The organism is Maribacter sp. 4G9 (assembly GCF_002742265.1).
Taxonomy (GTDB): Bacteria; Bacteroidota; Bacteroidia; order Flavobacteriales; family Flavobacteriaceae; genus Maribacter.
The window spans coordinates 57672-115342 of the sequence record NZ_MDGL01000035.1; the positions used below are offsets into that span (position 1 = coordinate 57672).

A 57671-nucleotide genomic window follows, 5' to 3' on the forward strand; every position below is an offset into this window, starting at 1 on the left:
GGTCCTCTATTGGTTTGAGTATAGCAATACAGCATTTTCATTTCCTTTGTTTCAAGACGTTTTAAAAACTCGTTTTTTAGAATCTTTCACTTTCGATATGCGGGGAATGGGTATTCTACTCATGCTTTTAGGAAGTTTTCTGGGTATAATCTCAGGTCTGTTTTTCATAACGATTAAACAAAAGAATAAGCTCATCGGCACACAACAACGATTACTTGTTCGTGATATTGAGGCATTGATACAAGCTGGTGAAAATGAAAAGGTGGAATTCAAGTCTTCCATACGCTATGACTATTATCGCAAAGCAACCAACCGCGACCTAGAAAAGGTTATCGCTAAAACCATTACAGGTTTTATGAATGCAAATGGTGGAAAATTAATTATTGGTATAGATGATGATGGAAATGTTTTAGGATTAGAAAACGATTTCAAGACCCTTAAACACAAAAACAGGGATGGTTATGAGCGAGAAGTTTTCAGAATCATTTCTACTCAATTAGGCCATGAGGCTTGTTTCAGCAATCATATTTCATTCTACAGCTTAAATGAAAAAGATGTGTGTTTGGTAGACATCGAACCTTCTGAAAAACCTATTTACGTTAACGATACCGAAAATACCACCTTTTATGTTAGAACTGGCAATGCCACATATCCATTGACGGTCAAGGAAACTGTAGATTTTTTAAAAACAAAAAAAACCTAAAGCTATGCAATATGTCTGGTTCATATGGTCTCTTATCATCCTCGCCCTTTGGGCGGTAATCTATCTATTTAAAAAGGATACTAGGAAAGAAATGCTCAAAATGAGTTGGATCACCATGCCCTTTGGCCTTACGGAACCCTTGTTCGTGCCCGAGTATTGGTTCCCTCCTTCCCTTTTCGACCTAGCGCAAAATACTGGTTTTGATATAGAGAGCCTTATCTTCTCCTTTGCCATCGGCGGCATTGGAACGGTGCTTTACAACCTTATTTTTAAGAAGGCATTTGTTGAAATGCCGCATTCGGAAAGAAGCCACCGGAGGCATTCACTCCACGTTTACATTCTTTTTGTTCCTGTTCTGATTTTTGCGGCACTAAGCCTTTTTACAGGTCTTAATCATATTTATTGTGGGGTCATCGCCTTGTTTTTCGGAGGACTGGCAACCCTATACTGCCGCCCCGATCTAAAGGGTAAAATCTGGGTCGGTGGTATGCTGTTTACAGTGCTATACTTTATCTATTTCGGAAGTATCCTTCCGTTTTACCCCCAATATGTGGAGCTGTACTGGAATCTGGAAAATCTAACGCATATTCTTGTTCTGGGCATCCCCATTGAAGAACTTTTATTCGCCTTCACTTTTGGGATGTACTGGTCAGGACTATATGAGCACCTCTATTGGAGAAAAGTAATGAAACCGATAACCATTGATTAATGGTTATTTAATACGAACATTAAGTATCACTTATAAATAAAATGTCATGAAAATACTATTAGCAATAGATGGATCGGAATACAGCAATACAGCGGTGGAAGAACTTTCGAGAATGCCGTTCCCGTCCAATACCGAAGTACGTATCATCTCAGTTTTCGAGAATCCGTTATTGACCGCTCCGGGCGCCGTTCCAATGGGAGGCACTCTTGGCAACTATTATGAAGAAGCCGTGTCAAACGCAAAAAAAATGGCAGAAGACATCGTGCAGAATGCCAGTCAGGTATTGCAAAAGAAAAACGCCGATGTATCCGTTACGACGGATGTTGTGAACGGCCTTCCAAAAATCACGATTCTGGAAAAGGCCGAGGCTATGGGTGCGGAACTGATCGTGGTCGGGTCACATGGCCATGGTGCGTTCAAACGTTTCCTACTGGGCTCGGTTTCCCAGTCCATCTCCGCACATGCGAACTGTTCTGTATTAATAGTTCGAAGGCCCGATGCAAAAGAAAAAAGGTAATTCGCTTCAACCTCAGCGAAAAAAAATGAAGGAAGAGTTGGTTTGAAAAATATAGATACGTTGAACACTACTATGGAAAATACTTGTAAAATTACCGATTTGATTTGCTTACCGGACACCAAACTACCCCGGGTGGTCGTGGTGGGTGGTGGCTTTGCGGGCCTTGCCTTGGTAGAAGGTCTCAAAAAGAAAAACGTACAGATCGTATTGATGGACAAGAACAACTTCCATCAATTCCAGCCCCTGTTCTATCAAGTGGCCACCAGTGCACTCGAACCCGACAGCATCGTATTCCCTATCAGAAAACAGATCAGCGGTTACAAGAATGTTCAATTCCGCCTGGCGGAAGTCGTAGAAATAGAGCCATCCCGAAACCTACTGTTTACGAACAAGGGCAAATTGACCTATGATTACCTGATTTTGGCTACAGGAACGACCACTAACTTTTTTGGGATGGACAATGTGCAGAAAAACAGTCTAGGGATGAAAGACATCCGTGATTCCCTGAACATTCGTCATATGATGTTGCAGAATCTGGAACAGGCGGCAATTACCTGCGATGACGAAGAACGCGATGCCCTTACCAATTTTGTTATTGTAGGCGGGGGTCCCGCAGGCGTGGAAATGGCAGGCGCCTTGGCTGAATTTTGCAAATACATCCTTCCTAAAGATTATCCAGAATATCCAGCTACGATAATGAAAATTTATTTAGTTGAAGCATCAGGTGAGTTGTTGGGTGCTATGTCCGATAAAGCATCAGTAAAAACACTAAAATACCTAATGAAACTAGGTGTTGAAGTTTTGCTTAATGAATCGGTAAGTGGTTATGACGGCAAGGTTGTCCAGACCAAAAGCGGTAGAACGCTATTGGCAAGAAACCTTGTATGGACTGCGGGGGTTACAGGACAATTTCCCAAAGGGATAAACAAAGAATCCGTTGTAAAGGGCAACCGCCTGAAGACAAACAGGTACCTACAGGTGGAAGGCCATGAGAACATCTATGCCATCGGTGATATCGCCGCATTGATTTCCGAAGATACACCCAAGGGTCATCCACAGGTGGCACAGGCAGCTATTCAACAAGGAAAATACCTAGCTCAACTGCTCACGGACCTGATGAATGACATACCATCGAAACCTTTTGAATATAAGGACAAAGGGTCGCTGGCTACCGTTGGAAAACGAAGAGCGGTCGCCGATCTCGGTAAGCTCAAATTTGGTGGTTATTTTGCCTGGTTACTATGGTCCGTTGTACACCTGATGTCCATCAGTGGGTTTAGAAACAAACTGTTAGTGGGCTTTAATTGGGTCATAAGTTATTTTACCTATGAAAAGAGCAATAGGGTCATCATTAGAAATTTCAAACAAGGTTCCCATAAAGAATCTCAAGCGAACGAACAATTCAATGCTTCGAAAGCGGTAAGAAACTCACAAAAAACCAATATCGATGCTTAAAAACCGAAGTAACATAGGCATTCGAAAATTCTTTGGCCATTATGCCAAGGGACTCAACAACAGTGGGGTTGTTCTCTTTGTGACCGTAGTTATTGCAATGGTCTGGGCAAATTCCCCTTGGAAAGAATTTTATACCGGTCTTATGCAAACGGACATCGGTTTTTACATTGCGGATTTTCGGTTATCGGAACCTTTGCTGTTGTGGATCAATGATGGGTTGATGGCACTATTCTTTTTACAGGTCGGGCTAGAACTTAAACGGGAAATACTGGGGGGCAAACTTTCATCTCCTAAAAATGCAGTATTGCCCATAGGAGCTGCAATAGGAGGCATGGTAATCCCCGCCTTTATTTACTATTTGTTCAACGGTTCCGGGGAGGCTTCCCAAGGGTGGGGCATTCCTATGGCCACCGATATTGCCTTTTCGTTGGGGGTCCTGGCACTTATGGGGAAAAGATTGCCCACCGCCCTAAGGGTATTTTTGGTCACATTGGCAATCGTGGACGATCTGGGCGGTGTTCTGGTGATCGCCCTATTTTATACTTCCGGTATTTCGGGAATGGATTTGCTCCACGGGCTACTCTTCTTCGGACTTCTCCTCATTGGAAATTTCGCGGGGATAAGAAGTACTTGGTTTTATGCCATTGTAGGTATCGGAGGGGTGTGGTTGGCTTTCTTCTTTTCGGGCGTGCATCCTACGATTGCCGGAATTCTTACCGCTATAGCAATTCCCGGGAGGGTCAAAATTAAAGAGGATACCTTTTTAAAACGCCTGGATAAACTCCATAAAAGATTTCAAATGACAAAGTCGATTAAAGGCGCCCTTATTTCCAAGCAACAGTTGGAAATATTGGAAGAAATAAAAACCACAAGTTCCGAAGCGGAGACTCCGCTTCAAAAATTGGAAAAAGCCCTACATCCTCTGGTAAGCTTCATCATTCTTCCTTTGTTCGCCTTGGCAAATGCGGGGATACATCTTCATGGGGATTTGCTGAAGGTGCTAACCGGCCCAGTTGGCCTGGGAATCAGTTTGGGGCTGATTTTCGGAAAATTCATTGGTATTGCAGCCTTTTCGAGAATTCTTGTGGCACTTAAACTTGCCAAACTCCCTGAAAACGTAAGTTGGAATATGATTTATGGTACCGCCTTTTTGGGGGGCATCGGTTTTACCATGTCACTGTTTATTAATGAACTGGCCTTCTCAGATGAATCTTTGATTTTCGCCGCAAAAGTAAGTATCCTATTTGCCTCTCTAATTTCAGGAATAGTAGGTGCCATACTATTATATAAAAGCAGTAAAAAATTAATAACAATTAAATAAAAACAATATGAAAAAAATAGCAGTAGTAGGATACGGGGTCATCGGGAAAAGAGTAGCCGACGCCATTAATGTGCAGGAAGACATGAATCTTTTTGGGGTTTGCGATGTTATTAGCGATTGGCGCATACAGACCGCTGTAAAAAAGGGGTATACCATATTCGCAGCAACCAGTGAAGCCAGGGAAAAAATGGGGTCGGTAGGCATTCAGGTAGCTGGCTTATTTCAAGACCTTCTAAATAAAGTGGACCTTGTAGTTGATTGTACCCCAAAGAACATAGCCGCAAAGAATGTTGAAACCTATAAGAAACAAGGACTTAAATTCATAGTCCAAGGTGGTGAAAAACATGAAACGACCGGTCATTCCTTTAGTGCCGAAAACAATTACGAATCTGCGATAGATTTGGATGCCACAAGGGTAGTTTCCTGCAACACCACATCCATTTTAAGAACGCTGACCGCGCTAAAAAGGGCCGACCTGTTGGACTATGCCAGGGGCACTTTGTTAAGACGTGCCACAGACCCTTGGGAAAGCCATTTGGGCGGTATTATGAACACCATGGTTCCCGAGAAGGAAATACCGAGCCACCAAGGTCCGGATGCCCAAAGTGTAGATCCCGACCTCGATGTAATCACATCGGCGGTAAAGGTGCCCGAAACTTTGAGCCATATGCATTATTGGAACGTGAAACTAAAGAAAAAGGCCACTAAAGAAGAAGTGCTCGATGCCTTTAAGACCTCAAGCCGGATTAAACTGATACACTATGACCAAGGACTGGTTTCCAACAACACCATTAAGGAAATGTATCTGGATATGGGGCGGCCTTGGGGCGATATGTACGAGGTAGCCCTTTGGGAAGATATGTTAAAAGTGGTAGGCGACGAACTGTTTTATGCCTATGTCGTGGATAATCAGGCTATCGTAATACCCGAGACCATTGATGCCATACGGGCATTAACGGGCATCGAAAGGGATGGTCATACATCCATTGCCAAAACCAACAAAAGTTTGGGAATCAATTAAAATAAAAAGCATGAAAACATACGAAGATGTCGTGGAGCGTCTGGGTGATAAGGCATCCTACTATCTGGACCACGTTAGCGAAAAAATAACCAAGGATGAATTGCAGTTGCCCGAAAAAAATGTGGTGGATAAGGTATTCGTACCCAGTGACCGGAATACACGGGTCCTCGGAAGCCTATCTCAACTTTACGATCACGGCAACCTCGCAGGTACGGGATACTTGAGTATTCTTCCGGTCGATCAAGGCATTGAACATAGTGCAGCTTTTTCCTTTTATAAGAACCCCGATTATTTTGACCCTGAGAACATTATAAAACTGGCTATTGAAGCGGGTTGCAATGGAGTGGCCTCCACCTTTGGAGGTTTGGGTCTTTATGCAAGGAAATATGCACACAAAATTCCCTTTATCGTAAAAATAAACCACAACGAGCTTTTGTCCTATCCGAATACGTATGACCAAACTTTGTTCGGAACGGTCAAGGAGGCTTGGAATATGGGTGCGGTGGCAATCGGTGCGACCATATACTTCGGATCAAAGGAAAGTAACCGGCAGTTAAAAGAAATCGCAGAAGCCTTTGCCGAAGCACATAGTCTTGGAATGGCTACCATTCTATGGTGCTATACCCGCAATGACTCCTTTAAAACACAGGAGGAAGACTATCATTCATCGGCCGATTTGACATCACAGGCCAATCATCTAGGGGTTACCATACAAGCGGATATAATTAAACAAAAGTTGCCAACTACCAATTATGGATTCAAAAATATTGGATTCGGTAAATACGACGATGCCATGTATGAAACCTTGACCACGGAACATCCCATTGACCTATGTAGGCTACAAGTGGCGAATTGCTATATGGGAAAAATCGGGTTGATCAACTCGGGAGGCGGCTCCAAGGGAGAATCCGACCTGAGCGAAGCCATTATTACGGCAATCGTAAACAAACGGGCCGGGGGATCCGGTCTGATTCTGGGAAGAAAGGCTTTTCAGCGGCCGTTCAAAGAGGGTGTGGAACTTTTGCACGCGGTACAAGGTGTTTATCTGGAAAAGAAAATAACAATTGCATAACGGATACTAAGGAATGTTCGATACGGACATAAAATCACTGAAATCGCTTAACCACTACCTCCAAAAACTGGTGGAGAATAGGCTATGGCTAAAGGTTATCATCGCTTTGTTCCTTGGGGTAGGCCTTGGTCTTTTGTTAAGTCCGCAAAATGGTTGGATAACCAAAGGCACAGCTGATGTTCTGGGCAGTTGGTTGGCCCTGCCGGGCATGCTCTTTCTCAAGTTGGTACAAATGATTATGATTCCTTTGATCGTTGCCTCTATAATTACCGGCATTGCCAGCAACGACAAGGAGAATTTAAAAAAACTGGGGGGCGGTGTACTCTTGTATTTTATATCCACAACCATTATCTCGGTGACCATAGGTACAATCCTTGGATTAATCTTTAGCCCTGGAAAGTATCTGCACCAGCAAGCGATTGTAGATCATGAACAGGCTTTGGCCAATACGGCCGAAAGCACGGAATTATCGTTTGGGATAAACGATATTCCCAATGCCATAACAAATTTGTTGCCTGACAATCCGCTGGCATCCATGGTAAGTGGTGAAATGTTGAGTATCGTCATTTTTACCATTATCATAGGGGTCGCCGTATTATCCCTTCCCGATGATTTGCTACGGCCCGTAAAGTTATTGTTGAGTGCCATACAGGAAATCTGCATGACCGTGGTCAAATGGGCCATGTTGTTGGTTCCGGTAGCCGTGTTCGGCTTGATGGCGCAGCTGACCTCCAGCGTTGGTCTAAATTCCCTTTCGGGTCTAGGGTTTTATGTCGTTGTTGTGTTGATTGGGTTGTTGATTCTGATCGGAATTTACTTATTGGTTGTTAGCATTTTGGGCAAGGGCAATCCTTTTCAGTTTTTACGTAAGATCAGGGATGTGCAATTACTGGCATTCTCAACCACTAGTTCTGCAGCAGTAATGCCATTATCCCTTGAAACGGCGGAAGAAGAACTGGAAGTGGATCCTGCCATTAGTAATTTCATTATTCCAATAGGAGCTACTGTGAATATGGACGGTACGGCACTATATCAGACCATAACGACCTTATTTATAGCCCAGGCCTACGGATTGGAAATGGGCCTTTTGAATGTCATCTTGGTAGTGATTACTATCGTCGCGGCTTCCATTGGTACTCCGGCAATACCTGGTGGTGGGGTAGTGATTTTGGCCTCTGTACTTTCCAGTGCAGGAATACCTGCCGAAGGAATTATCATCATTATAGGGGTGGAACGGTTACTGGGGATGTTCCGTACCGCAGTTAATGTCACAGGCGACCTTACTGCCTGTATGGTGTTCAACCGCTTCTATGGAAATAAGCCCGCCATAAGCCCAAAAAGTATTTCAAAAACAAAAAAGGAGTATTCCACGGTTTAAAAATTTAAAAAATGATGAAGTCAATCAACGATATAGATCTTTCTCCAAAACCGAACAAGGAATATTGGATAAACTGCCATAGGGAATGGCGGGAGGAAATCATCTACTTTCTTATGGTAGACCGGTTCCATGACAGCAACAAACGGAATTCTTTGGACTTCGATGTTCGACATTCGGGTTTCGGCAACGATGACCAATTGCAAAAACCCTTAGGGGGCACGATCAAGGGAATCATCGACAATATCGATTACATCAAAGACTTGGGCTGTACCGCAATCTGGCTGAGTCCGGTATTTGAAAACAACCCCCGCTCCTATCATGGTTATGCCATCCAGAACTACTTGGATGTAGACAAACGTTGGGGTACCAAAAAAGATTTGGAAAGGCTTGTAGACAATGCACATAAATTGGATATACGGGTTTTCTTGGATGTCGTTCTACACCATTCCGGTGACAATTGGTCGTATCCGTTCGATTACCCTTATTACTATGCAAATGGACAACGGTTCCCATTGGGAGATTGGCGCGAAAAAGATAGGCCGCTCCCAATAGAACTAAGAGATCCCGAGCTTTACAACCGAAAAGGACAAATAAGTAATTTCGATACCTATCCCGAAACCCAAGAAGGTGATTTTTTGACCCTAAAAACATTTCGTAACGATGGTTCCCCCGAAAGCGAGAAGTTAGGGGAACTATTGGCCGCCATACATTGTTACTGGATACGCGAGACCGACGTGGACGGTTTTCGGTTGGATGCCGTCAAACATATGAAGGGACAGGATATTAGCCGTTTTTGTTCCACCATTCGTGAATATGCCTACTCCTTGGGCAAGAGAAACTTCTTTTTGTTCGGTGAGATTATCGGTAACGATGAGACGGGCAATCCGTATATCGGGCCGAAAATGTTACCGGAGGACCAGAACGTGTATTACGGGCTGGATTCCGTTTTGGACCATCCCCTACACAGTGTCCTGGCAGGAGTTATTAAGGGTGTTTCCTCTCCTGAAAGACTGTTGGAACGCTATTCCTCCTTGCAATGGAATGCGCTCAGCCGGGGCGAATATGGAGATTTCTTGGTGACCTATATCGATGATCACGACCAAGTGGGCACTGATTTTAAGCATCGCTTCGGCTACGATACCACTCCAGAACAGATCGTAGCGGGCGTGGGCTTTCTGCTCTGCGCCCTTGGTGCCCCGTGTATCTATTATGGAACGGAACAAGGCCTGGATGGAAATGGGATGGATGACCGATATATCAGGGAAGGCATGTTCGATCCCAATGATACCAAGACCAACGTATTGAACCGTAATTCATGGATATACAGAACAATTGCAGATTTGGCAAAACTGAGGCAAACTGAACCTATCCTGAAATTCGGTAGGATGTATTTTAGGGAAACTTCAAAAAACGCAATTGATTTTCACTATCCCAATTGCGAAGAATGTCTTTTGGCCTTTTCCAGGGTACTTCACAACGGAGAGATTTTGGTGGTATATAATTCGTCTCCAAAAGATACAAAAGAAGAGTATGTCTTAATTGATAATGGCATCAACAATGAAAACACCTATATGAAATGTATTTATGGAGGTAAAACCAAAATAAAAGTGCAAAAAAATGCGGATGGGCAAGATAGCCGACTTTATATCAAGTTAAAACTAAAACCCATGGAATTCTTGATATTCAAGAACAGTTAGTTGAACCTAGCATTTTTTGTATAAGATGATTTTATCGCGGAGAGAGTATGGCGTTTTAATCAAATAGAACTATGAAAGATTTTATTATAAAAACAGGAAAAAGGATGTTGGTCTTGTTATTGGTAGTAGCCGTACTTTTTATTTCTATAGGTGGGTATCAATATCTAAAGGTCGTTGTAGCACCTAAATATAATCCGGAAAGCATGCCCTTGAATTTTGAAATAGTTGGCTCAGGGGATAGGGATCTGGTTTTTATCCATGGCCTAACGGGCTCCAAAAACTATTGGAAAAGGGATTTGGATAGCATTTCAAGCACACATAAGCTTCTGTTGGTCGACCTGCTCGGTTTTGGCGACTCCCCAAAGCCCAATAGCGATTACAGCCTTGAGATGCAGGTGGGCGCTTTGGAAGCGATTATTTCAAAAGAAGGTTTTGATGGGGGCAGAACCGTGCTCGTCGCACACTCCATGGGCACTGTCATCGCATTGGCACTTCTTGAAAAACATCCCGATTGGTTTAAAGGGGCAATAGCGATAGGTACCCCGGTCTATAAGGATATGAAAGAATTTAATGATATAATGTCAGAACATTCTCTTTTTGACAGGCTTACGGCAAACAAATATTCCAAATACCTCTGTTTGCTGCATCCCATTTTTATGACCCGGATATTCAAGCCCGATAACCTGTCGGATGACGTATTTGCAGATGCCAATAAACACACTTGGCAGAGCTATTACAATTCGTTGAACGAAATAATCCTGGATACTGACCTATATGCCATCGCCAGAAACATCGGAAACAAAAAAGTTGTTTTTATCCATGGCGATCAAGATACCACGGCTCCCCTGGTTAATGCGGTAAAATTGGCCAATACCGTTTCAAATGCCGAATTTCTGACCGTCAATGGTGGCGACCATCAACTTTTTTTGAAAGACCCGAACATCGTCTGGAAAGCGGTCACGGATTTTTTCGGTTGATCGGCAGTAAAAATGGATTAGAATAAGAACTGGAAAATAAGAACTGGAAAATAAAAATGAAGATGAAAAAAACAAATAACACTACGCATCAACTCTACGGATCGATGCACACCGACATCGAGGGAGTAGAAAACCTCATAGAACTTGCCCTCAATATACGATGGTCATGGAACCACGCTTCCGATGAACTTTGGCAACAATTGGATCCCGAACTGTGGGAATTTACAAGGAATCCATGGGTCATATTACAGACCGTTTCACGGGATAAGCTGGAGCAGCATTTGTCCGATCCCGATTTTCGGTCAACACTGGACGCTCTTTTAAAGTTGAACGACGAAGCCCTTTCCGCTCCCTCTTGGTTCCAGCAAAAGCATCCAAAGACGCAGTTGCGCACCGTTGCCTATTTCAGTATGGAATATATGCTGAACGAGGCCCTTCCCATATATGCCGGTGGCTTGGGCAATGTAGCTGGCGATCAACTAAAATCGGCAAGTGATTTGGGCGTCCCCGTCGTTGCAGTGGGGCTGCTTTACGATAAAGGCTACTTCCGTCAGGAAATTGATAAATACGGCACCCAAAATGCCCTGTTCCCTTACAATGACCCCGGTCAGTTGCCCATTACGCCCTTACGTCTGCCCAATGGGGAATGGCTTCGCTTAAAAGTGTCTTTACCTGGCCACCCGATATGGCTACGTGCGTGGCAGGTAAAGGTAGGTAGGGCAAAGCTATATTTATTGGATAGCAATGACGCCGCGAATTTACCGGTCCACCGCGGCATTACCGATGAACTGTATGGCGGTGGTCCCGATCATCGCATAAAACAGGAAATCGTTCTGGGTATCGGTGGCTACAAATTGCTCAGGGCCTTGGATATCGATCCCGAAGTTTGCCATATGAACGAAGGCCATGCCGCTTTTCTCGTACTGGAACGTGCCAACGATTTTATGAAGGCGAACGGCACTTCGTTCGAAGAGGCCCTGGCCGTAACCCGGGCAGGTAATTTATTTACGACGCATACGGCGGTCCCCGCCGGTTTTGACCACTTTAGCCCATCGCTTATGGAGCAATTTCTTGGCGGGTATGCCAAGGAAGAACTGGGTATCGATCTCAACGACTTGATGGCCCTGGGTCGGGCAGATGCCAATAATCGATGGGAGAGTTTTAATATGGCCTATCTCGCCGTTCGTGGCAGTGGTGCCGTGAACGGTGTTAGCCGCTTGCATGGCGAGGTGAGCAGAAATCTCTTTAGCAAGCTTTTTCCACGTTGGCCCATATCCGAAATTCCCGTGGGCCATGTGACCAATGGGGTGCATATGCCCTGTTGGGATTCCAAATATGCCGATGAACTCTGGACGGAGTCCTGTGGAAAAGATCGTTGGAGAGGGGAGCTTACTGACCATGAAGCACATATTTCGAAGATTTCCGATGATAAATTATGGCAATTCAGGAACCAATCGAGAAATCGGCTAGTTGGTTTTATCAGGGAAAGATTTGAAAGACAAGCTATCGTTTCCGGTCTTTCCTCCGATATAATTGTTTCCGCAAAAAAGGTGTTTGATCCCAACACCTTGACCTTGGGCTTTGCCAGGCGATTTGTACCGTACAAGAGACCGGACCTTCTATTGCACGATCCGGAACGCTTTATCCGTATCCTTACCAACTCGGAACATCCTGTACAAATAGTCTTGGCCGGTAAAGCTCCACCATTTGACGAATCGGGGAAAGCATTGATACAAAAATGGGTGCAATTCATCCAACAGCATAATTTGTACAAGCATGTGATTTTTTTGAGCGACTATGACATGGTGTTGGCCGAGAATTTGGTACAGGGTGTCGATGTATGGCTCAATACCCCAAGACGCCCGTGGGAAGCGAGCGGAACCAGTGGCATGAAAGTACTTGTCAACGGGGGCATCAATTTATCTGAACTGGATGGTTGGTGGGCCGAGGCCTATACCCCGGAGGTAGGTTGGGCCTTGGGAGACGGTCAAGAACACGGCGATGACCCCGCTTGGGATGCAGCCGAGGCGACAGCCCTGTTTGACCTATTGGAACAGCACGTCGTGCCCGAATTTTATGCGCGCAATAAAAAAAACGTGCCCGAACAATGGGTATCACGGATGCGAAAAAGCATGGCGACCCTTACTCCCCAATTTTCTGCCAATCGCACCGTACGCGAGTATACGGAACAATTTTACCTTCCCGCGGCGGCAAGATATAAAAAACGGGTGGCAAGAAAAGGAGCCGCAGGAAAAAGGGTTTTAGATGCTGCGCATGATCTTGGGCATAAATGGGAGGCCATAAAATTCGGAGAAGTTCAAATTGAGAGCGAGCGCCACAAGCATCATTTTAAAGTCCCGGTTTGGCTGAATGAAATAAATCCTAAAAATATTAGCGTAGAGCTTTTTGCAGAAGGTATGAACGGCAAACCACCGGAAAGAATCAAAATGAAATTTGACTGGATGGGAGAACAAGGGGAACATAATTTCTATGCCCAGGTCAATACTCCCCGGCCCACCAATCACTATACCGTTCGTATTCTACCGGATTACGAAGGCGTTGCCGTGCCCTTGGAGGATAACATGATCCTGTGGCAACATTAACATCTATAAGAATTTAAAAATAAATAAGTAATGAAAACGCTTGAATACCATGAAGTTGTACTAAAGAAGGTAAGCTTTAATGATGAACTGTTAAAGAAAGAATTGGAAAAAGCGGTCAGGAATACCACTTGTTCGGAACAGCCCGCCCTGTTAGCGTGGTGTGCTAAGGAGTTAGGACCAAAATATGAAAAGATTGCCGCTTTTTATATGAAGGACAAGGATTGTGCCTTGCCAAATAAATGATTATTGATAAATAAACGAAAGAAATGGTTCAATCGGTCTAATGGGTTGAATCTTCATTACTAAAAGCCAAAAAATCTAATCTAATACAAATAATGTACCCGGAAAATTCAAACATATTTACCATAAATGGTGGTTCGTCCAGCATCAAGTTCGCTATGTACGAAATGGCCAAAACTCCGAAGCCTATATTTTCCGGGAGCATAAACCGCATTGGATTAAAGAATACAAGCTTTAATGTTACCTACGTCAATCGGGATGAAAAGATGAGTTATGATGTATACTGTCCCGGTTTTTACGAGGGCGCAATCTTTTTGATCTTATGGCTAAAAAGGCAAAACAGTTTTGATAGAGTTAAATGCATTGGCCATCGGGTTGTCCATGGCAGGGGCCATTCCCGTGCCGAAATGATAGATGCATCTTTACTAAGGGAATTAAAGCGAATAAGGGATTACGACCCGGAACATTTACCCGCTGAGATCGAAATCATCGAACTTTTTAAAAATAGATGTCCAGGAGTATTACAGGTAGCCTGTTTCGATACCGCCTTTCACACAACAATGCCACGCATAGCAAAAATATTGCCTATACCAAGGCGCTTTGATCGAGCTGGAGTTCAGCGGTATGGTTTTCATGGATTATCGTATGCTTTTCTTATGGAAAAGCTAAAGGAAATAGCGGGTGCCGATGAAGCGAACGGACGCATCATTCTGGCCCATCTTGGGAACGGGGCCAGTTTGGCGGCTTTGAAAGATGGCAAAAGTATGGATACCAGTATGGGCTTTACACCTGCAGGTGGATGTATGATGGGTACAAGGAGTGGGGATTTGGATCCGGGGGTTGCTTGGTACATGATGAACTGTGAGGGAATGAACACAAAACAGTTCAATCATTTGATCAATCATGAAGCCGGCCTTTTAGGGGTTTCGGAAACCAGTGCCGATATGCAGGACCTTCTGCAAATGGAAAGCTCGGATGTGAGGGCTGCAGATGCGGTGGCCCTATTTTGTTATCAGCTAAAAAAATGGATCGGCTCATTTATAACCGTATTGGAAGGCCTGGATACCTTGGTTTTTTCTGGCGGCATCGGGGAGAACGCACCCATAATCAGATCAAGGGTTTGCGAAGGCCTTCGTTTTGTAGGAATCGAATTGGACGAAGACCGAAACAATCAAAATCAATCCGAAATTTCGATAGAGGGTGGCAAAGTAAAGGTATTGGTAATCCCTACCAACGAAGAGCTAATGATCGCGAAATGTACGACGGACCTCTATATGGAATCAAAAATAAAGAACAACGGTTCAAAAATAAGTAAGACATGGAAAAGCAACATAGTGAAATAGGACAAGAGGAATTATCCAACGAACATCTAGGGAGAATAGATGCCTATTGGAGGGCCACCAATTATCTTTCCGTGGGGCAGATATATTTGCGTGACAATCCGCTGATGCGGGAACCGCTGAAACCGGAACATATCAAACCTATGTTATTAGGGCATTGGGGTACTACGCCCGGCCAAAATTTCATTTACGTACATCTGAACCGTATCATCAAAAAATATGATCTGAATATGATATACGTATCAGGTCCGGGTCATGGCGGACCGGCACTTGTTGGCAGTACCTACCTTGAAGGAACATATAGTGAAGTGTATCCTCACATAAGTCAGGATGAAGAAGGATTAAAAAAACTGTTTACACAGTTTTCCTTTCCGGGCGGAATCCCCAGCCATGTCTCCCCCGAATGTCCTGGTTCCATACACGAAGGCGGTGAACTGGGCTATTCCCTGAGCCATGCATTCGGTGCGGCCTTTGACAATCCCGATCTCATCGTGTCCTGTGTAGTGGGTGACGGGGAAGCGGAAACCGGTCCGTTGGCTACGGCATGGCACTCCAACAAATTCCTAAATCCGGTGACCGACGGTGTGGTGCTTCCCATTTTACATCTCAATGGGTATAAGATTGCCAATCCCTCCATTTTGGCCCGTATCGGGAATGAAGAATTGGAACAACTTTTTTTAGGGTACGGATGGAAACCCTATTGGATCGAAGGGGATGACCCTAAGTCTATGCACCAAAAAATGGCTCAGCTATTGGATCAGGTAATCGAGGAAATTAATGCGATAAAGGAAAATGCCGCCCAAGATGACAATGCGGAACGCCCCCATTGGCCCATGATCATTCTCAAGTCCCCCAAAGGGTGGACGGGACCCAAGTTTGTGGACGGCCTACCGGTGGAAAATCATTTCAGATCGCATCAGGTACCCTTATCGGATGTGGCAAATAATCCAAAGCACCTAAAGCAGTTGGAAGATTGGTTTAAAAGCTACAGACCTGAAGCGCTTTTTGATAAACAGGGACGATTTTTATCAGAATTGGCCGACCTGGCACCTAAAGGCGAACGGCGAATGGGGGCTAATCCGCATGCCAACGGAGGAATTTTATTAAAGGATTTACATATGCCCGACTTTAGGAATTATGCATTGGATGTTTCGGAACGGGGAAAAATGGGAAATGGCGACACCCGCGTTCTAGGCGAATTTGCCAGGGATATCATAAAATTGAACGAAGCACAACGAAACTTTAGGATTTTCGGCCCCGACGAAACGCTTTCCAATCGTTTAAATTCAGTTTTCGAGGCTACTGATCGCCAATGGGAAGCCGAAACCATGGCTACCGATGAACTCCTCAAAAAAGACGGGCGCGTGGTGGAAATGTTGAGCGAGCACCAATGCGAGGGCTGGCTAGAAGGGTATCTCTTAACCGGACGACATGGTCTGTTCAATTGTTACGAGGCGTTCATCCATATTATCGATTCCATGTTCAACCAACACGCCAAGTGGCTAAAAGTAACCTCAGAGCTACCTTGGCGCAGAAAGATCGCCTCCCTGAACATACTTTTGGCGTCCCATGTATGGCGACAGGACCACAATGGGTTCACCCACCAAGATCCTGGCTTTATTGATCATGTGGTCAATAAAAAAGCCGAAATAGTCCGTGTTTATTTGCCGCCCGATGCCAATTGTCTTCTATCCGTCATGGACCATTGTTTTCGAAGCAAGCATTATGTAAATGTTGTCGTCGCCGGTAAACATCCCGCACCGCAATGGCTCCCTATGGAGGAGGCGGTCATACATTGTGCCAAAGGCATCGGTATCTGGGCATGGGCCAGTAATGATATAGATGCGGAACCCGACGTGGTCATGGCCAGCGCAGGCGACGTGCCTACCCTTGAAACCTTGGCGGCCGTATCCATACTTCGCGAAAAATTACCAAATCTGAAAATACGGGTCGTAAACGTGGTCGATCTGATGAAGCTCCAGACCGAGACGGCACATCCACATGGATTAAAGGATGCCGATTTTGATATGTTGTTCACTAAAGACAAGCCTGTCATTTTCGCTTTTCATGGCTATCCATGGCTTATACATAGATTGACCTACAATCGTACGAACCATTCCAATTTTCACGTAAGGGGCTATAAGGAAGAAGGCACTATAACTACCGCTTTTGATATGACGGTATTGAACGATATAGATCGATTTCATTTGGTACAGGATGTTTTGGACAGGTTGCCGAACCTCGGCGACGAAGTGGCATACCTGAAACAGGAAATGCAAGACAAACTGATCGAACACAAGTACTACATCCGTAAAAATGGGCTGGATATGCCCGAGGTCAGGGATTGGAAGTGGAACGGGCAAGCCTAATGTGATAGCAAAGCTCGACTATCGAGTAAATAATAGTTTAAAAAAAAAGGAAAATGGACAATGGCAAAATAAAACATATCGGGGTATTCACTTCAGGGGGCGATTCTCCGGGAATGAACGCTGCGCTCTTCGGAACTGCAAAGGTAGCTGAGCAACATGGCATCAGGGTAAGCGGCATCCTAAAGGGGTACGAAGGCATGATAGATGGGCATTTTATCCCACTGGAAAGCCAACAGCTACAAAAAACGGTACACCGTGGTGGTACGGTATTGAAAACCGCCAGAAGCGAGCGATTTATGGCTCTGGAAGGAAGACAACTTGCCTTTAAAAACCTTCAGGACAATGATATCGATGCCGTGGTAGCCATTGGTGGTGACGGTACTTTTAAGGGTTTGCTTGCCTTTTCGGAAATATGTGATATCCCGTTCATAGGTATTCCCGGGACCATTGACAACGATATTTCCGGCACCGATTACACCCTCGGATTTGATTCCGCAGTAAACACGGCCATTGAAAATATCGATAAAATTAAAGATACCGCCGAATCCCACAATCGGGTATTTATTGTGGAAGTAATGGGCAGGGATAGCGGTTATATTGCCATTCATTCCGGATTGGGCGTTGCTGCCGATGCCATATTGATACCTGAGAGCGGTGAAGATTTTCTCCAGTTGCTAAAAAAGGTCAAGGACTATAAAAGTGAAGATGGGTTTATCGTGGTGGTTTCGGAAGGAGATGAATTGGGAGCAGGACTCGTGGCATCAAAGATCAAGGAAATCAATTCAAAAGTGGACCTGCGGATCACAAAACTTGGTCATGTGCAACGGGGAGGAAACCCCTCGTCCCTGGACAGAATGTTGGGAATCAGGCTTGGATCGGCCGCAGTGAGGGCACTTTTGCTGGGAAGAAGAAATGCAATGGTCGGGGTTTTGGACAATCAGTTGAGCCTGACCCCTTTTGAGCAGGTGGTAAAACAGCACCAAGTGAACGATGAACTGCAAGAACTTTTAAAAATATTCGGTACTTAAAAATGAAAAGATCCTTACCCGACATATTGATCATTTTCCTGCTGACCGCGGCGACCATTATCTTTGAGATCAGTCTGTCACGTCTATTTTCTTACCTTCTCAGTTTTCATTTCGTGCTCATTATCATTGCTTTTTCCATATTGGGATTGGGGATCGGCCAGATAAGCTATGCCAAGTTCTACAATAGAATGGACAAGGCATGGGATTTTTGGGCCGCCTTACCTGCGATTGCCACGTTCTTGGGTTTTTCCCTATTGCTCGCACTATCAAAAATCAGTGGTTCGTCCTTAAATGATTTGGGCCTGCTTGCTTTTATTGTCCTCTCTATCGTTCCGTTTATTGCCATCGGGGTTGTCTATGCCTTTATATTCGAAAGGAATAAACGCCATGCATCTACCTTTTATGCCATAGATCTTATTGGGGCGGCCGGCGGGGCACTGGTCTCGGTATTTCTGCTCAATACGTTCAGCTTGGTCTATGTGGTGGCAATAGCCATAGGGCTTCTGCTGCTTGTTTGGGCTATACACGCATTCGCAAGCAAAAATCGCTATTCAATGGCATTGGCCCTTTTATCGGTGGCCATTATCATTTTGATGGGGCTTGGAAAGGATACCCTCGACATCGATATCCCCGTTTCAAAAGACCCCTCGAAGGATATGTATCGCCTAATGAACAATCCTGCCCTACAAAGTGAAAAACTGGAAAGTCGTTGGAGCGCTTTTGGCAAGACCGACCTGGTACAATTCACTTATCCCGACAGTACCGTGTCAAAAACCATGTTCATCGATGGGGCCGCGGGGACCGATGTGGTGAACATTGACGAGCTGGCAAAGGACACTTTAAAAATAAGAAAGGCACTATCGGGTCTCCCGGCCGTGTTTGCCATGAATTTTGTCAATAAAAACGATAAGGATTCAGTCCTTATAATCGGACCAGGTGGAGGGATAGACATTGCAGCGGCATATTTTTCGGGCTACAGCTATATTGATGCCGTCGAGGTCAATCCCTCTTTTGTGCAGCTCATGGAAAAATACAATCCCGCTACCTTCCTTGATAAGGAGAACATACAGGTAGAGGTAAACGAGGGCAGGAATTTTGTGATCAAGAACAAGGGAAAATATGATGCCATACTATTGACCATTCCCGTAACCAAGGGGTCCCGGGGCACCGACTTCTACGGACTTACGGAAAACTACCTGTTTACCATGGAAGCTTTGGCCGATTACTTGGAGGGCCTGACGGAAAACGGGGCCATCTATTTCACGATGCACGGCAGACAGGAAGTATATAAAATGTTGGCCAACTATATGGAACTCCAAAATCGGATGGGGATCGGCCCAAAGGAGGCTCTTAAAAAGGTCTATATCTTCTCAAACGGAATGAACCCCGTACTGGTCATTAAAAAGACTCCTTTTGAACAGGAAATGATCGAGGAGGTGCATCGTATCGCACACTATCTGGGACTGGACCAAGATGTGTTCTACTTTCCATACATAAAACAAGAGGGTTTGGATACGATCGTGCGGAACGTAAATTATCAATGGCTTATGTTCGACGACCTGATCTATGATATTTCCTCGGGCACCTATCCCCATGACGAGCTTTGGAAAACGGCATCCATAAACCTAAGACCGGTCAGTGATGATTCGCCGTATTTTTTCAATTACAACAATGGTATCCCCGATGCCATGGCAACGCCCCTATGGCTGGGAATATTCATTCTTGGGTGGTTTCTGTTCAATCATATAAACAAATGGAAATCGGTTTCCTTTTATGAAGACACCGCGGTAACCGCTCAAAAAAAGTTCCGTGTCTTGGCCCTATTGGCCTTTTTATTGGGGTTTTCGTACATTCTTATACAAGGTTACCTGTTCCAGGTACTCAATTTAAAACTGTCGAGCCCGTCGCAGTCATTTTCATTGTTGCTTTTTACATTTCTATTGGGCAATGGTATGGGCAGCTTAACGACGAGGGCGTTCAAAAAAAACCTTCCCCAAAAACTGACAGTGTATGCGGCATTGATTATTATAACATCTTTGCTCACCGTGTATGTACTGCTCCCTATGTGGTACGAACGGTTATCGGAATTTTGGGTGGCCATTCTTTTACTGTTTCCATCCTTTTTCATAGGGGTACCCTTTCCCCTATTGCTAAGAATAGCGACCTCATTTAAAGAGAAGCAGATCATTTCCTATTTATTGGGTATATCCAGCGTGGCAGGGGTCGCAGCCTCCATTTTTGCCATTGTCATCTCTATCCTATACGGCTACAGCTACGTATTCTTGCTCGGACTCTTGGGGTACGCGGTATTGATCGTGATGGCATATCGATTAAAAAAACCTAAAATCGTACATCTATGAAAAAATGGTCGTTATTTATAGGAAGCTACTCCGGCATCAAGGTATTTATCCATTGGACCTTTTGGATCATCATTGGATGGATCTTCATGATGCACTTTCAAATGGGCCATGGCTGGGCAGAAGGCATACAAGGGGCTCTTTTTATTCTCGTTCTGTTCGCCTGTGTGGTGCTGCACGAGTTTGGCCATGCCCTCACGGCTAAAAAATATGGGATTCCCACGCGCGATATTACGCTCTACCCCATTGGTGGCGTGGCCAGTCTTGATAAAATGCCCGATAAACCTGCCCAGGAACTGGCCGTGGCCCTGGCCGGTCCAGCGGTAAACTTCGTCATTGCCGGAGTCCTCTATATCTTTTTGTACGTGAACGACCAACTACTGCCAATTTCTGAAATAGACCATATGACCGGCGGCAATTTCTGGTTCAATATCATGGCCGCCAATGTGATATTGGCCGTTTTTAACCTGATACCTGCCTTTCCGATGGATGGCGGAAGGGTGCTCAGGGCAGTATTGGCATTCAACATGGGCAAATTGAAAGCGACCACCATCGCTGCGCGGGTAGGGCAGTTTCTTGCTATAGTATTTGTATTTCTAGGTTTCTTTACCAATTTCTGGTTGGTTTTCATCGGTCTGTTCATCTATCTGGGGGCCGGAGCCGAGGAAGTGCACGAAAGCACCAAATCAGCACTCACCGGATATACGGCCAAAGATGTTCTGATCCGGCAATATACCCGCTTGTTGCCTGGGGAAACCTTGGAAAAGGCCGTACAGTTGTTACGGAATACCCAGGAACAAGGATTTGTAGTTGTAGAAAACGATCGGGTACTAGGTGTCCTTACCCGAAAAGAATTGATCAGGGGATTGTCCGCTTATGGAAATACCTTCCCGGTATCCAATGTAATGCGGAAAGATTTCGTCATAGTTACCCCGGATATGCCCTTACAGCAGGTATATGAAAAGCTAATGACCAACAATGCCCAACTTGCCCCCGTCTTGGAGGACGGTCGGCTTATGGGCATTGTGGACGTGAAGGGCATTAATGAAATGGTCATGATGAAAAAGGCATTGGCCAAAAAGGATGGAATCGCAAAGGCTTGAAATAGGGAAAAAACAGAAACTGAAAGGATTTTAATATTATAAGTTACAGAATTATGAAACAGCCAATTAAAGACATAACATCCCCCGCAGACCTGAAAGGTCACGATCTAGGTACGGGGCCTATCAGGCAACAACGTCCGGTTTATGTGGATTTACTTCCCCCGTGCAACAATGCTTGTCCTGCCGGCGAAAACATACAGGCTTGGCTAGAACTGGCGCAAGCGGAAAAATTTGAAGAAGCTTGGCAGGTCATCATGCAAGACAACCCCATGCCCGCCGTGATGGGCCGCGTTTGTTACCACCCGTGCGAAGATGGCTGTAACCGCACCTTTATAGACAGTCCGGTCAGCATTCACGCCATGGAACGTTTTCTAGGCGATGAGGCGGTCATGAAAAATTGGCAGGTCAAATTCGACAAAAAACCGGGAGGCAAACGGGTACTTGTGATCGGTGCCGGACCAAGTGGTTTGTCCGCGGCATACCATCTTACCAGGTTGGGGCACACGGTTGAAATCCATGAGGCAGGGCCGGTGGCAGGCGGTATGATGCACTTTGGGATCCCCGCCTACCGGCTTCCGCGAAATATGCTTGATCAAGAGGTGCGGCGAATTGAAAAAATGGGCGTCAAAATCAGGCTCGATCGTAAAGTAGAAAATGTGCTTAAAGAACAAAAAGCAGGCAGTTTCGATGCCGTGTTCATCGCCGTAGGGGCACATCTCTCTAAAAAAATCGATATCCCCGGCAGGGATGCCGGAAAGATTCTGGACGCCATCGGTTTTCTAAAACAAGTGGAACAGGGCGAAACACCTAAAATTGGCAGAAAAGTGGCCATTTATGGCGGAGGCAACACGGCCATGGATGCCGCACGTACGGCAAAGCGGATGGGAGCCTCGGAGGCGACCATCATCTACAGGCGCGACCGCAAGCACATGGCCGCCCACGAATTTGAAGCTCAAGAAGCTATCGAAGAAGGTGTAAAGATCAACTGGCTGCGCACCATAAAAGCGATGGACGAAGAAACATTCACCGTTGAGGTCATGCGGCTGGAAGATGGCCGCCCCGTGGGCACGGGACAATTCGAAACCCTGGAAGCGGACACACTGATATTGGCCGTGGGACAGGATACCGATACAGGATTTTTAAAAAGCGTACCCGGCATTGGGTTCAAGGAAGATGGAACGGTCATCGTAGGACCGGATATGATGACCGGCCGTAAAGGCATCTTTGCCGGGGGCGATATGGTGCCCAGTGAGCGCAGCGTAACAGTGGCGATAGGGCATGGCAAAAAGGCGGCACGACATATTGACGGTTTTTTGCGGGAGGCACCCTATAAAAAACCTCCCAAACACCCGGTGGTGGGCTATGAACGGTTACACCTTTGGTATAAAACAAACGCCAAAAAAAAGGAACAGGCCATACTCCCTGCCGAAAAGCGGGTGGAAGGCTTCGATGAGATAAAGGCAGGCTTGAGCAAAGAAGAAGCCTTGTTTGAATCACAACGCTGCCTCTCCTGTGGCAATTGCTTTGAGTGCGATGGCTGCTATGGGGCCTGCCCCGAAGATGCCATACTAAAATTGGGGCCTGGCAACGGATACCAGTATGACTTCGATCGTTGCACCGGCTGTGCGATATGTTATGAGCAGTGCCCTTGTCATGCCATAGAAATGATTCCCGAACCTCAAACCAAAATATCATAATCATGGATGGACAGAAAAATATTGCAACCATTGACGGCAATGAAGCCGTAGCTTATGTGGCCTACCGCGTTAACGAGGTGTGCGCCATCTACCCAATTACCCCCGCCTCCCCTATGGCCGAACATACCGATGAATGGTCCGCTGCAGGGGTAAAGAATATTTGGGGCAATATACCCGATGTCATCGAGATGCAAAGTGAAGGAGGGGCCGCCGGTGCTGTTCATGGGGTATTGCAGACAGGGGCACTGGCCACCACCTTTACCGCCTCACAGGGTTTGATGCTCATGCTGCCCAATATGTACAAAATTGCGGGGGAACTCACCGCTACGGTCTTTCATGTTGCTGCACGCTCCCTTGCCGCACAGGCACTGTCCATCTTTGGTGACCATAGCGACGTGATGGCCGCCAGGACCACCGGTTTTGCCATGATCGCCTCGGCATCCGTGCAGGAAGCACATGATATGGCACTCATCTGCCAAGCGGCAACCCTTAAATCGAGGATACCCTTTATGCACTTTTTCGACGGGTTCCGTACTTCCCATGAAGTGAACAAGATCAACCTTCTCACGGACGGGCAGATCAGGGCCATGATCGATGATACATTGATTTATGCCCACCGGCAACGCGGCCTAAACCCCGATAACCCCTTTATCCGTGGTACTGCACAAAACCCCGATGTGTACTTTCAGGCCAGGGAAACCGTTAATCCTTATTATTCCGATCTCCCGGAGATCGTTCAAAAAACGATGGACGATTTTGGTAAACTCACCGACAGGAATTATAAACTTTATGAATACTATGGCGAGGCGGAGGCCGAAAGGATCCTCATCATTATGGCTTCCGGGGCGGAGGTAGTCCATGAAACAGTCAAAAAGTTAACGGCAAGCGGGGAAAAAGTGGGAGTGATCAAAGTGCGGCTCTACCGGCCTTTTTCCGCCAAACATTTCTTGGAAGTGCTTCCGAAAACCGTAAAAAAAATAGCCGTACTGGACCGCACCAAGGAACCGGGCAGCACGGGCGAACCCTTTTATCAGGATATAGTTACCATTATGGCGGAAGCGTACCGTCTTGGAAATATCGGCATGTTCCCACAAATTGTAGGAGGCCGTTACGGGCTTTCCTCCAAAGAGTTTACCCCAGGAATGGCCAAAGGCGTTTTTGATGAATTGAAAAAACCTTCCCCTAAAAATAGTTTTACAGTGGGGATCAATGACGATGTTTCCCATAGCAGTATAGCCTACGACCCTGCTTTCGATATCATTCCCGAAGGGACCATCAGTGCCGTATTCTTCGGGCTGGGATCTGATGGAACGGTAGGTGCCAATAAGAACAGTATTAAGATTATTGGGGAAGGAACGGATTTATACGCACAGGGTTACTTTGTATATGACTCCAAAAAATCCGGAACGCAAACGGTTTCCCATCTGCGTTTCGGTCCAAAGCCCCTTCCGGCCCCCTATCTTATCCGCGAGGCGAACTTTATTGCCTGCCATAAATTTACCTATATCGGAAAAGTACAAATGCTCCGCCTTGCCGGGCAGGGTGCCACTTTTTTATTGAACAGCCCTTATGGTGCCGATAAAGTTTGGGACCGCCTACCTTTCCCGATACAGGAACAGATTGTAGCAAAGAAGTTGAAATTTTATGTCATCGATGGGTCGGGTGTGGCGCAAGCTTACGGGCTGGGTACGAAAATCAACACCATTATGCAGGCCTGCTTTTTTGCGCTTTCCGGAATATTGCCAAAGGAAGAAGCCATAGAAAGGATAAAAAAGTCGATAAAAAAAACCTACGGCAAAAAAGGAAAAGCCGTTGTTGAGCAGAATTTCCGTGTGGTGGATGCCGCCCTGGAAAATTTGTTTGAAGTTAAAGTCCCCGCCAAAGCCATGGGCAATTTGCCAATTCCTCCAACGGTATCTTCTGAAGCACCTGAATTTGTGCAACAGGTTACCGCTATGATGATGCGGGGCGACGGCGATGAACTGCCGGTGAGCAAACTGCCCATAGACGGCACTTACCCAAGTGCGACCACCCGCTGGGAAAAACGCAATTTATCCGATCTGGTGGCGCAGTGGGAGAAAGATATATGTATCCAATGCGGCAACTGTAGTTTTGTATGCCCGCACAGCGTTATCCGCTCCAAATTTTATAACAGGGAATACCTGGAACCGGCACCGGAGGAATTTCCGTCCGCCCCCATCAATGCCCGCGGATTTCCCGAGACGCGCTATACCCTGCAGGTATATGTGGAAGATTGTACCGGTTGCAACCTTTGTGTGGAAGTGTGCCCGGTTACCGACCCTGATGACGAAAGTACCAAGGCCATCAACCTGAGGCCAAGGGTACCTGTACTGGAAAAGGAAAGGGAGAACATCAGCTTCTTTGAAAGCCTGCCGCTTAATGACCGGGCAGAAGTAGATTTTTCCTCGGTACGGGGCGCGCAGTTCCTGGAACCGCTGTTCGAGTTTTCCGGGGCCTGTGCCGGCTGTGGTGAAACGCCCTATATCAAAGTGCTTACCCAGTTGTTCGGTGACCGTCTCATTGTGGCCAATGCTACGGGCTGCTCCTCTATTTATGGGGGCAACCAGCCCACAACGCCCTGGGCGACTAATAAAGAAGGCCGGGGGCCAGCCTGGTCCAATTCCTTGTTCGAGGACAATGCCGAATTCGGCCTGGGCATGAGGATAACGGCCGATAACCATTTGGCCATGGCAAGGGGGCTGGTACAGCACTTGAGCCCTGCCCTGGGCGAAGAATTGACAGCCGACTTGCTTAACAATGAGCAGCTATATGAATCGGAAATAAGCAGGCAAAGGGAAGGGGTCGCCGTTCTTAAGAAAAAATTGGCCCAGATGGATAATGACGCAGCCGAAAAGCTACTGTCCGTAGCAGATCATCTGGTCAGAAGGAGCGTATGGTTGGTAGGTGGTGACGGTTGGGCATACGACATAGGGTCCGGAGGGTTGGACCATGTCCTTTCCACGGGCAGGAACGTCAACGTACTGGTTTTGGATACCGAAGTCTACTCCAATACGGGCGGGCAGATGTCCAAAGCCACCCCGACGGCCGCTACCGCAAAATTTGCCGCCGGCGGAAAGAAAGTGGGCAAGAAAGACCTGGCCTTACAGGCTATTTCCTACGGCAATGTATATGTGGCACAGGTAGCCATGGGCGCCAACGCGCAGCAAACCCTTTTGGCCATGCGCGAGGCGGAAGCCTATCCCGGTCCTTCGATCATACTGGCGTACAGTCAATGTATCGCACACGGCATAGATATGCAAAAGGGAATGACCCAACAGAAACTGGCGGTAGATTGCGGACATTGGCCCTTGCTACGTTATAATCCCACGTTGCGGAAAATGGGCAAAAGCCCTTTTGTCCTAGATTCCCCCACCCCCACCATACAATTAAAGGAGTATGCCTACAATGAACTGCGCTATAGGATTTTGATCCGTACCCATCCCGAAGAGGCCGAACGCCTTATGAAAGCCGCCCAGGAACTGGTGGATCTGCGGTGGAAAACCTATGTGGATATGTCCGGATGGGGCGCCAAGGAATTTAGCCCCGTGATGTAACCGTAATATCACTTAAAAGCATAAAATATGAAAGGGAACAAATCAAAAATACAAAGCTTACTGGAATCGGCGGATATCCAGATCAATGGCAGCTGCCCGTGGGATATCCGGGTATTGGACGAACGCCTATACAATAAATTGGTAGTGCATGGCTCATTGGGGTTGGGCGAGGCCTATATGGACGGCTGGTGGGAGGCAGATGCCCTTGACGGGTTTTTCCATCGTCTCTTAAGCTCCGGACTCGACAAGAATTATGCAATAACCCCACGGGCCGTACTGGGATACCTGGGTGCCGTGATCGCGAATCTACAAAACCCGACCAGGGTTTATAGCAACATCCATCATCATTACGATATTGGCAATGATCTATACAGGGCCATGTTGGACAAGCGTATGGTGTATACCTGCGCCTACTGGGATAAAGCCCAAAACCTCGATGAGGCCCAAGAAGCCAAACTGGAACTGGTATGCCGGAAACTGGGCCTCCAGCAAGGGCAACGGGTATTGGACATCGGTTGCGGCTGGGGCAGCTTTGCAAAATACGCCGCTGAGAATTATGGAGTCAATGTGGTGGGCATTACCATCTCCAAGGAACAAGTTGAACTTGCCAGAAAATTGTGCGAAGGCCTTCCCGTGGAGATAAGGCAGCAGGATTACAGGGATGTGGACGAAAGGTTCGACCATATAGTTTCCCTCGGCATGATCGAGCACGTAGGGTACAAAAATTATAAAAGCTATATGGAAATGGTTTCACGCTGCCTTGAAGATAATGGTATTTTCCTGCTCCAGACCATTGGCAGCAATATTTCGGTGCGCACCACCGACCCGTGGATCGGAAAGTACATATTCCCCAATTCCATGCTCCCTTCCATAAAGCAGATAGCCCGGGCCATTGAAGGCCGTTTCGTGATGGAAGACTGGCACAACTTCGGGACACATTATGACAAAACCTTGATGGCGTGGTTCCAGGATTTTGACAGCCACTGGCACGTGCTCAAAAACAATTATCCGGACCGTTTTTACAGGATGTGGAAGTATTATCTGCTATCCTGCGCCGGGGCCTTCCGGTCGCGGAACATCCAGCTTTGGCAAATAGTACTTAGCAAGCACGGAGTGACAGATGGCTTTGACATTTTGCGTCATGGATCAAGGTCACAAAATACCTATATTGAAGACCGTAAAACAAGACAAAATAAAAACATACATCAAATACTTCAGTAAAATCGGGAATACACCAAATTTTTGGTAGTATTTGATTTAATACTGATGCCTTAACAAGTGGCATCAAAAATATTGAACATATAGAAAAGTTTGCAAAAAATAAAAAACGTAATGAAGTCTAAACCCGTAAATATCATTGGAGCAGGTCCTGCAGGTTTAGTGGCGGCAATCACCCTTGCAAAAAATAACTACAAGGTGACTGTTCATGAAATGAAAACAAATGTAGGCACACGTTTTAATGGTGATTTTCAGGGTATAGATAACTGGTCAACCCAAGAAGACGCAAAAGCGTTCCTGGAATCAATAGGTGTGTCTATAAACTTCAGGTTTGCGCCTTACAGTAATGGGGAATATTTTGATGCCTCGGCGAAAAAACACAAGATTAAAACCTCGCGTCCTTTATTTTATTTGGTAGAACGTGGCATAAATGAATGGTCCCTGGACCAAGGATTAAAAAGACAAGCTTTAGAAGCTGGGGTTCATATAAAATGGGGTTCACGCATAAAAAAAGTACCTGATGGACAAGTCATTATTGGTACAGGACCCAAGGCGGCCGATGCCATTGCTAAAGGCATTGTTTTTGAAACTAATCATAAAAATTACTATGCGGGTTTTTTGGATGATGATATGGCACCTCAGGCTTATGCCTATCTATTGGTAGATGAAGGCAGAGCCACATTTGCAACCTGTATGTTCAAATCATTTACAAATGCACAGGAATTTTTTGAACGTGCCTTGAAGCGGCTTCATGAAACCGTGGATATTGACATTATCAACCCCAAGGAGTTTGGTGGGTATGTCAACTTCTTCTTCAACAAGACGTTAACCAAAGACAACCGGATTTATTACGTAGGGGAAAATGCAGGATTCCAGGATGCTTTGTGGGGTTTTGGTATGCGCTATGCGATGCATTCCGGATATTTGGCAGCCCAAAGTATTATTGAAGGCAGCTCCTATCCCGATCTTTGTAAAACACACATTCAGCCTAAAATGGAAATTGGGTTAATAAACCGATGGATGTTTACCAGATTGGGTAATAAAGGGTATGGCAAAGTACTTAAAATGATTTCAGAAAAAGAAGACCTCATCCCTATTATGGTTAAAAAATACAGCCACTATGGCATAGGCAACCGCATCCTGTTACCCTTTGTAAAACTGTGGTTTCGCCCCAGATTAAAAGACAAACAGTGCATGCACAAAAACTGTTCGTGTTTATGGTGTAAACACGGCAAGCATGAGGCGATGGAAACTGAAATAGATTGCTAAAAGTATTACATGAATACAATGACTCATTTTTAAATCACTTTCAATTATGATAACAATAGAAAAACAAGGCATACTATTAAGTCCAACCCAATTGGAATTTGAAAACAATGGGGTTTTAAACCCTGGAATATTTCAAGAAGGTGAAGAGGTGCATATCTTTTACCGTGCGGTGGAAGATGGCAACTATTCTACCATTGGATATGCCAAAACCAATGAGCATTTAGATCTCATAGAAAGGAAATCAAGCCCGTTAATAACTCGTGATTTTGATTATGAAAAACATGGTGTGGAAGATGCTCGTATTGTTAAAATTGAAGATATCTATTATTTAACTTATACCGCTTATGACGGCATCAATGCCATGGGTGCTTTGGCAACTTCAAAAGACCTGAAACATTTTGAGAAAAAGGGGATAATCACACCGTTCATTACCTACAATGAATATAAATACCATTTGGAGCATTGTGATCAGGAAAGATTGAACCCTAAATATTACCATTACTACAACTTGTTTGCACAAATTGGATTGGTAGATGAAAAACACAGGTATTTAAGAGATAAGGACATCGTATTATTCCCAAGAAAAATAAATGGTAAATTTGTAATGCTCCATCGTATATGGCCAGGAATACAAATAGTACAGTTTGAAAAATGGGAAGACCTTACCAAAGAGTTTTGGGAAGATCATATAAAGAACCTTCATGATCATATCCTCATGGATCCCCTATTTGATTTTGAAGTGAATTATCTCGGTGCCGGATGCCCTCCCATACAAACAAAAGATGGTTGGCTGATGATATACCACGGAGTTTGTGAAACCCCCGTTGGAAAGACCTATCACGCCGCCGCTGCATTACTGGATATTGATGACCCCTCAAAAGTAATTGGACGATTGCCCTATCCCCTATTTTCCCCGGTAGAGGAGTGGGAACTGAAAGGTGTAGTAAACCACGTGGTGTTCCCAACAGGTGCGGCATTGTTCGGCGGCGACCTCCATATCTATTATGGAGCGGCCGACAAGCATACGGCGGTAGCTAAAGTAAGCCTACAACTATTATTGAGTGAATTAAAAAAAACAGCTATATCATGAAAAATCATAAAATTTTATTCGTATGCTCATATCCTCCACGCGAGTGCGGTATTGCTACTTTTTCACAAGATTTGATACGGACCTTGAAAAGATGCTTTGGCTCAACCATGGATATCGAGGTTTGTGCTCTGGAAAATGAGTGCTGCGACGCTAATGATTATCCAGAGGAAGTTACATATAAAATAGATGCCCAAGAGTTAAATTCCTTTTTCCAGGTAGCCAATAAGTTAAATGAAAGGGACGATATTGGAATGGTTTGTGTACAACACGAGTTTGGGTTGTTTGGAGGTAACTACGGTAGCCATTTAGTGGCTTTCCTTCTTAAGTTAGACATCCCAATCTCCTGTGTGTTTCATACGGTTCTTCCCAATCCTGATAAAAAAAGAACTAAAATAATGCAGGCGTTGGATGACCTGAGTGAAAAGCTGATTGTTCTTACCAATAAATCCGCAGAAATACTAGTAAGTGATTATCACATTGATACTAACAAAATAGCTGTCATACCCCATGGCACCCATATTGTACTATGGAAAGAAAAACAACGGCTTAAAAATAGATATGGCTTTCAAAATAAAAATGTGCTCTCCACATTTGGTTTATTAAGTGAGAATAAAAATATAGAAACAGCACTTCGTGCATTGCCAAAAATACTCCAAAAATTCCCTAACACAGTTTATCTGGTTTTAGGCAAAACACATCCTGAAATACTAAAGAGAGAAGGCGAAACATATAGAAATGCGCTTTTAACAATAGTCGATAATTTAGATATTAAAGACCATGTCATTTTTATAAACGAATATTTGGAACTTACCAGGTTGTTGGAATACCTATCCTTATCCGATGTTTACTTATTCTCATCTAAAGATCCCAACCAGGCCGTTAGCGGCACTTTTGCTTATGCCATGAGTTGCGGAAACCCCGTTATATCAACACCTATTCCCCATTCCAAAGAATGTCTTGATCCCAGTACTGGTATTTTATTGAATGATTTTGAAGATCCCATAGAAATTAGCGACGCTGTTATCGATTTGCTGGAACAACCGTTCATAGCAACATCAATGGGGAAAAATGCCTTTATTAAAATGCGTGCTTTTAGTTGGGAAAATGTAGCCATTTCCTATTCCGATATTTTTCAGGATTATTTGCAAGACAGTAATTCTTTGGATTTTAGTTTGCCACCCATAAAAACAGACCATATTGAAGACATGACCACTGACTTTGGGATGCTTCAATTTTCGAATTTTAGTGAACCAGACACGTCTTTTGGTTATACCCTTGATGATAACGCGAGGGCGTTAATAGCGATGCTTATGTATTATAAGAAAAAAAGAAATGACAAAGTCCTGAGACTCATTGAAATTTATATGGACTTTATTGTGTTTTGCCAACAGGACGATGGATTGTTCTATAATTATGTGGATTATGAAGAGCAATTTACCAATCAGAATACCGAAGTAAACCTAGAAGATTCCAATGGCAGAGCCATTTGGGCACTTGGCTATGTGTTGTCTGATACGGAAAACCTACCCAAAAGTTTAGTAGCCAAAGCAGAAAACTGTTTTAAGAACGTCATACAAAATGTAGCAGATTTTAATTCCCCACGAGCCATTGGCTTTATATTAAAAGGACTTTATTATTATCAAGAAAATGAGCCTAATACCCAATATAATCAGTTAGCAGATACATTGGCCGAAGAGCTCTTGCGCATTTTTAATATTACCAGTGATAAAAAATGGGAATGGTTTGAAGATTATCTGACCTATGCCAATAGTATATTACCTGAAGCACTTTTATATGCGTGGCTTATCACAAAAAATAAAAAATACAAGGACGTTGCCGAAACTACTTTTGACTTTTTATTGTCACAATATTTTATGAAAGGACAAATTAAAGTCATTTCTAATGACGGATGGTTTCACAAAAGAAACAAACGTACCTTTCATGGTGAACAACCCATTGAGGTGGCTTATACCATTCTTTCATTGGACCTGTTCTACAGAGTTACCCACAAAAAGAAATACGCCAAGCAATTACATACCGCGTTTAGTTGGTTTTTAGGTAATAACCATCTCAAGCAAATTATGTATAACCCTGTAAATGGTGCTTGTTATGATGGCCTTGAAGTAGAAAATATAAATATAAATCAAGGTGCGGAATCCAGCTTGTGCTACTTATTGGCACGTTTAATTATTGAAGATTACCCTTTGGAGGTGGGTCTTAAAGAAACTAAATCAGATTTAAAGTTAAAAGAAGGAATTGGTTTTAAGACATTGTCAAAGAGATCGTCCAAGAAAAGCGCATTGCTAAAAGCTTCAAAGTAGAACGTAATATATCAAACAACGTGTGCTTTTAATACAGAAAAGTAAAAAAATGAATAGCTATTTATGGTAGAGACTCTAAAAAATATAAACCCATTTATCCTTGGATTACTTATTAGTCTGGGTATAGGCCTCATCCTGGGGCTGGAACGTGAATACGATAAATTGAAGGAAGAACAAGGTTTTGCAGGGATAAGAACATTCCCTATTGTGGCAATCATCGGTTTTATATTAGGCAACCTTACCGCAGCTTACACACCTTGGTTGGTCATTATTATTGCGGCAGCATTTCTTTTGTTTTTATCCTTAAGTCATCTTTCCATAGTCCAAAAACACCTAATGACTGGGATAACCACCAATATGGCATTGTTTGCTACGTTAATTTTAGGTGTTATGGTTGCAAATCATTTACATAAAGAAGCAGTTGCCACCGCAGTTATAGTGGTTACTCTGTTATCGTTAAAAACCACCTTCAATACATTCATTAAGAATATTACTTCAGAAGAGCTTTTTGCCTTTATAAAGTTTTCAATTATCGCGCTTCTTATTTTACCTTTCTTACCAAATCAAGACTATGGACCCGAAGGTTTATTAAACCCTTTTGAGATTGGAGCAATTATAGTGATTGTTTCTTTTCTGAACTTTATTGGCTACTTTCTTGTAAAATATGTAGGTTCTAAACGTGGTATTTTGCTCACCGCGATTTTAGGCGGATTGATTTCAAGTACCGCTGTTTCTTGGATATATGCTTCCCGAAGTAAGGAATCGCCAGAACTTTCAAAACAATATGCTTCAGGTATCATTATAGCTTCTGCCATTATGTTTCCCAGACTCGCTATTCTGGCCTATATTTTCAATAGTGCCATACTTTCCTATTTAATCATTCCATTTACCATTCTTACCCTTATCTGCTTGATAAGCGCATTGGTATTTATTAAAAAGAATACAGATGTCCCAAAAACAGCTATCAACCTAGGTAATCCACTTAATATTTGGAATGCCCTTGGGTTTGGTGGTATTTATGTGGCTATTCTGTTTGCCGTTTTTTATGGAAACCAATTTTTTGGCGAAAGCGGTCTATACTATTCGGCACTCATTGCAGGATTGGCAGACACCGATGCCATTACAATTAGTATGGCAAAATTTGGGTCTTTAGAAGAAAAACTCGCATTGGCAACCAATGTCATCATAACAGCAACCATAAGCAATATGATTGTAAAGTTGGGTATAACCTATTTCAAAGGCTCCAAAAAAACGGGAAAACTCGTGATGCTAATTTTTGGAACTGTTGTCGTTGTGGGTATAGCATATATATTAATACAGTTAGGAATTCAAAAATAAAATAATGAAAACAACCATATTCAGCACGCATAAATTTGAAGAACCTTATCTGGTAAAGGCAAATAATGGCGCTCACCAATTAAAATTATTGGAAAGCCGTTTGACCGAAGAAACAGCTGTTCTCGCAACAGGCTCTGAAGCCATAAGCCTATTTACAAGTGATGATGCCTCGGAGAAGGTACTTGAAAAGTTAAGTGCCTTAGGGGTAAAATATATCGCGCTGCGTACGGCAGGCTTCAATCACGTTGATATAGAAAAGGCTGCCGAATTGAATATAAAAGTGGCTCGTGTCCCAGCCTATTCACCGTATGCCATTGCAGAGCATGCTATGGCTTTAATACTCGCACTTAACCGAAAACTGATTAAAGCACACAACAGGGTACGTGACCAGAATTTTTCTTTAAACGGACTCACCGGTTTCGACTTAAACGGAAAAACTGTAGGTGTCATAGGAACAGGGAAAATAGGCGCTGTATTGGTTAAAATACTACATGGTTTTGGCTGTAATATCCTTGTACAAGATGTGGTTGAAGATAAAAACCTCATCAATTCATATGGTGTTCGCTATACAGATTGTGAGACCATCTGCAAACAGGCAGATATCATAAGTCTGCATGTTCCACTTACCCCATCAACAAAGCATTTAATTGATAAAAAATACATTGCACTTATGAAAACTGGTGTCATGCTTATCAATACAAGTCGTGGAGGACTGGTCGATACCAAAGCGGTTATCGAAGGCTTAAAGTCTAAAAAAATTGGCTATTTCGGCATCGATGTGTATGAGGAGGAAGAAGGGTTATTTTTTGAAGACCATTCAGATGAAATTTTGCAAGATGATGTCATTGCCCGTTTGATGACCTTCAACAATGTTCTGATAACAAGCCACCAAGCCTTCTTGACCGATACCGCTTTGACCAATATTGCGGATACCACTATCTACAATTTGGATTGTTTTGAAAAAGGCATGGACTCTGGAAATGAAGTTACCATTCAAAATCCTCGAAATATACCATAGAACTTATATGAACCTATAAACTATATCACCATGAAAAATATACTTGTACCTACCGATTTCTCCGAAAACTGTAATAAGGCAGCCGAGTTGGGCATTGAAATGGCCAAACTTTATCATGCAGAAATCCATTTCTATCATTTGATACATACCCCCGTGGACTGGGTTAAATTGGATAAGCTAAAGGAAAAAAGATATCCTAAAACACTTAAAGAAATTGGGGCTGCAAAATCCGCTTTGCGCGAATTGGAAAAAAGGGCGGAAAAGGAAGGTCTAGAATGTCGGACCTTTTTGGAATATCAGGTTGAAACTACTAAAATTCTAAAGCATTCTGGTCATTTTCATCATGATTTTATCATCACGGGGAGCAGTGGCACCAAAGGCACGGTTAGGGAATTGTTCGGTAGCAACGTTGAACAAATAGTTCGAAAATCGGTTGTTCCTGTAATCGTGGTCAAAGAGGAAGAGGTTTCATTTCCATTTAAGAATATCGTGTTCGTTTCGGATTTTGAAGAGGATGTAAGTGAGGCTTTTAAGCACGTAATCTCCATTGCAAAAAAATGCAATGCCCATATCCGTCTATTGCGTGTTAATACAAAAACTGATACCAATAGTATCGAAGTGGGATTAAATCCGATTAAAACTTTTCTCGAAAAGTTCCCAGACCTGAAAAATTATTCCATGTTCGTCAATAACGAACCTTCGGTAGAAACAGGAATCAATACCTTCTTAAACTATGAACCGACAGACTTGATTGCCATGTGTACCCACGGGAGTACTGGTTTTTTGAGCTTGTTTTCCAAAAGTATCACAGAGGGAGTAGCCAATCATTCCGCACTTCCGGTAATGACGATTAAAATTTAAATAAATCATTTTAAGATGTCGGGAAGCTTAAATCAAATACGAGAAAAACCCTTTTACAAATTATTGTTGGGAAGAACGATTTTACCCCTTGTTAGCATTTTGGGTATTGGCATCTTGTATGTTGCTTTAATGTCAATGGTCGACCATAAATCGTTGCCATTCCACATTATCATTGTTACAGCAGCATTGGGCAAGACCATCGTGATTACGATGACCACTTTAACACGATTATCAAAACTGATAAAAATCTGTCATTCGTTGGAGCGGTTGCTATGGGTTTTTGGTTTGATAATCATCATAAGCATTTTTTCTTTTGCAACGGATTATGCCTGCCTTTTTCAATTTAGCCTTTCTACATTTGAAGGTGTACCCGATTATTCAAATTCGTACTTGTACAATTTGTATCATTTTTTCTACTTCAGCGTGATAACTTTTTCAACTGTGGGCTTCGGCGATATAATTCCAACGTCCGATGTAGCTCGGTTCGTCGTTATGCTCGAAATATTCTTAAGTTTTTTCTTGATCGTTTTCGCTATGGCCAATATTAAAAAAATACACATCAATGGATAATATAAATATCATAAAGGCAAGCGGCGAGAAAGCACCTTTTGAAATAGAAAAAGTGATACGTTCACTAGAACGGGCGGGTGCCGATAAATTGTTGATCAAAGAGATAGTTCAAGATATTGATAAGGAAGTTCACGACGGAATGACTACAAAAAAGATATATCAAATGGCCTTTAACATATTAAAGAGAAATTCTAGGATTAGTGCCTCAAAGTACAAGCTGAAAAAAGCCCTGATGGAATTAGGGCCTTCAGGCTATCCCTTTGAAAAATTTGTAGGCAAGGTGTTTGACCATGAAGGTTTTGACACAAAAGTCGGGGTAATCGTACAAGGAAACTGTGTACAGCATGAAGTGGACGTGATTGCCCAGAAGGATAATAAACACTATATGATAGAGTGCAAATACCATAGTGATCAGGGAAGGTTCTGCAATGTAAAGATTCCGCTATACATCCATTCACGATTTCTGGATGTAGAAAAACAATGGCAAAAACAACAAGGCCATAAAACCAAGTTTCATCATGGCGGTGTCTATACCAATACCCGTTTTACGAGCGACGCCATCCAATATGGCGCCTGTGCAGGTTTGATGCTGACGAGTTGGGACTATCCTAAAGGGAACGGTTTGAAGGAAAGAATAGACAGACTCGGCCTACATCCCTTAACCTCTTTGACTACATTGACCAAAGCGGAAAAATCTAAATTATTGGATAAAGGCATTGTGCTCTGCAAGGAAATTAACGAAAACCCATCACTATTGGAGCAAATAGGTATTCCCAAACAAAGACAAAAAAATATTCTCAAAGATTCAAGGGAATTATGTACAGCACATTAAAATAATTAGTAATCCTTAAAAATAATACAGATGAAAACAAAAGAATTACAAAAACTGAAGAGTAGCGAGTTAGAGCCATTTTACCAAGCAATGGAAGACGATCCAATGTTGCTGGAAGAAGCCTTTGAAATTCTCTTGGAGATGGTCAATTCAGAACCCAAATCCGCCAAGAAACTCGCTCTTCTTATCAAGGAGGACTTTCACGATTTATATAAAGAAATAGCGGCGTTGTGCAAATCGAACGAAACCAAAGTAAACACCCCTTCATGCTGCAGTGGACTCTAAAATTCGACATATACAAAGACCTCAATGACTGATTTCTTTGAGCGGGCCAATAGCCCCATAAGGCCGGGACTTGCTGGATGCCATGAAAGGATTATTAAAATGAATAATGATAAAAATGCAATGTTGATTCCGGAGATATACAGGAAAAGGATTTTAGTGAACCTACAGAAATTGGGTCACGAGCTTTAGCAAATAAAAGCAATGGAAACAAATACAATAAAAATTCATTTTTTAGGTGCGGCGGGAACCGTTACCGGCTCCAAATATCTTCTGGATACAGGGGACAGAAAAATACTTGTGGATTGCGGTCTATTTCAGGGGCTCAAGGAACTACGCTTAAAAAATTGGGAATACCCGCCTGTTAACGTCAAGGACATTGATGCCATATTGCTTACCCACGGCCACATGGACCATACAGGCTATCTTCCAAGGTTGGTAAAGCAAGGTTTCAAAGGGCCAATTTATGGCACCTACCCCACATTGGACATCGCCAAGATTATATTGAACGATAGTGCCAAAATACAGGAACAGGAGGCCGAACGTGCCAATAAAGAAGGGTATTCAAAGCACAGTCCCGCTGAACCGCTGTACGATTTAAAGGATGTTGAAAAGACCATTCCGTATTTCAAGGGAATACCGCCCAACCAGTGGCTTCCCATTTTAAAAAATGTAAAAGCAAGATTTCAGTATAACGGTCATATTCTTGGGGCAACCTATATTGAATTGGATGTGCAGGGTAAACGATTTGTCTTTTCAGGGGATATTGGTAGAACTAATGATTTGCTTTTATATCCCCCCGTAAAACCAACAGGAGCGGATGTGTTGTTTATGGAATCAACATATGGCGGCAGGTTCCATCCTGAAGAGAAAGAGGCCATCCCTCTTATAGAAAAATTGGTCAACGAAACCATTTCAAGGGGGGGCAGCCTTTTTATACCGAGTTTTTCGGTTGAACGCGCCCAATTGATGATGTTGATATTCTGGAGACTTTTAAAGAAAAACAAAATTCCGAAAGTTCCCATGATAATGGACAGCCCCATGGGGGCCAATGTCTTGGAACTATTTCACAGAACACGTGACTGGCACAGGTTGGAAGATGACGAGTGTGACGAAATGTGTTCCCATTTTACGGTCGTGAGCGGTTACCATGAAACTATGGAACTGAGAAGTGATGACAATCCAAAAATTGTCATTGCAGGAAGCGGGATGCTCACAGGTGGCAGAATGCTAAACTATCTGGAAACCCAGGCACAGAATCCTGATAACACTTTACTCTTTGTTGGCTATCAAGCAGAAGGTACCCGTGGAAGAAAATTATTGGAAGGAGAAAAGGAATTAAAAGTGTATGGAAAGACCGTATCCTTCAAAATGCAAGTGGCAGAGATTGAAGGGCTTTCGGCCCATGCAGACCATGCCGAACTGCTGGATTGGTTGAGTGATGTAAAGGAACCGCCAGAGAAATTATTTATCGTTCATGGCGAAAAAGAAGGGGCCGAGGCCTTAAAACAGGGAATCAAGGAAACCTATGGTTGGGAGAGTGAAATTCCCCAACTCTATGGTATCGAAGAGATAAGATAGGTGATAAAAATACACAAAAAATAACACGGAAATGGAAGAAAAATCGAACATCCTCAAATACAAAACTCTAGGTATTTACACGCAAAATGAAAACGTCGTGTATATGCGGAAAGATTGTCATGTCTGCATTTCAGAAGGGTTTGAGGCATTGACCCGAATACGCGTCTCGAACATGAGCACCTCGGTAATTGCAAGCCTCCATATCATTACTTCTGATGTACTTAGGCAGGGCGAAATAGGGTTGTCACAAATTGCGGCAAAAAAACTCAAAGTATCGAATGGCGAAACGCTATATGTATCCCATTTGGAACCCATAGAATCGTTGAGTTTTGTAAGGGCAAAAATTTATAATCAAAGACTCGATTACAAAGCCTATAAAGACATCATAACGGATATCATCGAAGGGGACTATTCCAACATCCACCTATCGGCATTTATTACGGCCTGTGCAGGCGACCGAATGGATCTCAATGAAATCTCGGACCTTACCAAGGCAATGATAACCTCGGGAAAACAATTGAATTGGAACAAGGAAATTGTGGTGGACAAACACTGTATCGGGGGGTTGCCGGGCAATAGAACTACGCCTATCGTCGTCGCAATTGCCGCCGCTTACGGGCTTACCATGCCCAAAACTTCCTCACGGGCCATTACTTCTCCAGCGGGTACTGCCGATACTATGGAAGTATTGACGAATGTTACCCTTTCTGGCGAAGAAATCAAACGTGTCGTGGAACAGGAAGGTGGATGTTTGGCTTGGGGCGGCACCGCCCAATTAAGCCCAGCGGATGATATTCTCATTAAGGTAGAAAAAGCCTTGGATATTGATAGTGAAGGCCAACTAATCGCCTCTGTATTGTCCAAAAAAGCGGCCGCAGGTGCTACCCATGTGGTCATCGACATTCCTGTTGGAGAAACGGCCAAGGTGCGCAGCAAAGAGGCCGCGCAAAAACTCAAAGAACATATGGAAGCCGTAGGCGATGCAGTAGGGCTTAAAATAAAGGTGGTCATTACCGATGGTAGCCAGCCCGTGGGTAGGGGTATCGGCCCCAATTTAGAAGCAGTTGATGTCCTAAGTGTTTTGCAAAATGAAGAGAATGCACCACAAGACCTTAAAGAACGGGCATTATTGTTGGCAGGGGAACTTTTGGAACTATCGGAAAAAGTGGAGACAGGAAAAGGCCTTGAAACAGCAAAAGAACTGCTGGAAAGCGGAAAGGCTTACCAAAAATTCGAGGCCATCTGCAAGGCACAAGGAAGATTTTCAAAAACCTATGTTGCCCCTTACCAATTTGAGATGCACGCACCCACATCTGGCACGGTCAAAAAAATAAACAATCGAAAGATTGCAAAACTCGCAAAATTGTCGGGAGCGCCACAATCGAAGTTGGCAGGTATTTCGATGAACGTGCGTTTAGGCGATGAAATAGAGAAAGGTGGGCTGCTCTATAGACTTCACGCCGAATCCAATGGGGAATTGAACTATGCTCTGGAGTACTACGAGAATCACGATGATATCATTGTAATTGAATGAGTTATGAAGGAAAAAGATAAAATATTGGTAATCGGGGGGTACGGTACCGTTGGGGCCATCGTGTCGCGACAGCTTGCCTTGCGATACCCTTCAAAAATTATCGTTGCCGGCAGGAACAAGTTGAAGGCCGAAAATTTTATTCAAAAGAAAGGACTCATTGCCAAGGCCATTTTCATGGACATTGAAAAGGAAAGATTTGAAAATGTAAACTTTAGTGAGGTACATACGGTCGTGAACTGTATAGAGACCATGAATATTTCTTTTATTCTCGAATGTATCCAGCTCAATATAAATTACACAGAGGTTGGCGCCTCCTTCAGGACACACAAGCGATTTTATGAAATATGGGATTATATCGACAATTCCGATTGCTTGGTTATTCCCAGCGTTGGTTTGGTGCCGGGTCTTTCCAACATTTTTGCGTTTAACGGTGCCAAACAATTTTCCGAAATAGATGAAATACATACCTATATGATGCTTGGCCTTGGCGAGGCCCATGGAGTTGATTCCATTAGGTGGATGCTGGAAAAGGCAAATAGTTCATTCAAAATAAAGACAAAAGAAGGAAGCGTTGCCGTGAAAGGTTTTACCCATCCAAAATCGTCCCGGTTATTGAATGAACAAAAGGAACGGACTTTCTATTTGTTCGATTTCTCGGACCATCACACCATTCCACTTCTTGTGGATACCAATGCCATAGATACCCGCATCGGTTTCGATTCCAGAACGATTACATATTTGTTTTATCTACTTCGGAAAACCGGTGTTTTGAAATGGTTTAAAAATATAGGTCCAAAAAGATTCAAAAAAGTTTTGGATTTCATCCGGATGGGTTCGGAACGGTTTGGGCTACAAATAGAGATTAATGGAAGAGACAGCTTAGGGATGCAATACAGTATAAAGTATTTGGCGACAGGAGAAAATGAGGCTCTGGCTACTGCAACGGTTACTTCATACGCCGCAGAACTGATGTACTTGAATAAAACCCAAAAGGGATTGAAACACATTGAGGAAGTTTGTGATCTTGATGAATTGAAGGGCTATCTGGAAAAACATAATATTAGAATTTTAAACAATATAGATAATGAAAACGATACTGTTCAGCCTTCCGGGAAACCAGGAACTTACGGCACAACTAGCTAAAAAGATGAACGCCGAAATCGGGGAATGCAAACTGCGCAAGTTTCCCGACGGCGAATCCTATACCCGTATCCTATCCGATGTGAAAGGAAAATGTGTGGTAATGGTCTGTACCCTACACGAACCCGATGAAAAGTTGTTACCCCTCTACTTTTTAAGCCATACGGCCAAATCCTTGGGAGCAATGTGTACTTGTTTGGTGGCACCCTATTTGGCTTATATGCGTCAGGACAAAGTGTTTCATGAGGGGGAAGGGGTTACCTCGACTTTCTTCGGAAAATTGATTTCAGGATTTGCGGATAGCATTACCACGGTTGACCCTCACTTGCACAGAATTAGTTCGTTGGGAGAAGTGTATCAAATTCCAAATAAAGTGATTCACGCTGCCGACGCGATTTCAGAATGGATTAAAGAAAATATCGAAAACCCAGTACTTATTGGGCCTGATTCGGAAAGTGAACAATGGGTTTCAGAAGTCGCCAAAAATGCAGGAGCACCATTTACAGTATTACAAAAGGTGCGTCACGGTGACCGTGATGTAGAAGTCTCTGTTCCCGATGTGGATAAGTACAAGAATGCCACACCTATTTTAGTAGATGACATTATTTCCACAGCCCGAACAATGATTGAAACCGTACAACATCTGAAAAAAGCAGGAATGAAACCGCCTATTTGTATAGGCATTCACGCCGTATTTTCAGGAAACGCCTATCAAAATTTATTGGATTCCGGAGTGGAAAAAATAGTGACGTGCAATACCATCCCGCATCCTTCAAATGCTATTGATTTAAGTGATATAATGGCAAAAGAGGTGAAAAAATTAATGCATCATATATGAGAAAACAAAGTTTCATAGTACTATTTATCTTATTCAGCATCACAATGAATGGACAAACTGAAATGCTCATTGGGCAGATTTCAGGTAGAGTTGTCGTTCGAGAAAATTTTAATGAAGATGGTGCTTTTATAAACAAACAAACATTCGAAGCCGGTGAAACCATAAAGAAAAATGGCTATTATGAAATTAAGGTGGTTACGGAATTGTTTGATAAAGACAAAAAATCCACCGATAAATATACAACGACCTATCGATGTAAGCCAGATGAAGCCAGTGTAATGGTAATGGCGTTTCCGTTTTCAAACCCAAAATCAAAAGAGACCGAAATTAATACCACCTCTAAAAAATTTAAAGAGTTCTACGATTTGGACAGCCTTGAAGATATAGAGTTGGAAATGAGCTTTGATTCGGGCTTGTTGAATTTTTTTGGTTCAAAAAGCGTCATAAAGATTTACGACCGAACATTAGAGGGCAACAAAACCAACATTAATTCAAAAATAAATATTAAGGCCTATGCCTGGGGAATTCGCATTAAACAACTCAACTATACCGTCAACGAAAAATTAAACGGGAATGGTTTATTGACCTTTCAGAAATTTACAGAAGAAGACAATAGTTATTTTACAATGACTTATAAATAGAACGAAAATGAACAACTACGACACACTTTCAGAAGCGATAAACGATTTACAGGGAAAAGGCTATACATACGATTTTAACCTAAAACCAGAATGCTTGGAGTGTGCCTCACTAAAAATTGAAATACACCCAGAAGATTTTAATGTTGACGAGATGCATCGTTTTGAGGGTATGAGCAGTACCGACGATAACAGTGTGCTTTATGCTATTTCATCAAAAAATGGAATTAAAGGACTTTTGGTAGATGCCTATGGCGTCTATGCCGAAAACATTTCGGAAGCTATGAGAAAAAAATTACGATAAAATAATAAAGAATGATAGATCTAAAAACAATCTCTACCGAACCACCATCGGGAATCTCAAAAAAAGAGATCAATAAAGGTTTGGTGCAATATCGCAACGAACTTTTTGAACTACAGAATAAATTTTATGCAGACAGCCGTTTTGGTTTGCTCATCATTTTACAGGGTATGGATACTTCCGGTAAAGACGGAACGATACGTCATGCACTCAGTGGCATGAACCCACAAGGAGTAAGGGTAAAATCATTTAAAAAACCTACGGAGGAAGAGCTAAAACACGATTTTTTATGGCGGGTTTATCCGGACATTCCGGAAAAAGGAATGATACAAGTATTTAATCGATCGTATTATGAGGACATCCTTGTTCCCAGGGTTTTGAACTCCGTGTCGGAAGAAATCCTTGCTCACCGATGCAAGTTGTTAAAATACTTGGAACAACATTTAAGGCAAAACAACATCCATGTGCTAAAATTTTTTCTGCACATCTCAAAGGAACAACAGCAGGAACGGATTAACGAAAGGCTTATCAAGCCCCATAAACGCTGGAAATACAGTGCCGAGGATGAAAAGGCGGCCAACCAGTGGGGTGCCTACCAAAATGCATACAATATGGCAATAAACAACTGTGATGACCCGCCTTGGCATATTGTGCCGGCAGATAAACGGTGGTACCGTAATTATAGCGTTGCAAAAATTGTGACAGAACACCTTAAAAAACATAAATTAACATATCCTAACACCTAAAAAAATAGAATACAATGGAAAATCACGAACATCACAATCACGAAGAAATGGACCATTCTAAAATGGACCATTCAAAGAAGAAACACAAAAAAGAAGACCACTCTAAAATGAATCACGGAGGTGGAGACCATTCAGGTCACAATCCGGGTCACGGTCAAATGGGTCACGACCATCATAAAATGATGGTCAAGGACTTTAGAAAACGGTTCTGGGTATCATTGATAATTACCATCCCAATTCTGTTCTTCTCGCCAATGATACAGGAATTTTTTGGTTATGATTATTTATTGCCGGGAAATCCCTATGTGCTGTTTATCCTATCGTCCTTTGTATATTTTTGGGGCGCATGGCCTTTCTTAAAAGGCTTTTATAAGGAAATTAAAGCTAAAGGTCCAGGAATGATGACCCTAATCTCCATGGCTATCAGTGTTGCCTATTTTTATAGTACGGCAACCGTTTTCGGACTTAAAGGCGAAGATTTCTTTTGGGAATTGAGTACGCTTATTGTCATTATGCTTTTGGGGCATTGGTTGGAAATGAAATCAGTTTTAGGTGCTTCCAAGGCGTTGCAATTATTGGTGAGCATGCTACCTTCGGAAGCGCACAAAGTTGTGGGCGATAAAATTGAAGATGTTAGTCTTGAAAACCTGGTGAAAGATGACATCATCCTAATAAAACCTGGAGAAAAAGTACCGGCAGACGGTATTATTACCGAAGGCACCAGTTACCTAAACGAATCCATGCTCACAGGCGAATCTAAACCAGTAAAAAAAGAATTGGATGACAAAGTAATCGGCGGTTCCATTAACGGCAACAGCACCTTAAAAGTAAAGGTTCAACATACAGGTAAGGACAGCTACCTCAACAAGGTTATTAAAATGGTCGATGAGGCACAACGTACTAAATCCAAAATGCAAAACCTTTCAGATAGGGCTGCAAAATGGTTGACCTACATCGCTTTAGTAATTGGTTTTGGAACATTAGCAGTTTGGCTGGCTTTAGGTTTTCCGTTCGTATATGCTTTGGAAAGAATGGTTACCGTTATGGTAATTGCCTGTCCGCATGCTTTAGGACTTGCCATTCCACTTGTGGTTGCGATTTCTACCGCAGTTTCAGCACAAAATGGCTTGCTTATTCGAAATAGAACTGCGTTTGAAGAGTCCAGAAAAATATCCGCTTTGCTTTTTGATAAAACAGGAACACTAACCAAAGGTGATTTTGGTGTTACCCGAATAGAATCTGTTACCGATAAGTATTCAACAGAGGAAATTTTAAGACTTTCAAGTGCATTGGAACAAAGTTCTGAACATCCAATCGCTGTTGGGATTATCAAAAAAGTAAAAGAAGATAACATTACCATTCCAAAACCAGAAAATTTTAATGCGATTACTGGCAAAGGTGTAGAAGCCGATGTGGAAGGCAAACAAATAAAGGTGGTAAGCCCAGGCTATTTACGTGATGAAAAAATTGCCATTCCAAAAGACGCTTACAGCGATGCCGCAGAAACTGTAGTATTCGTTTTAATTGATGGAAAATTGGCAGGATATATAGCCCTTTCAGATGAAATTAGACCTGAATCCGCTAGTGCGATACAAACCTTTAAAAAGAACAATATTAAAGTATATATGGCTACTGGAGATAATGAAAAAACTGCCAAAGCCGTAAGTGATAAACTTGGTTTGGATGGCTATTATGCCGAAGTATTGCCCCATCAAAAAGTTGAAATTGTAAAAGAATTACAGGCTAAAGGTGAATTTGTTGCCATGACAGGCGATGGTGTAAATGATGCACCAGCATTGGCACAAGCAAATGTTGGTGTTGCCGTAGGTTCTGGTTCCGATATTGCTGCTGAAACAGCCGATATTATTCTGGTCAACAGCAACCCGAAAGACATTGCTAATTTAATTTTGTTTGGCAAAGCCACCTATAATAAGATGATCCAGAACCTGATCTGGGCTACCGGTTATAATGTCGTGGCCATCCCTTTAGCAGCCGGTGTACTATATTCAACTGGATTCGTATTGGGACCAGCCGTAGCTGCTGTATTTATGAGTTTGAGCACGATTATAGTGGCCATTAATGCACAATTATTAAAGCGAAAAATCGGTAAAAAATAATGAACAAGAAAGAAAAGCTCAACAGGATATCTTTAATCCTGTTGAGTTTATTTGTAGTGATGTTGGGTTATGGTATTTTATTGCCAACCCTTCCCTACTATACCGAAAGATTAGCTTTAAAAGACAATCTCGACACCGATTTAATCAACTTCCATATTGGGTTACTTACCAGCATTTATCCTCTATTTCAATTAATTTTTGTAATATTGTGGGGCAGACTTTCCGATAAATATGGTCGTAAGCCCATAATTCTGGTTGGGCTTATCGGGTTTATAACAATGAACCTATTGACCGGTCTGGCAACTTCGCTCACCATGTTGTATGTAGCCCGTATAATCGGAGGAATATTTACCTCTTCGGTAATTCCCGTCAGCAATGCCTATCTAAGTGATATAACCTCGGAAAAGCGTAGGACCAAAATAATGGCGTGGTCAGGGGTCGCAATCAGTTCGGGTGTTATCTTTGGCCCTGTTTTGGGGGGGCTGTTATCACAGACCAACGTGCACTTGAAATATTCTTTTGGCGTATTTCATTTTGACCGATTTTCGGTTCCATTTTTCTTTGCCGCAGTATTGGGTTTGATCGTATTGTTCGTTATTCTAAAATGGTTGAAGAACACGGCAATAGTGACCAAGATCAGAGAAAAAACGATAAAATTTAATTTTACTTTTAGTAATTATTTTATCATACTGTTGCTGCTATCCTTTGTAATGCAATTTGTTGTGACCCTGTTTGAAACCGTATTTTCAATCTATGGCAAGGACGAGCTGGCGTTCAATAGTAGTCAAGTCGGTATTGGCTTTATGCTTTGCGGTTCTGTGATGGCAGTCTTACAGCCTGTTTTTGCTACTTATGGGGAAAAGATAATGACCTCGAAACAGCAAATCACGTTAGGCTTAGTGATTACCGGACTTTCACTTATTGTATTCCCTTTTTTGCGCAATGAGCTATCTGTATATGGTATGATAATACTATTTGCCAGTGGTGGTGCGATGGTAACCCCAAATCTGCTTTCAGCCGTCTCTTTGTTATCTAAGGAAGATACGGGAAGAAACATTTCCATACAAAGCTCCACAAACAGTATCGGCCAGATTTTAGGACCCGTATTGGGAACTTGGTTGCTCGCCGGTGGCTTTTACTACCCTTTTATAATTGCAGGCTCGGTCGTTTTGGTTGCAATAGGATTGGTTTACTATTTAAGGAAATAGCGATGACGCACAAATCAGCAGAAGATAATATCAAAAAAGTATTGCACGTTGTGGGCCATAATGAAGACTATATCGAGTTGGTCCATTCGGGCAAAGACTATTTTCATCGTTTGGAAAAAATAATTGAAAAGGCGCAAAAGGAAATACATTTACAAACCTACATTTTTGAAAACGATAGTACTGGAAATCGCATAGCTGCTCTACTGAAGAAAGCAGCCCAACGAAAAGTCAAAGTGTATGTCTTACTGGATGCCTATGGTAGCGCTACGCTCCCCGATAGTTATGTCCATGATTTGGTACAACATGGTATTTCACTACGTTTTTTCTCCCCTTTGTTCTCTTGGAACAATTTTTATCTCGGTAGGCATATGCATCACAAAGTAGTCGTTGCCGACGGAAAAACAGCACTCATCGGTGGGATCAATATTGCCGATAAATACCATGGAACCCAAGATTCTGAACCCTGGCTTGATTATGCCGTGCAATTGGTTTGCCCTGTAGCAGTAGATTTACAGAATCTGTGCAAGGATTATTTTTTTAAACAACGGAGTTCGAAAAAAGTAAATCCCGTCCTGCATTTGGTGAACAAAGCAAGGGTTGGAATCTTACAAAACGACTGGCTTAAAAGTAAAACCGAAGTCTGTGATGCCTATACTAATGCCATTCTCCATGCCGAAAAAGAAATAGTAATCGTAGGCTCATATTTTTTACCTGGAAGGCGGATAGCAAAAGCCCTAAAAAAGGCAAGTGAAAAGGGTATAAAAATAATAGTCGTATTGGCTGGGGTTAGTGATGTACCGTTGGTACGTAGGGCAACCGAACATTTGTATTCCTCTTTTTTAAACCACCATATGAGGATATATGAGTGGAACAAATCCGTAGTGCATGGTAAAGCCTCCGTGGTAGATAAAAAATGGTCCACCGTAGGCTCATTTAACCTGAACAGTCTTAGTTGCTACGGTAGTATTGAAATGAACGTGGAAATTCACTCCGTAGAATTTGCCGAAAACCTTCGCGCTGACTTTGAAAAGGTTATCAGCGAGTGTAGCGAAATTACAAAGGAGAGTCTCAAACAAAGAGCAGGTATATTCAACAGGTTGGCAAATTGGGTTTCCTATCAAATGGTTCGTACGGCGATGCTTTTACTCACCTTTCTTCCCCATTTAAGGTTTTTGAAAGACTACAGGTTATAGAATATTGATAAATGGTTATAAGAACTATGGAGCCCGATTAGAAAACTAAATGCTAAAAGATGATAAAAATGTGAACACAAAGTCATTTATACATTTTAAGATAGCGAAAGAATGAATGGCTTTTTAAAAGATTTGACAATGAAAAAATTCTATTACAACGAAGAACAGCAATCCTATGATGCGATTGTTGTGGGAACCGGCATCAGCGGTGGCTGGGCCGCCAAAGAACTTTGTGAGAACGGCCTTAAGACCTTGGTTTTGGAGCGTGGAAGAATGGTACGTCATATCACGGACTATCCAACGGCCTATAAAGATCCATGGGACTTACCGAACGGAGGGAAACCAACCCAGGAAGATTTAAAAAAACAACCAAAGCAAAATAGGACCGGGTACACGACCAATGCGGCCAGTGCCCTGTGGTTCGTGAACGATTTGGAACACCCCTACAACGAAATCAAACGATTTGATTGGATGCGGGGCTACCATGTGGGAGGGCGTTCCATCATGTGGGGGCGACATAGTTACCGTTGGAGCGATATCGATTTTACGGCCAACCAGCGCGAGGGAATCGCAGTGGATTGGCCCGTTAGATATAAGGACATTGCCCCTTGGTACGACAAAGTAGAGGCCTACATCGGGGTATCGGGGGAAAATCTTGGGCTGAAGCAATTGCCCGACGGCCAGTTTTTACCCATGATGGAACTCAATTGTGTCGAACAACATTTTAGGGAAAAGGTAAGCGAGAATTTAAATGGCCGTGTGGTCACGGCAGGAAGGGTCGCCAATATTACTGGAACCAAAAAATTCGAAGGCCGACAACATTGCATGTTCCGAAACCGCTGTATACGTGGTTGCCCATTTGGGGCATATTTTAGCAGTAATTCCTCAACCTTGCCTGCAGCCGAACGAACAGGAAACCTAACGTTAAGACCCGACTCCATTGTACATGAAGTGATGTATGATTCCAATACCAAACGTGCGACCGGCGTGAAGGTCATCGATATGGTCACCAAGGAAGCGCATGAGTTCAAGGCCAAGGTAATTTTCCTATGCGCCTCATCCATTGCCTCTACATCAATATTGATGCAATCAAAATCCGATCGCTTCCCGAACGGTATGGGGAACGATTCCGATCAGCTGGGAAGGAACATTATGGATCATCATTTGGGTGTGGGTGCCCAAGGCAAGTTTGAAGGGCTTGAAGACAAATATTATAAGGGGCGAAAACCAAATGGGGTATATATCCCGCGCTTTAGAAATCTTGGTGGCGATTCCGACCGCAAAGATTATAAGCGAGGTTTTGGCTATCAAGGCGGTGCCGGAAGAGGCAATTGGGACGAAGCCGTCGCCGAACTATCTTTCGGGAAAGATCTAAAAGAGACCATCCTGAAACCAGGCGGATGGACCATGGGTCTTGGCGGCTTCGGCGAAGTGCTTCCGTACGAAGAAAATAGAATGACCTTGGATTATGATAAGTTGGACGGTTGGGGGCTACCTACGGTAACTTTCGATGCCGAATTCAAGGAGAATGAATGGGCCATGCGGAAGGACATGAAGGAATCCGCTGTCGAAATGCTAAAAAAAGCTGGGCTGCGCGATGTCCAGCCTTTTGACAATCCCGGGGCCCTAGGCCTTGGAATCCACGAAATGGGCACCGCCCGTATGGGAAGGGATCGTAGGACTTCAGTACTCAATGGTTTCAACCAAGTTCATGATGTTCCTAATGTATATGTGACCGACGGATCGTTTATGTCATCCGCAGCCTGTGTAAACCCATCCCTTACCTATATGGCATTTACGGCGCGAGCCGCAAACCATGCAGCAAAACAACTTAAAAAAGGAAATATATAATCGATGGCGGAATACAAGCGAAACCTACACATCGTACAACTCATATTAAAAGATCAGTAATTTTAAAAAAAATGACTATGACAGATTTAACAATTAGCGCAAGTGCGAATGTCCTCAGAAACAATTACCTGGGCCACTTGGCCTATCTATGGCAAGGAAAATCCTATTTGATTCCTATTACCTATTATTTTGATCATGCAGACAATACAATTATTAGCTATACATCGGAAGGCCATAAAATCGATGCGATGCGAAAAAACAACTCGGTTACCGTACAGGTCGAAGAAATGCAATCTATGTTTAATTGGGAGTCGGTTATGGTGCACGGCACATTCGAAGAACTTGAAGGCACCATTGCCAAACAAAAGTTACACCTATTTACAGAAGGCATTAAAAGTATTATAAAACGAAAAGAACATAAAGAAGTCAAGTTCATCAACGAATTTTCAAGTAAATTATACTCCAGGGGCATTCCTATTGTTTACCGTATTAAAATACTGGAAATTATGGGAAAACGCAGGGAAACGTAAAGGCAACTTCGCTAATCAGATGGACCTTTTTGTCTTTAAGAACCCTAACAGGTCTAAATTCCAAAGTAAGAATCTCAATTGCCAACTTAAAAATAATTAGCGGACGACCATTTAAAATAACTTTGAACTCATCGAACAATCGCTATTTGCAATTGGAGAAAAAATGCTAAAAATGGATATGTTGAATGTTATGATAAAAAGTAACTTTATATTAGTTAAGTTATGCTAAAACAAACAATTTACATATTGTCACTTTCATTGTTGGTTATCATGGCATGTAACGACGATGACCAAAGTTCACAGCAGGTTAATCTGTTATTTATTGAAGATAATCTAGCAGGGGATTGGAAAAGGATTGCAGAATTTAGAGGGCAACCTAATGATTCGTTGGGAATTTTAGAGCCTACCGAAGATTTATTCGCTCAAATCGAAAGTTGCCAAAAAGACGATATGATACTATATGTAAAGGCATTCCAACAAGAAAAGAACTCCTATTTCTGGGAATCGGAGAAGTTGCATGTCATAGCCAGATAGCCCAGTCATTTATAGAAATTGGTACTTGGACTTTTGAGGAATCAGGAAAACTAAGCCACTTTAATTCTGAGGTTAGCAAACCATTTATCGTGGTCCTATTGACGGGTCAACGATTGCGAATTCGAAAGGAATCGGGCATGGAAGAACCGGACGGGTTAATCTATGAATTTACTGAATATGAACGCATAAAATAAGGTATTTATGAGCTAGTCCTAACTATTGTTGGCCCAAGATTTAATTATCTGAATTGACTCAATAGTTTTTCTAATTGCTCAACTGGAGAAGTCCAATCCTTTGCCCAGATCTTTGCGGTCAACCTTCTTTGCATCCATGTTTTGAATATCGGATGTCTTTTTATCTGATTCTATGTGTTGGATATTTTCTTTGTACTGCCCTTGAGTGACTTCATTGCTATATTGCTCCATACCTATTTGCATGGCATTAATACGCTCGTTACCTGAACTTATATCTTTGAACATTGGCGTAGTCAAATTCAACTCTTTAGCCAATTCATATCCAAGATTGAAAGCGGCTTTATAATCTTTGTCAACTTTTAGATTTTCTTCCATAATTAATTAAAAAGTTTCGCGCACATGTGCCTCAATATACTGATTTATGGAGTCCCGGTCGTAGAGAATAATTTTCTTTTGTGGTTGGGAAAAGGCAATTTTTCCCTCATCCCGCAATTTTTGTAAGGTGGTTGTAGATTTTATTTTAAGTATTCCCATTGCTTCCTCGCCGTCGATCCATTTGGCAGGCATCTCTTTTCGTTTCGATTCTACGTGCTCAACTACCTTATCAAATAGGGCGTAAAAGGCTTCTTCTTGTAGGCAGACAACTTGCATAACAGTAATATCTGATTATATTAAAAGTATTTGGTTGATTTAAATATACCTCTGAGACAAGATAACAATTTATCCTTCACCCACATATATCAATTGACAAACAGCCATTTAATTGGTCAAATGACATAACGGTTATTAAAAATCAACCTTCTCCAATGCGTCATCGGTTTCTTTGTGCATAAAATTAGCTTGATAATTAACAGTAGTAGTGATAGATGAGTGCCTATATAGTTTTTGAAGCATTTGTATAGGTATTTTATCCCCTGATATATTTCCGAAGCTATGACGTGCAATATGCATACTGAGTTTTTTTCAATACCAAGGTTTTCTGCAACAATCTCCAATCTGCGGTTTAAGTTTCTTATTATTATTTTAGTGCGAATCGCCATACGTTTTTCGTCCTTGAGACTGGCCCCGTCATATAGGGGAAAACCAAATCGTTTTTGTTCTTTTTGAATTTGGATTTAAACGATACCTTAACATAGTAAGATAAATCACTAAATGTTTTAACATTGTTTTACCAAAATAAAAAAGCCGACTCCTAAAAGTCGGCTTTCCCTCGCTTGCACTGAGCGCAGTCGAAGTGTACAGGCGGAGAGACTCGAACTCTCACACCTTGCGGCACTAGATCCTAAGTCTAGGAAATTAAAATCAATTGATATTAAATATTTGATTATCATATACTTATATGTATATAAATTTGATTTAAAAGTATTAATTATGCGTGAAAATGGCTTTTGTTGTACCTATGTTGTACCTGCAAACAATACTGTATAAGATTAGATTAGTGCATTTCGTTATTATCTCCTAAAAGCAAAGGGTTTTCCGAAGCTAAGCGTCCTTATTACATACTAGATATTTAGTCTAGTTTAGATAAGCGGACTTAGTTCACGATTTTGGTTTTGGAATGAAGTGTTCCTTTACATAGGCTAGCATTTATAGGTATAGTGACCTTAAAACAACGATAAACTACCGAGCAAATTTTATACATAGAGAGGCCGATGATGCGTTAGATAGTGTAATAAACTTTTAGAAAATTAAATGAATTAGACCAATTGGTTAAATTCAATATTTTTCATATATTTGCACCGATATGGGATATAAGTATAACAAAGAAGATATTTTAAATGTAGGCTTTGACGTTTTCAGAAGAAACGGTTACCATAATGTTGGCATTAATCAAATCCTGAAAGAAGCTGGTATTCCAAAAGGTTCATTTTATAATTTCTTTGAAACCAAAGAAGACTTTGCCCAACAGGTTATCAAACAGTATGGCGAAAGTAACGGTTGCTGGATGAAAGATTACTTCGATGATTGTTCCCTATCACCCATTGAGTGTTTAAAATCATTTTATGCAATGATGATTGACCTAAATGAAAAAGATGATTATTCGGGATGTTGCCTTGTAAATAATATGAGTGTTGAAGTGGGCCGTCAAAACAATGCTATTGCTTCGGAAGCCAATACTCACTTCGTGGGATGGCTCAATATATTAGCCTCTGTTGTTGCAAAAGGTCAGGATTTAAAGGAAATCACAAACGAATTCACTCCCCTCCAACTAGCAGAGTATTTGCATGCTGGTTTTTATGGCGTGCTCTCAAGGACAAAAGTGACAAGAAATCGAGTTTATATGGATATCTGGTTTGATATGACTTTTAAATTTATAAAAGCATAAAAAAAATTTACTATTAAATTAAACAGAACAGTCTAATTATTTACAATCAAATGAAACACTATTTAAAATTTTCAATTATCGTAATAACTATTGGTTTATTACAATCGTGCAAGTCTGTAGACCTACGCTCAGAAGCATTAAAAACAAACTCTATTAGCAATGAAGAGCAGAAAGGAAAGAAGTTTCTAAACCAAGCCAAAACGGCAATGGGTTATGATAAACTTTCAGACACCAAAGTTTACGAAGCTAACGCTATCTTCAACTGGAAAGGTGCTTGGCTAATTATGCCTATGAATACCTTTCCAGGAAACAATAATAACAATCTAAAACTCCGCTTCGCTACGAACAGTTTCGATGGACGGTTAGAATACTTAGAAGGTAGAAAAAAGAATACCATACAAGGAGTACAATCTTGGAAGGGTTATAAAAAAGAAGTAGGAAGTGACTACTTGAAACGTCACGAACACGACCGCTATATCTGGGGGTTGGCTACCTATCATTACCTATTGGAAGCACCGATGCATCTACCCGATGCCGAAATTATACGATACGCAGGTACCAAGGAACTCGATGGCATCGATTACGAAACGGTTTATGTCACTTGGGGAAGCGAAGAGCCCAATAAAAAGTATGACCGTTTCTTGGTTTATATCAATCCAAACACAAAATTCATTGACTTACTGGAAGTAACGATAAATGACTTCTTTTTGCCAATGCCCAAAGGAATGCAACACGCTACAGCGCGATATGAAAGAAAAGAAACCAGTATTGGTGCATTCCTGCCAAGTAATGTCAAGATACAGTTCAAAGGACCAAAAAAATTGGATAATAAGGTGTACAGTTTCGCCTTGAACAATTACAAGTTTGATTCTTTTGATAAGGAGGTACTGTACCCACTTGAAGATGTGGAGGCAATTTGATTTAATAAACCCGACGGTCATTAATATAAATCCTAATTAATTATTTGTCACACATTTTCAATTCCTGAATCTAAACAACAATGACCCTATTGAACAAGAAATTGACCCATTTATCCAAAGGAAAAATAGGGTTAAACATAAAATTTGAGAAACCATTTCCAATACTAATTTGACATATGAGTGAACCTAATCAAAATGCAAAAAAGACCTTAGCGACACGCTGGGCAGAATTCGTCATCCGATTCAGATGGCCTGTGCTTATACTATCCATTATGCTTGCAATGGGACTTGCCTCTCAAGGAAAAATGCAATTTGATGGAGACTATCACGTATTCTTCAGCGAAACCAATCCTGAACTGGAAGCTTTTGACGCACTACAAGATAAATACACCAAAGACGATAATGTAGTGTTGGTTTTAGCACCTAAAAACGGCAATGTTTTCACCAAAGAAAACCTTGTTGCCATCGAAGAACTTACAGCGGAAGCTTGGAACACTCCCTACTCTTCGCGAGTAGATGCTGTAACAAATTTTCAGCATACCAGTGCCGTAGGGGATGATTTGTATGTGGATGACCTTTCCTACGAATCTACTTCCAAAACGGAAATTGAAATTCTTGAAATAAAAGAAAAAGCGCTTAAGGAACCGCTTCTTGTTCATCGATTAATCAATGAAGAAGGAAGTGTTACTGCAATCAATATAACGGTGCGGCTTCCTGGAGAAGATAGTGCGTTGGAAATTCCGGCAGTAACTTCCGCAACTCGAAAAATGGTAGCGGACTTTCAAGAAAAGCACCCCAATTTTGATGTGTATACGACAGGTTTAGTTCCGCTAAACACCGCGTTTTTTGAGTATTCTGAAAAAGGATTTGCTTTGGTCGGATTGATGGTGTTAGTCGTATTATTACTCACCTTTTTGCTTACACGAAACATTTTTGCAATGCTTTCCACAATGCTTGTTTTTATGTTTTCAGCAATGGCGGCCTTCGGCTTTATAGGATTGATGGGGATAAAACTTACGGCACCGTCATCTGTATTTCCTACGATGATTTTAACGCTGGCAGTTGCAGATAGTATTCATATCCTCATTACCTATTTACAAAAAGCGCGTCACGAAGGTTATGATAAACGAGGTGCTCTAGTAGAAAGTATTCGTCTTAATTTTATGCCTGTATTTATTACGAGCCTAACTACGGTCATTGGTTTCCTCACAATGAACTTTGGTGAAGTACCTCCCTTTTGGGATTTAGGAAATATCGTGGCCTTTGGTATGACAATGGCATTCTTTTTCTCTACCACATTCCTTCCTGCATTAATGGCCATTTTACCCCTGTGGAAAAGGAAAAAGGCAAATACCGAAAAAACTGTTTTACCAAATAATTGGTATACCCGCTTTGGTCATTGGGTAACAAGACAACCTCTACGTCTATCGGTTATATCATTAGCAATTATTGGCGGACTTACCTATTTGGCAACGCTAAATGTTTTCAATGACGAGTTTGTAGAATACTTTGATACCTCTGTTAAGTTTAGGCAAGACAGTGATTTTATCAATGAAAACCTAACAGGATTTTACAATGTGGAATTCTCGGTAGGCAGCGGGGAAAGTGGTGGCATCAATAACCCTCAATATTTACAGAAGTTAAACGAATTTGAAGATTGGCTCAATGACCAACCGGAAGTGGTACACACCAACGCTTTTAGCGAAGTGGCAAGACGGGTCAATCGGTCAATGCACGGTGATGATCAATCCTACTATCAGGTTCCTTCGAGTCGAGATGAAGCTGCTCAATACCTCTTGCTCTACGAGTTGTCTTTACCCTTCGGTCTAGATTTGAACAATCAAATAAATGTAGACAAATCTGAAACTCGGGTAACGGCTACACTTGAAAACAGTTCCAGTGCAGAAATGATAGCATTTACTGAACGAGCAGAAAACTGGTTGAAAGAGAATGCACCAGAACCGATGCATTCCATAGGCGTGAGTCCAACACTAATGTTCTCTAAGTTAGGTTTCCGTCAGGCAGATAGTATGTTCAATGGAAATATAGTGGCACTCGT

The 57671-nt window shown here is 42.6% G+C and carries 48 protein-coding genes and 1 pseudogene (1 of these 49 only partly in view); 46 read left to right on the forward strand and 3 right to left on the reverse strand.

Annotated elements, in window-relative coordinates:
• Positions 1-106 precede the first annotated feature (106 nt).
• The 43 genes from BFP75_RS04350 to BFP75_RS04555 all read left to right on the forward strand — a co-directional run bounded on the left by BFP75_RS04350 (position 107) and on the right by BFP75_RS04555 (position 52172).
• Positions 107-703, forward strand: coding sequence for a helix-turn-helix domain-containing protein (locus BFP75_RS04350; protein WP_165776539.1), 597 nt, complete (start codon positions 107-109; stop codon positions 701-703).
• Positions 704-707: 4 nt separating this feature from the next.
• Positions 708-1412, forward strand: coding sequence for a lycopene cyclase domain-containing protein (locus BFP75_RS04355; RefSeq protein WP_099543646.1), 705 nt, complete (start codon positions 708-710; stop codon positions 1410-1412).
• Between the two features lie 46 nt (positions 1413-1458).
• Positions 1459-1929, forward strand: coding sequence for a universal stress protein (locus tag BFP75_RS04360; RefSeq protein WP_099543649.1), 471 nt, complete (start codon positions 1459-1461; stop codon positions 1927-1929).
• Positions 1930-2001: 72 nt separating this feature from the next.
• A complete protein-coding gene (locus BFP75_RS04365) occupies positions 2002-3384 on the forward strand; it encodes an NAD(P)/FAD-dependent oxidoreductase (protein WP_099543652.1) in 1383 nt (460 codons plus the stop codon).
• On the forward strand, positions 3377-4705 hold the full coding sequence (gene nhaA, locus BFP75_RS04370; protein ID WP_099543655.1) for a Na+/H+ antiporter NhaA: 1329 nt from the start codon (positions 3377-3379) through the stop codon (positions 4703-4705). Before BFP75_RS04365 ends, nhaA begins: the two co-directional genes overlap by 8 nt.
• A gap of 7 nt (positions 4706-4712) precedes the next feature.
• Positions 4713-5726, forward strand: coding sequence for a type II glyceraldehyde-3-phosphate dehydrogenase (locus tag BFP75_RS04375; RefSeq protein ID WP_099543658.1), 1014 nt, complete (start codon positions 4713-4715; stop codon positions 5724-5726).
• Between the two features lie 10 nt (positions 5727-5736).
• A complete protein-coding gene (locus BFP75_RS04380) occupies positions 5737-6798 on the forward strand; it encodes a class I fructose-bisphosphate aldolase (protein WP_099543972.1) in 1062 nt (353 codons plus the stop codon).
• A gap of 13 nt (positions 6799-6811) precedes the next feature.
• The gene (locus BFP75_RS04385; RefSeq protein WP_099543660.1) at positions 6812-8176 is read left to right on the forward strand and encodes a dicarboxylate/amino acid:cation symporter; all 1365 of its coding nucleotides are present in this window, start codon (positions 6812-6814) and stop codon (positions 8174-8176) included.
• Between the two features lie 11 nt (positions 8177-8187).
• Positions 8188-9873, forward strand: a complete 1686-nt coding sequence (locus BFP75_RS04390; RefSeq protein ID WP_099543662.1) for an alpha-amylase family glycosyl hydrolase — start codon at positions 8188-8190, stop codon at positions 9871-9873.
• Between the two features lie 71 nt (positions 9874-9944).
• Entirely contained in the window at positions 9945-10850 is a 906-nt protein-coding gene (locus BFP75_RS04395; protein WP_240531697.1) for an alpha/beta fold hydrolase, read from the forward strand.
• A 62-nt stretch (positions 10851-10912) separates the two neighbouring features.
• Positions 10913-13453: an alpha-glucan family phosphorylase gene (gene glgP, locus BFP75_RS04400; protein ID WP_206073484.1), complete on the forward strand. Its 2541-nt coding sequence runs from the start codon at positions 10913-10915 to the stop codon at positions 13451-13453.
• A gap of 30 nt (positions 13454-13483) precedes the next feature.
• A complete protein-coding gene (locus BFP75_RS04405; RefSeq protein ID WP_099543667.1) occupies positions 13484-13696 on the forward strand; it encodes a hypothetical protein in 213 nt (70 codons plus the stop codon).
• Between the two features lie 92 nt (positions 13697-13788).
• Positions 13789-15036, forward strand: a complete 1248-nt coding sequence (locus BFP75_RS04410; RefSeq protein WP_099543669.1) for an acetate/propionate family kinase — start codon at positions 13789-13791, stop codon at positions 15034-15036.
• Complete coding sequence (locus BFP75_RS04415; RefSeq protein WP_099543670.1) at positions 15012-17402, forward strand: phosphoketolase; 2391 nt, start codon at positions 15012-15014, stop codon at positions 17400-17402. Before BFP75_RS04410 ends, BFP75_RS04415 begins: the two co-directional genes overlap by 25 nt.
• Before the next feature lie 53 nt (positions 17403-17455).
• The gene (locus BFP75_RS04420; RefSeq protein ID WP_099543672.1) at positions 17456-18430 is read left to right on the forward strand and encodes an ATP-dependent 6-phosphofructokinase; all 975 of its coding nucleotides are present in this window, start codon (positions 17456-17458) and stop codon (positions 18428-18430) included.
• Positions 18431-18432: 2 nt separating this feature from the next.
• On the forward strand, positions 18433-20790 hold the full coding sequence (locus BFP75_RS04425; protein WP_099543674.1) for a hypothetical protein: 2358 nt from the start codon (positions 18433-18435) through the stop codon (positions 20788-20790).
• Positions 20787-21890 carry a site-2 protease family protein gene (locus BFP75_RS04430; protein ID WP_099543676.1) on the forward strand — a complete coding sequence of 368 codons (1104 nt, stop codon included), beginning with the start codon at positions 20787-20789 and terminating at the stop codon, positions 21888-21890. Before BFP75_RS04425 ends, BFP75_RS04430 begins: the two co-directional genes overlap by 4 nt.
• Before the next feature lie 53 nt (positions 21891-21943).
• On the forward strand, positions 21944-23587 hold the full coding sequence (locus BFP75_RS04435) for an NAD(P)-binding protein (protein ID WP_099543677.1): 1644 nt from the start codon (positions 21944-21946) through the stop codon (positions 23585-23587).
• A 2-nt stretch (positions 23588-23589) separates the two neighbouring features.
• Positions 23590-27162 carry a pyruvate:ferredoxin (flavodoxin) oxidoreductase gene (gene nifJ / locus BFP75_RS04440; protein ID WP_099543975.1) on the forward strand — a complete coding sequence of 1191 codons (3573 nt, stop codon included), beginning with the start codon at positions 23590-23592 and terminating at the stop codon, positions 27160-27162.
• Positions 27163-27189: 27 nt separating this feature from the next.
• Entirely contained in the window at positions 27190-28383 is a 1194-nt protein-coding gene (gene cfa, locus BFP75_RS04445) for a cyclopropane fatty acyl phospholipid synthase (RefSeq protein ID WP_099543679.1), read from the forward strand.
• 111 nt (positions 28384-28494) lie between these two features.
• Complete coding sequence (locus tag BFP75_RS04450) at positions 28495-29649, forward strand: NAD(P)/FAD-dependent oxidoreductase (RefSeq protein ID WP_099543681.1); 1155 nt, start codon at positions 28495-28497, stop codon at positions 29647-29649.
• 46 nt (positions 29650-29695) lie between these two features.
• The gene (locus BFP75_RS04455) at positions 29696-30739 is read left to right on the forward strand and encodes a pesticidal protein Cry7Aa (RefSeq protein ID WP_099543684.1); all 1044 of its coding nucleotides are present in this window, start codon (positions 29696-29698) and stop codon (positions 30737-30739) included.
• A complete protein-coding gene (locus BFP75_RS04460) occupies positions 30736-33060 on the forward strand; it encodes a glycosyltransferase (protein ID WP_099543686.1) in 2325 nt (774 codons plus the stop codon). The genes BFP75_RS04455 and BFP75_RS04460 overlap by 4 nt, the downstream gene beginning before the upstream one ends.
• Before the next feature lie 63 nt (positions 33061-33123).
• The gene (locus BFP75_RS04465) at positions 33124-34398 is read left to right on the forward strand and encodes an MgtC/SapB family protein (RefSeq protein ID WP_099543688.1); all 1275 of its coding nucleotides are present in this window, start codon (positions 33124-33126) and stop codon (positions 34396-34398) included.
• Between the two features lie 4 nt (positions 34399-34402).
• Positions 34403-35416 carry a 2-hydroxyacid dehydrogenase gene (locus BFP75_RS04470; RefSeq protein ID WP_099543691.1) on the forward strand — a complete coding sequence of 338 codons (1014 nt, stop codon included), beginning with the start codon at positions 34403-34405 and terminating at the stop codon, positions 35414-35416.
• Positions 35417-35446: 30 nt separating this feature from the next.
• Positions 35447-36277, forward strand: a complete 831-nt coding sequence (locus BFP75_RS04475) for a universal stress protein (RefSeq protein ID WP_099543693.1) — start codon at positions 35447-35449, stop codon at positions 36275-36277.
• 15 nt (positions 36278-36292) lie between these two features.
• A complete protein-coding gene (locus tag BFP75_RS04480) occupies positions 36293-36847 on the forward strand; it encodes a potassium channel family protein (protein ID WP_099543695.1) in 555 nt (184 codons plus the stop codon).
• On the forward strand, positions 36840-37679 hold the full coding sequence (locus tag BFP75_RS04485) for an ATP cone domain-containing protein (protein ID WP_099543697.1): 840 nt from the start codon (positions 36840-36842) through the stop codon (positions 37677-37679). The genes BFP75_RS04480 and BFP75_RS04485 overlap by 8 nt, the downstream gene beginning before the upstream one ends.
• 30 nt (positions 37680-37709) lie before the next feature.
• Positions 37710-37964 (forward strand): hypothetical protein, encoded by a 255-nt coding sequence (locus BFP75_RS04490; protein WP_099543700.1) that lies wholly within the window; start codon positions 37710-37712, stop codon positions 37962-37964.
• Positions 37965-37988: 24 nt separating this feature from the next.
• On the forward strand, positions 37989-38153 hold the full coding sequence (locus BFP75_RS21715) for a hypothetical protein (protein WP_165776540.1): 165 nt from the start codon (positions 37989-37991) through the stop codon (positions 38151-38153).
• 12 nt (positions 38154-38165) lie between these two features.
• Entirely contained in the window at positions 38166-39542 is a 1377-nt protein-coding gene (locus tag BFP75_RS04495) for an MBL fold metallo-hydrolase RNA specificity domain-containing protein (RefSeq protein WP_099543703.1), read from the forward strand.
• Between the two features lie 31 nt (positions 39543-39573).
• Positions 39574-41076 carry a thymidine phosphorylase family protein gene (locus BFP75_RS04500; protein ID WP_099543707.1) on the forward strand — a complete coding sequence of 501 codons (1503 nt, stop codon included), beginning with the start codon at positions 39574-39576 and terminating at the stop codon, positions 41074-41076.
• Between the two features lie 3 nt (positions 41077-41079).
• Complete coding sequence (locus tag BFP75_RS04505) at positions 41080-42219, forward strand: hypothetical protein (RefSeq protein WP_099543709.1); 1140 nt, start codon at positions 41080-41082, stop codon at positions 42217-42219.
• Positions 42161-43054: a ribose-phosphate pyrophosphokinase gene (locus BFP75_RS04510; protein ID WP_099543711.1), complete on the forward strand. Its 894-nt coding sequence runs from the start codon at positions 42161-42163 to the stop codon at positions 43052-43054. Before BFP75_RS04505 ends, BFP75_RS04510 begins: the two co-directional genes overlap by 59 nt.
• A complete protein-coding gene (locus tag BFP75_RS04515; RefSeq protein WP_099543713.1) occupies positions 43051-43695 on the forward strand; it encodes a hypothetical protein in 645 nt (214 codons plus the stop codon). The genes BFP75_RS04510 and BFP75_RS04515 overlap by 4 nt, the downstream gene beginning before the upstream one ends.
• 7 nt (positions 43696-43702) lie before the next feature.
• Positions 43703-43996: a phosphoribosylpyrophosphate synthetase gene (locus BFP75_RS04520; RefSeq protein WP_099543716.1), complete on the forward strand. Its 294-nt coding sequence runs from the start codon at positions 43703-43705 to the stop codon at positions 43994-43996.
• Between the two features lie 11 nt (positions 43997-44007).
• On the forward strand, positions 44008-44739 hold the full coding sequence (locus BFP75_RS04525; protein WP_099543718.1) for a PPK2 family polyphosphate kinase: 732 nt from the start codon (positions 44008-44010) through the stop codon (positions 44737-44739).
• A gap of 14 nt (positions 44740-44753) precedes the next feature.
• Positions 44754-46856, forward strand: a complete 2103-nt coding sequence (locus tag BFP75_RS04530; RefSeq protein WP_099543720.1) for a copper-translocating P-type ATPase — start codon at positions 44754-44756, stop codon at positions 46854-46856.
• Positions 46856-48064, forward strand: a complete 1209-nt coding sequence (locus BFP75_RS04535) for an MFS transporter (RefSeq protein WP_099543722.1) — start codon at positions 46856-46858, stop codon at positions 48062-48064. The genes BFP75_RS04530 and BFP75_RS04535 overlap by 1 nt, the downstream gene beginning before the upstream one ends.
• A gap of 2 nt (positions 48065-48066) precedes the next feature.
• Positions 48067-49257 carry a phospholipase D-like domain-containing protein gene (locus BFP75_RS04540; protein WP_099543725.1) on the forward strand — a complete coding sequence of 397 codons (1191 nt, stop codon included), beginning with the start codon at positions 48067-48069 and terminating at the stop codon, positions 49255-49257.
• 138 nt (positions 49258-49395) lie between these two features.
• The gene (locus tag BFP75_RS04545; protein ID WP_099543977.1) at positions 49396-51108 is read left to right on the forward strand and encodes a GMC oxidoreductase; all 1713 of its coding nucleotides are present in this window, start codon (positions 49396-49398) and stop codon (positions 51106-51108) included.
• A gap of 77 nt (positions 51109-51185) precedes the next feature.
• Complete coding sequence (locus BFP75_RS04550; protein WP_099543728.1) at positions 51186-51638, forward strand: pyridoxamine 5'-phosphate oxidase family protein; 453 nt, start codon at positions 51186-51188, stop codon at positions 51636-51638.
• 222 nt (positions 51639-51860) lie between these two features.
• Positions 51861-52172 (forward strand): hypothetical protein, encoded by a 312-nt coding sequence (locus tag BFP75_RS04555; RefSeq protein WP_123803320.1) that lies wholly within the window; start codon positions 51861-51863, stop codon positions 52170-52172.
• A 272-nt stretch (positions 52173-52444) separates the two neighbouring features.
• On the opposite strand, the gene BFP75_RS04560 is transcribed toward BFP75_RS04555, so the two are convergent.
• The 3 genes and pseudogenes from BFP75_RS04560 to BFP75_RS22670 form a co-directional block, all read right to left on the reverse strand.
• On the reverse strand, positions 52445-52741 hold the full coding sequence (locus BFP75_RS04560) for a hypothetical protein (protein ID WP_099543733.1): 297 nt from the start codon (positions 52739-52741) through the stop codon (positions 52445-52447).
• 6 nt (positions 52742-52747) lie between these two features.
• Positions 52748-53017: a helix-turn-helix domain-containing protein gene (locus tag BFP75_RS04565; protein WP_099543735.1), complete on the reverse strand. Its 270-nt coding sequence runs from the start codon at positions 53015-53017 to the stop codon at positions 52748-52750.
• A gap of 135 nt (positions 53018-53152) precedes the next feature.
• Positions 53153-53334 (reverse strand): annotated as a pseudogene (locus BFP75_RS22670) (recombinase); the annotation flags it as partial.
• 776 nt (positions 53335-54110) lie between these two features.
• Here BFP75_RS22670 and BFP75_RS04575 point away from each other — a divergent pair.
• From BFP75_RS04575 to BFP75_RS04585, 3 genes are all read left to right on the forward strand, one after another.
• Entirely contained in the window at positions 54111-54692 is a 582-nt protein-coding gene (locus tag BFP75_RS04575) for a TetR/AcrR family transcriptional regulator (RefSeq protein ID WP_099543737.1), read from the forward strand.
• 50 nt (positions 54693-54742) lie between these two features.
• Positions 54743-55612 carry a hypothetical protein gene (locus BFP75_RS04580; RefSeq protein WP_099543739.1) on the forward strand — a complete coding sequence of 290 codons (870 nt, stop codon included), beginning with the start codon at positions 54743-54745 and terminating at the stop codon, positions 55610-55612.
• A 176-nt stretch (positions 55613-55788) separates the two neighbouring features.
• On the forward strand, positions 55789-57671 hold the 5' portion of the coding sequence (locus BFP75_RS04585; RefSeq protein ID WP_099543741.1) for an efflux RND transporter permease subunit. 475 nt of this gene lie beyond the right edge of the window; only the first 1883 of its 2358 coding nucleotides appear in the window; it begins with the start codon at positions 55789-55791; its stop codon lies off the right edge, out of view.

Coding starts and splice junctions, on each gene's coding strand:
- BFP75_RS04560 (WP_099543733.1), bottom strand. CDS start 52,741: ATGGAAGAAAATCTAAAAGTTGACAAAGATTATAAAGCCGCTTTCAAT.
- BFP75_RS04435 (WP_099543677.1), top strand. CDS start 21,944: ATGAAACAGCCAATTAAAGACATAACATCCCCCGCAGACCTGAAAGGT.
- BFP75_RS04480 (WP_099543695.1), top strand. CDS start 36,293: ATGTCGGGAAGCTTAAATCAAATACGAGAAAAACCCTTTTACAAATTA.
- BFP75_RS04465 (WP_099543688.1), top strand. CDS start 33,124: ATGGTAGAGACTCTAAAAAATATAAACCCATTTATCCTTGGATTACTT.
- BFP75_RS04395 (WP_240531697.1), top strand. CDS start 9,945: ATGAAAGATTTTATTATAAAAACAGGAAAAAGGATGTTGGTCTTGTTA.
- nifJ (WP_099543975.1), top strand. CDS start 23,590: ATGGATGGACAGAAAAATATTGCAACCATTGACGGCAATGAAGCCGTA.
- BFP75_RS04515 (WP_099543713.1), top strand. CDS start 43,051: ATGAGAAAACAAAGTTTCATAGTACTATTTATCTTATTCAGCATCACA.
- BFP75_RS04460 (WP_099543686.1), top strand. CDS start 30,736: ATGAAAAATCATAAAATTTTATTCGTATGCTCATATCCTCCACGCGAG.
- BFP75_RS04530 (WP_099543720.1), top strand. CDS start 44,754: ATGGAAAATCACGAACATCACAATCACGAAGAAATGGACCATTCTAAA.
- BFP75_RS04520 (WP_099543716.1), top strand. CDS start 43,703: ATGAACAACTACGACACACTTTCAGAAGCGATAAACGATTTACAGGGA.
- BFP75_RS04545 (WP_099543977.1), top strand. CDS start 49,396: ATGAAAAAATTCTATTACAACGAAGAACAGCAATCCTATGATGCGATT.
- BFP75_RS04505 (WP_099543709.1), top strand. CDS start 41,080: ATGAAGGAAAAAGATAAAATATTGGTAATCGGGGGGTACGGTACCGTT.
- BFP75_RS04405 (WP_099543667.1), top strand. CDS start 13,484: ATGAAAACGCTTGAATACCATGAAGTTGTACTAAAGAAGGTAAGCTTT.
- BFP75_RS04575 (WP_099543737.1), top strand. CDS start 54,111: ATGGGATATAAGTATAACAAAGAAGATATTTTAAATGTAGGCTTTGAC.
- BFP75_RS04390 (WP_099543662.1), top strand. CDS start 8,188: ATGATGAAGTCAATCAACGATATAGATCTTTCTCCAAAACCGAACAAG.
- BFP75_RS04430 (WP_099543676.1), top strand. CDS start 20,787: ATGAAAAAATGGTCGTTATTTATAGGAAGCTACTCCGGCATCAAGGTA.
- BFP75_RS04540 (WP_099543725.1), top strand. CDS start 48,067: ATGACGCACAAATCAGCAGAAGATAATATCAAAAAAGTATTGCACGTT.
- BFP75_RS04365 (WP_099543652.1), top strand. CDS start 2,002: ATGGAAAATACTTGTAAAATTACCGATTTGATTTGCTTACCGGACACC.
- BFP75_RS04485 (WP_099543697.1), top strand. CDS start 36,840: ATGGATAATATAAATATCATAAAGGCAAGCGGCGAGAAAGCACCTTTT.
- BFP75_RS04490 (WP_099543700.1), top strand. CDS start 37,710: ATGAAAACAAAAGAATTACAAAAACTGAAGAGTAGCGAGTTAGAGCCA.
- BFP75_RS04450 (WP_099543681.1), top strand. CDS start 28,495: ATGAAGTCTAAACCCGTAAATATCATTGGAGCAGGTCCTGCAGGTTTA.
- BFP75_RS04420 (WP_099543672.1), top strand. CDS start 17,456: ATGGACAATGGCAAAATAAAACATATCGGGGTATTCACTTCAGGGGGC.
- BFP75_RS04510 (WP_099543711.1), top strand. CDS start 42,161: ATGAAAACGATACTGTTCAGCCTTCCGGGAAACCAGGAACTTACGGCA.
- BFP75_RS04470 (WP_099543691.1), top strand. CDS start 34,403: ATGAAAACAACCATATTCAGCACGCATAAATTTGAAGAACCTTATCTG.
- BFP75_RS04565 (WP_099543735.1), bottom strand. CDS start 53,017: ATGCAAGTTGTCTGCCTACAAGAAGAAGCCTTTTACGCCCTATTTGAT.
- BFP75_RS04500 (WP_099543707.1), top strand. CDS start 39,574: ATGGAAGAAAAATCGAACATCCTCAAATACAAAACTCTAGGTATTTAC.
- BFP75_RS04580 (WP_099543739.1), top strand. CDS start 54,743: ATGAAACACTATTTAAAATTTTCAATTATCGTAATAACTATTGGTTTA.
- BFP75_RS04555 (WP_123803320.1), top strand. CDS start 51,861: ATGCTAAAACAAACAATTTACATATTGTCACTTTCATTGTTGGTTATC.
- BFP75_RS04535 (WP_099543722.1), top strand. CDS start 46,856: ATGAACAAGAAAGAAAAGCTCAACAGGATATCTTTAATCCTGTTGAGT.
- BFP75_RS04525 (WP_099543718.1), top strand. CDS start 44,008: ATGATAGATCTAAAAACAATCTCTACCGAACCACCATCGGGAATCTCA.
- BFP75_RS04380 (WP_099543972.1), top strand. CDS start 5,737: ATGAAAACATACGAAGATGTCGTGGAGCGTCTGGGTGATAAGGCATCC.
- cfa (WP_099543679.1), top strand. CDS start 27,190: ATGAAAGGGAACAAATCAAAAATACAAAGCTTACTGGAATCGGCGGAT.
- BFP75_RS04350 (WP_165776539.1), top strand. CDS start 107: ATGGGTATTCTACTCATGCTTTTAGGAAGTTTTCTGGGTATAATCTCA.
- BFP75_RS04550 (WP_099543728.1), top strand. CDS start 51,186: ATGACAGATTTAACAATTAGCGCAAGTGCGAATGTCCTCAGAAACAAT.
- BFP75_RS04415 (WP_099543670.1), top strand. CDS start 15,012: ATGGAAAAGCAACATAGTGAAATAGGACAAGAGGAATTATCCAACGAA.
- BFP75_RS04495 (WP_099543703.1), top strand. CDS start 38,166: ATGGAAACAAATACAATAAAAATTCATTTTTTAGGTGCGGCGGGAACC.
- BFP75_RS04375 (WP_099543658.1), top strand. CDS start 4,713: ATGAAAAAAATAGCAGTAGTAGGATACGGGGTCATCGGGAAAAGAGTA.
- glgP (WP_206073484.1), top strand. CDS start 10,913: ATGAAAAAAACAAATAACACTACGCATCAACTCTACGGATCGATGCAC.
- BFP75_RS04385 (WP_099543660.1), top strand. CDS start 6,812: ATGTTCGATACGGACATAAAATCACTGAAATCGCTTAACCACTACCTC.
- BFP75_RS04475 (WP_099543693.1), top strand. CDS start 35,447: ATGAAAAATATACTTGTACCTACCGATTTCTCCGAAAACTGTAATAAG.
- BFP75_RS04410 (WP_099543669.1), top strand. CDS start 13,789: ATGTACCCGGAAAATTCAAACATATTTACCATAAATGGTGGTTCGTCC.
- BFP75_RS04355 (WP_099543646.1), top strand. CDS start 708: ATGCAATATGTCTGGTTCATATGGTCTCTTATCATCCTCGCCCTTTGG.
- BFP75_RS04425 (WP_099543674.1), top strand. CDS start 18,433: ATGAAAAGATCCTTACCCGACATATTGATCATTTTCCTGCTGACCGCG.
- BFP75_RS04360 (WP_099543649.1), top strand. CDS start 1,459: ATGAAAATACTATTAGCAATAGATGGATCGGAATACAGCAATACAGCG.
- nhaA (WP_099543655.1), top strand. CDS start 3,377: ATGCTTAAAAACCGAAGTAACATAGGCATTCGAAAATTCTTTGGCCAT.
- BFP75_RS04455 (WP_099543684.1), top strand. CDS start 29,696: ATGATAACAATAGAAAAACAAGGCATACTATTAAGTCCAACCCAATTG.
- BFP75_RS21715 (WP_165776540.1), top strand. CDS start 37,989: ATGACTGATTTCTTTGAGCGGGCCAATAGCCCCATAAGGCCGGGACTT.